The sequence below is a fragment of the Burkholderia latens genome, assembly GCF_902499045.1.
GTDB classification, from domain to species: domain Bacteria; phylum Pseudomonadota; class Gammaproteobacteria; order Burkholderiales; family Burkholderiaceae; genus Burkholderia; species Burkholderia latens.
The window spans coordinates 1-56,913 of record NZ_CABVPL010000044.1 but is presented as its reverse complement, the minus strand read 5'-3'; the positions used below and the strand labels follow the sequence as shown (position 1 = coordinate 56,913).

Sequence of the window (56,913 nt, the reverse complement as noted above, 5' to 3'; positions counted from 1 at the left end):
CAGCGCGTAATTCTGGAACAGCAGACCGAGATTGCGCTTGTGCGGCGGCGCATGGGTCAGGTCGCGTCCGGCCACGGTCAGCGTGCCGGTCAGGCCATCGGCCTTCACGAACCCGGCGATGAAGCGCAGCAGCGTGGTCTTGCCGCAGCCGCTCTTGCCGAGCACGGTCAGAAATTCGCCGGCGCCGATCGACAGCGACAGATCGTCCAGCACCGTGCGCGCGCCATAGCGCACGCTCAGGTGTTCGATCTGCACGCCGCCCGGCGCGCCGGACCGCAACGTCGCGCGCGGCTCGGCGGCGCCGAATGCGCCGGGATGGGTCAAGGTGGTGTCCACCGGGTTCATCCTCTTGCTCTTGAATTCGGGCGGCGTGCGCCGGTCACTTCGGCTTGACGACGTCGAGCTGCTTGCCCGAGCTGCCGATCACGTCCTTCTTCCAGCGCTCGATCCACTCCGGCTTCTTCGCCATCACCTGCGCCCAGTCGACCGGAATCAGCTTCACGCCCGCAATCGCCTTCTTCACCGCTTCGCCGTTCTTGCCGGCGAGCGGCACGTCGGTACGGCCCGGAATGCCGTACATGTCCGGCACCTTCGACTGCACTTCGGTCGACATCAGGTAGTCGATCAGTTTCTTGCCGGCGTCCTGGTTCGGGCCGCTCTTGATCAGGCCGATGCCGTACGGCAGCTGGAACGTGGTCGGCTGGTCGCCGGCCTTCGCGGCCAGGAAGATCGGTTTCACCGATAGCGCGCCGTGCTCGGCGTCGTCGAGGTCCATCTGCAGATCGCCGTTCGCGACGCTGATTTCATTGCGCGACAGCAGCACGTTCAGGTAGCCGGTGCCCTTCGTGTGGAACTTCACGCTCTGCGACAGCTTCGCGAGGTACTCGAACGCCTTGTCCTCGCCCATCAGCGTGGTCGTCAGGATCAGCACGGCCATCCCGTCGCCGGCGGTCGCCGGGTTCGAGTACGCGACCTTGCCGGCATAGCTCGGCGACAGCAGGTCGGCGAACGTCTTCGGCTGGTTCTTCACGGCGTCCGGGTTGATCGCGAACGAGAAGTAGTTGTTCACGAACGTGGCCCACGTGCCGTCTTCAGCCTTCGCGATCGCCGGCACGTTCTTGTAGTTGACGCTCTGGTAAGGCTGCAGCAGGCCCATCTGACCGGCTTGCTGGATGAACGGCGGCAGCGTGACGATCACGTCCGCCTTCGGCGAATTCTTCTCGATGTTCGCGCGGTTGACGACTTCGCCGCTGCCCGCCGTCACGATGTTGACCTTCACGCCTTCCTTCTTCTCGAACGCCGGCAGCACATCGCGGTAGAGGTTCTCGAGACCGTCCGCCGTGTACAGCACCACCGCGTTCGCCGCATGCGCGGGCAACGCCGCGCCTTGCAGCAGACCGGCGGCGCAGGCGGCCAGCGCGAGCTTGCGGAACGCGCCGGCAGCGGCGCGCGAGGAATTCTGCAGTGTCATCTCACTTCTCCGTAGGCGGAACACCAAGCGGCCGGGGCACGATCCGGCTCCTTCCCGTCGAGCAAACCGGCAACCGGCCTGCCTCGCGGCCGCGCTGCAGGTGGTTTCGCGCGGCAACCGAAGGATCACAGCGTTCGATGACAACCCCGTGACGACTGCCACAATTTCCAAAAAATGACACATTTTGCCAATATCATGCAAATCCATTCAGAAATGCCGCCCGGCATTCCGATTGCCCCTTGCTTGAGGAAAATCCATGTCCGACCCGATTCTACTGACGCCCGGCCCGCTCACCACGTCCGCCACAACACGCCACGCGATGCAACATGACTGGGGTTCGTGGGACGCCGCTTTCAATCAGTTGACGGCGAGCGTCTGCGCGGATCTGGTCGCGATCGCGCGGGGCGGCGACGCGTACGTGTGCGTGCCGATGCAGGGCAGCGGCACGTTTTCGGTCGAGGCCGCGCTCGGCACGCTGGTGCCGCGCGACGGCGTCGTGCTGGTGCCGGACAACGGCGCGTATTGCGCGCGCATCCTGACGATCCTCGCGCGGCTCGGCATCGACGCGATCGCGCTGCCGTTCGCCGAGGATGCGGCGGTGGACCCGGCTGCGGTCGAAGCCGCGTTCGCGCGCGAGCCGCGCATCACGCACGTCGCGCTAGTGCACCTGGAAACGAGCGCCGGCATCCTGAATCCGCTCGACGCGATCGCGGACGTGTGCCGGCGGCACGGCAAGCGGCTGATCGTCGATGCGATGAGTTCGTTCGGCGCGTTGCCGATCGCGCTGGCCGACAGCGGGATCGACGCGCTGATCTCGGCGAGCGGCAAATGCCTGGAAGGCGTGCCGGGAATGGGATTCGCGATCGTGCGGCGCGATGTGCTCGACGCGTGCGCGGGCAATGCGCCGTCGCTCGCGCTCGACCTGCACGATCAGTACGCATACCTGCGCAAGACCGGCCAGTGGCGCTTCACGCCGCCGACGCACGTGGTCGCCGCACTGCGGGCCGCGCTCGACCAGTACCTTGCCGAAGGCGGCCAGCCGGCGCGCGGCGCGCGTTATGCGGAGAACTGCCGCACGCTCGTCGAATCGATGCGCGCGCTCGGCTTCGTGCCGTTCCTGGACGCCGGCGTGCAGGCACCGGTGATCGTCACGTTCCACGCGCCGGATCATCCGGATTACGATTTCCGCCGCTTCTACGACGCGGTGCGCGACGCGGGCTTCATCCTGTATCCGGGCAAGCTGACGCAGCTGGAAACGTTTCGCGTCGGCTGTATCGGCGCGATCGATGCCGACGACATCCGGCGCGCGGTCGAGGCGATCGCGCAGGCGGTCGAATCGCTCGGGATTGCCGTGGAGCGCGCATGAGTGCACGCGCATGAACCGGCCCGCGACCGCGCGCGCCGGGTGCGCCGGGTGCGCAAACAAAAACGCCCGGAGGCCCACAGGCCGCCGGGCGAACGCACCGAGAGTGCGTGGAGCCGATGCTTACAGTTCGATCCGCTTGATGTCGCCGACGACGAAGATGTAAGACAGCGCGCCGATCAGCGCGATCACGCCGATGAACACGAGCGCGCCGACGAACGAGCCCGTCGATGCAACGATGAAGCCGACGACGAGCGGCGTGATGATCCCCGCAAGGTTCGCCGCGAAGTTGAAGATGCCGCCCGTCACGCCGAGCAGGCCGTCCGGCGCGATATCGGACACGAGCGTCCAGCCGAGCGCGGCCATCCCTTGCGCGAAGAACGCAACCGACATGATCGCGATCACCGCTTCGTTGCTCTGCACGTAGTTCGCGAGAATGATCGTCGACGCGAGCAGCAGGCCCGCGATGATCGGCAGCTTGCGCGCGAGGTTCGCCGACTTGCCGCGACGCAGCAGCCAGTCCGAGAAGATCCCGCCGAACATCACGCCGACCGACGCGGCAATGAACGGCATCACGGCGAAGAAGCCGATCTTCAGCCAGCCCATGTGACGCTCGGTCGCGAGATAGGTGGGGAACCAGGTCAGGAAGAACACGAGCGTCGAGTTGCCGGCGAACTGGCCGAGGCAGATGCCCGCGAGCTGACGCTTCTTCACCAGCCGGCCGACCATCGACCAGCTGAACTTGGCCTGCGCGGGCTTCGCGCCCGTGTCGCCGGTCTTGCGCGCACCATGCACGAGGCCGCCGCCCGCTTCGATGTACGCGAGTTCCTCCGAGTTCGCGGCCGGATGGTTGCGCGGCTCGTGATAGAGCTTCCACCACACGAGGCCGAACGCGATGCCGACCGCGCCGACCACCCAGAACAGCGAGCGCCAGCCGAACGCGCCCATCAGCGCGAACAGCACCGGGCTGAAGAATGCGAGGCCGATGTACTCGCCGACGGTATAGGTGCCGGTCGCCATCGCGCGTTCGTTCTGCGGGAACCACGTCGCGACGACACGGCTGTTCGTCGGAAAGCACGGCGCCTCCGTCACGCCGAGGCCGAGCCGGCACGCGAGCAGCGTCGCGACACCGGGCACGAAGCCTTGCAGGAACGTGCACAGCGACCACAGCGTCATCGACCAGTAATACGTGACCTTGCTGCCGAAGCGGTCGAGAAACAGGCCGCCCGGCACCTGCATCGCCACGTACGTCCACGAGAACGCGGAGAACATGATGCCCATCACCGCCGCGTTGATGCCGAGTTCCTTGGTGAGCTGCGGCGCAGCCACCCCCAGCACCGTACGGTCGAGATAGTTGATCATCGTGCCGATCGCGAGCAGCGCAAGGATCTTGTAGCGCGCCGATGTCCGCCGGACCGTGCCGGCCGCCTGCGCCGGCGCGGCGTTGGTGTGGGTGGTGTGCTGCATGGGTGTCTCCTGGTCTCTTTTTCCAGCTAGTAGGTAGAAAGGTCAGCGCGCGACGAGCGACTGAAAGTGCTCGAACATTCGCTCGTCGTCCGGCGTGCGGCCGGTGAAGATCTCGAACGCATCGACGGCCTGGTACACAGCCATCCCGCCGCCCGGCAGCGTCGCGCAGCCGGCCGCGCGCGCGGCGCGGAGCAGTTCGGTCTCGAGGGGGAAATACACGATGTCGGCGACCCACATGCCGGCATGGAGCAGCTCGGCCGGCAGCGGCAGGCCCGGATGCTTGACCATGCCGGTCGGCGTCGCATGGATCAGGCCGGTTGCGGCTTTCACCGCGACCGCGAGATCGTCGCCGGCCGTGACGCGCGCGGCCGGGAAGCGCTGCTGCAGTTCGCCCGCGAGCGTGACGGCACGCGTGCGGTCGACATCGAAAATCGTGAGTTCGGCCGCGCCCATCTGCAGCGCCGCATGCGCGACGGCCGCGCCCGCGCCGCCCGCGCCGAGCTGCACGACGCGCTCGAGCGATGCGCCGGGAAGCCCGCGGCGGAACGATTTCGCGAAACCGGACCAGTCGGTGTTGTGGCCGATCCGCTTGCCGTCCTTGAACAGCACGGTATTCACCGCGCCGAGTGCGCGCGCGTCGTCCGACAGTTCGTCCAGATGTTCGATCACGCGCTGCTTGCACGGATGCGTGATGTTCAGGCCGTTGTAGCCCATTCGCTGCGCGGCATCGAGTAGTTCGGGCAGCGCGTCGGCGGTCAGCCCCAGCACATCGAGATCGATGCGGCGATAGACGTAGCCGAAACCCTGACGGAATCCCTCTTCCTCATGCATCGCCGGCGACAACGAACCGCCGATGCCCTGGCCGATCAGAAAGGACGGCCGGCTCATTGTGCGGCTCGCTGTGCGAAAAGGGTCGACAGGCGCTGCAGCGCGAACACGTAGCCTTCGGTACCGCAGCCGCAGATCACCGCTTCGGCGATGGCCGCGATGTACGAGTGGTGACGGAATGCCTCGCGGCGGTGCACGTTGGAAATGTGCACCTCGATCACGGGTTTCGCGATCGCGGACAGCGCGTCGGCCAGCGCGACCGACGTGTGCGTATAGGCAGCCGGGTTGATCACGATGCCGTGCGTGTCGTGACGCGCGGCATGCAGCCAGTCGATCAGCTGGTGCTCGGCATTCGACTGGTGGAAGTCGATCTCCAGACCGAGGCCTTCGGCGGCCGTACGGCAACGCTGCTCGACGTCTGCAAGGGTTTCCGCGCCGTAGATGTGCGGTTCGCGGGTTCCCAGCAGATTCAGGTTCGGGCCGTTCAGCACCAGCACCTTGTGCTTGCTCATGACGATTTCTGCTCCAAAAACGGGGGCGGGACCTTGCCGGCGCCGCCCCGTGACAATCAGGATGTGGCGCTAGTGTGCGCCGGCAGACGCCCGCTGTCTTTTCGGGTTTTCGCCTATTTGTACCATCTAGTTAGTTTGTATAATTTGCATCACTTCCCTAGTAAATTCGGGATATGGCGTCCGCACGAAATTCAACGGCTGGTTCATCCCGGCCCGGTTCGGCCCACGCCCCGCCCCGTTCATCCGCAGGATTCGCCCATGCAGCGCTCGATCGCCACGGTGTCACTGTCCGGCACGCTCGCCGAGAAGCTCGCCGCCATCCAGGCCGCCGGTTTCGACGGTGTCGAAATCTTCGAGAACGACCTCGTGTACTTCGACGGATCGCCCGCCGACGTGCGGCGCATGGCCGCCGATCTCGGCCTCGACATCGTGCTGTTCCAGCCGTTTCGCGACTTCGAGGGCGTGAGCTCCGCCCAGCTCGCGCGCAATCTCGACCGCATTCGCCGCAAGTTCGACGTGATGCACGCGCTCGGCACCGATCGCATCCTGGTGTGCAGCAACGTGTCGCCCAACACGATCGCGGACGACGCGCTGCTGGTCGACCAGCTCGGCGCACTCGCCGAAGCCGCGCGGCAGGCCGGCGTGATCGCCGCGTACGAGGCGCTCGCGTGGGGCAGCGTCGTGAAGCGGTACGGGCACGCGTGGCAGCTCGTGAATGCGGTGAACAGCCCGCACCTCGGCCTCGCGCTCGACAGCTTCCATACACTGTCGCTCGACGACTCGCCGGACGGAATCGCCGACATTCCGGGCGACCGGATCGCGTTCGTGCAGATCGCCGATGCGCCGAAGCTCGTGATGGACGTGCTCGAATGGAGCCGCCACTACCGCTCGTTCCCCGGCCAGGGCGACTTCGACCTCGCGCGCTTCACCGCGCGCGTGATCGAGTCCGGTTATACGGGGCCGCTGTCGCTCGAGATCTTCAACGACGGCTTCCGCGCCGCGCCGACCGCGATCACGGCCGCCGACGGCCACCGCTCGCTGCTCTATCTGGAAGAACTGACGCGCGCGCGGCTCGCGCAGGACGGCCGCGTGCCGGCCGCCGCGCAGCCGCTGTTCGCGCCGCCGGCGCCGCCCGCGCACGTCGGGTTCCAGTTCATCGAATTCGCGGTCGACGCGCAGGCGGCGGCCACCGTCGGCGAATGGCTCGGCCGCATGCGGTTCCGGCTCGCAGGCCGCCACCGGTCGAAAGACGTGACGCTGTTCCAGCACGGCGCCGCGTCGATCGTGCTGAACGCCGAGCGCGATTCGTTCGCCGATGCGTTCTTCCAGCAGCACGGGTTGTCGCTGTGCGCGTCGGCGTTCCGCGTCGACGACGCGAAAGTGGCGTTCGAACGCGCGGCCGGCTATGGCTATGCGCCGTTCTCCGGCCGTGTCGGCCCGAACGAGCGCGTGCTGCCGAGCGTGAAGGCGCCGGACGGCAGCCTCGAATACTTCGTCGACGAAGCGCCGGATGCGCCGACGCTGTATGAATCGGATTTCGTGCTGACCGATATCGACGGCCCGACCGAAGTCGGCCCGCTCACGGGCATCGATCACGTGTGCCTTGCGCTGCCGGCCGACGCACTCGATACGTGGATCCTGTTCTTCAAGACCGCGTTCGGCTTCGAAGCCGAGCGCAGCTGGCTCGTGCCCGATCCGTACGGCCTGATGCGCAGCCGCGCGGTGCGCAGCGCCGACGGCTCGGTGCGGATCGCGCTGAATGCGTCGGTCGACCGCCATACGGCCGTTGCCGAATCGCTCGAGCGGTATCACGGCACCGGGCTGAATCACGTCGCGTTCCGGACCGACGACATCGTGAAGACGGTCGCCGCGTTCGCGGCCGACGGCGTGCCGTTCCTGCGGATTCCGCCGAACTACTACGACGATCTCGCCGCGCGCTACGCGCTGCCCGACGAGCTGATCGACACCCTGAGCGCCCATCATCTGCTGTACGACCGCGACGAAAACGGCGGCGAATTCCTGCATGCGTATACGGAACTGGTCGACAACCGCTTCTCGCTGGAAATCGTCGAGCGGCGCGGCGGTTACGACGGCTACGGCGCGACCAACGCGGCCGTGCGGCTGGCCGCGCAGGCACAGCGCAGGAAATGAGGAAGGAGATATTCGGTCCGGTTGCGGGGTTGCAGGGGCGGACCGAAGCAGACTGACGCGCCCCCGACCCTGAACCGCCCGGCGCGCGAACGCACCATCGACGGGAAGACCGCCGCAACGCGCCGCCAGCAAAGGCTGCACGCGTGCGGCGGGGAATGCGCGCCGGCGCACGTGTTACATCCGGTAACCCGCGCAGCGCCGCACCATCGATGCAGCCGACACGCTTTTAAGAATCGCTTAAGTCTTCGACGGCACCATCCGGAACCAGTAACCCGATGGATATCCCGAAAAGGAGGACAGCGATGAGCGCCGTAGATGCACCCGCGGGCCGCCCGGCCGCGCCCCCTGTAAAAAAGACGATGCTGCGCCGCTTGCTCAGCCATCACGAAATCGCGACGCTGCTCGTGCTGCTGCACGCACCGATCGGCGCGAATGCCAAACCCGAATTGCCCGCGCTGCAGGAAGCCGGCCTCGTCGAGATGATCAAGCTCGACGCCGACACCTCACCGAGCTTCCGCCTGACCGAAGACGGCACGGCCGTCCTGAAAGGCCTCGGCTACCGCTGAGCCGCCGCGTTCCCCTTCCCGCACCACCCCGATCATCCCGCCGCGCGGCCCCCGGCCGGCGCGGCGCGTCAACCTGCGCGGTCCTGCAGCATCAACCGGTATTCGGACGGCGTCACGCCGACCGTCGCCTTGAACTGGCGCGTGAACGCGCTGTGATCCGTATAGCCGCATAGCGCGGCGACGTCCGTCACCTTGTCGTGGGTGACGAGCAGCGCCGTGGCCGCGTCGAGCCGCGTCTTCAGCAGCACCTGGCGCGGCGTCAGGTGAAACACCTTGTGGAAGTAGCGCTCGAGCTGCGCGACCGACATCCCGGCCATCTGCGCGAGATGCTTCAGGTTCAGCGGCTGCACGTAGTGATCCTGGATGTGCTGCACCACGTCGGCCAGCTTGCTGTACGCCGGATGCGACCCCTCGTGCGCCTTCAGATCGCGCGAAATCCCCGCGAGGCCGACCACCTTGCCGGCTGCGTCGCGCAGCGGCTCCTTGCAGGTCAGGCACCAGCCCGGCTGGCGGCCCGGATACAGATGCAGCTCGAGCTGATCCATCAGCTGCTGGCCGGCGTTGATCGTCGCCATGTCCTGCTCGAAATAGGTCCGGCCGAAACGGCGCGGAAACACTTCGTCAGTCGTCTTGCCGAGCAGGTCGCGCTTGTCCTTGTAGCCGCAGCGCATCGCCAGCGTGCGATTGACGAGCGCGTAGCGGCCTTGCGCATCCTTCACGAAGAACGCGACGTCCGGCAGCGCGTCGAACACCGGCTCGAGCAGGCGGAAGTGCGCGAGCATCGCGCCGAGGTCTGTGTTGTCGGGCTGGTAGCGCAACGTTTCGGACAGGGTCATGGGCGGTGCGGCAAGGAAGGTCGTCATCCCGGCGGGTGCGAACGGAGTGGCTGATGGCGTCGATTATAGGAGCGACCTGCGAACGCGTCGCGGCGTTCATCGGGCGCGTGATCCCGCGGCGGATGATCCCGGGCGGGCGATCGGGCCGCGCGGCGAACGGGCGGATCGTGCACCGCGCGAGCCGATCGGGCGATCGCCGATCGGTCAGGCAGCCTAATGCCGCGGCGCGCGATGCGTTCGCCGTCCAGCGGCTGCGCGGCCGAAAGCGGCCCGGCGGTTGTGCGCGCAACCGGTACGCCATTCGCGTGTCCACCCGGAAACGATTTCGCTTCGGGCCGCCGCATGTCGCGAACGTCGCGCGGCAACGCCAGCAATGGCCGCAATGGCCGCACACCGGCCGCCCGAACTCGCTATCGTAAAAATGCCGCCGTGCCGCGTCTTGGCGCGTTTGCGCATCACGAATGACGATTTCAGCATATATCAGGGTTATCGACGATATGCCGAAATCGTCGCCGGCCGCGCACCGAACGCGCAAGACGCGGGGATTTTCGCTGCCTAGACTTCGCTCAACGGTCACGAGACGACATCCCGCCGCCCCCGCGCACGCCGATTCCGGCACAACCCGCGCAGCGGGCGGCATACGCGGCCCGGCTTCCGCACCTGCCTGCATACCGCTACGTCTCGCCCGGCTTACCGCACCGGCCCGCTGGCCGGCCGCGGCCCAACCACGCCATCAAGGGGAAGTGAAAGTGAAGCTGAAGGTATCGCACGTCGCGCTGGCAGCTGCCTGCGCACTGTCGGGCGCACACGCCATCGCCGCCGACGTCGTCAAGATCGGTTTCGCCGCACCGCTGACGGGGCCGCAGTCGAACTACGGCACCGACATGCAGAAGGGCGTGCAGCTCGCGATCGCCGATTTCAACGCGACGCATCCGACGATCGGCGGCAAGCCGGTCACGTTCCAGCTGGACTCGCAGGACGACCAGGCCGACCCGCGCACCGGCACGACGGTCGCGCAGCGGCTGATCGACGACAACGTCAGCGGGATCATCGGCCACTTCAACTCGGGCACGAGCATTCCGGCGTCCGACCTGTACGATCGCGCGGGGCTGCCGCAGATCTCGATGGCGACGTCGCCGCAGTACACGGCCCGCGGCTACAAGACGACCTACCGGCTGCTGACGAGCGACGCACAGGCCGGCCGCATCGTCGGCACGTACGCGGTGAAGACGCTGCACTTCAAGCGCATCGCGATCATCGACGATCGCACGGCCTATGGCCAGGGCATCGCCGACGAATTCGCGAAGGCCGTGCAGGCCGCCGGCGGCACGATCGTGAAGCGCGACTTCACGAACGACAAGGCGCTCGACTTCTCGGCGATCCTGACCAACCTGAAGGGCATCAATCCCGACGCGGTCTTTTACGGCGGCGGCGATGCGCAATCTTCGCCGATGATCCGCAAGATGCGCCAGCTCGGGATGAAGTCCGCGTTCGTGACCGGCGAGATGTCGCGTTCGCCGACGTTCCTGAAGGTCGGCGGCGAAGCGGCCGAAGGCGCGATCGTCTACATGGGCGGGCTGCCGAAGGAAAAGATGCCGGGCTTCGCCGGCTACGCATCGCGTTACAAGGCGCGCTTCAACGAAGACGTGATCACGTATTCGCCGTATTCGTACGACGGCACGATCGCGCTGCTCACCGCGATGAAGGAAGCGAACTCGACCGATCCGAAGGTCTATACGCCGTATCTCGGCAAGGTATCGGTCAAGGGCGTGTCGGCGCCGAGCATCGCGTACGACGCGAAGGGCGACCTGAAGGACGCGCCGGTGACGATCTACAAGGTCGAGCGCGGCACGTTCAAGCCGGTCGACACGATCGCCGGCAACTGATCACTTACCCCCTGTCACGCGCGGCGCCGCACGCGGTTCTTCCACGTGCGGCGCCGCGTGGCTTTTTGCGTCGAGCGACGCCTGAGGCCTCCGCCGGCAGCCCGCCGCGCGCATGCATTTCGCGCTCCTGTAGAATCCCCCCACCCGCCTTGACGCTTCGTCTCCGTCGCGCCCCATCCTGGTGCGACGGTGAATGTGCCGTGTTCCATCCGATACGCGACACACGCTCGACGACGCAAGCCGCGCCTTGCCAGTCCATGCCGATAGCGGGCCCTGGAGACGCAGCACCGACAACTACATTCGAAAACCGATCGTCCTGACCATGCAAGCTTCCGAATTGAGCGGCGTGCCTCGCGCCGCCGAACGCGCGCTCACGCGCAGCGACTACAAAACCCTTGGCCTTGCCGCACTCGGCGGCGCGCTCGAGTTCTACGACTTCATCATCTTCGTGTTCTTCGCGCCCGCGATCGGACAGCTGTTCTTCCCGCACGACATCCCCGACTGGCTGCGCCAGCTGCAGACGTTCGGCATCTTCGCGGCCGGCTATCTTGCACGCCCGCTCGGCGGCGTGATCATGGCGCACTTCGGCGACCTGTTCGGCCGCAAGCGGATGTTCACGCTCAGCGTGCTGATGATGTCGGTGCCGACACTGCTGATGGGGCTGTTGCCGACCTACGAATCGATCGGCATCCTCGCGCCGGTGTTGCTGCTGCTGTTCCGTGTGCTGCAGGGCGCAGCAGTCGGCGGCGAAGTGCCGGGCGCGTGGGTGTTCGTGTCCGAACACGTGCCGTCGCGCCACATCGGCTATGCGTGCGGCACGCTGACCGCGGGCCTCACCGCCGGCATCCTGCTCGGCTCGCTGGTCGCCGCCGGCATCAACAGCCGTTACTCGGGCGCCGAAGTCACCGCGTTCGCGTGGCGCATCCCGTTCCTGCTCGGCGGCGTGTTCGGGCTGTTCTCCGTGTACCTGCGCCGCTGGCTGCATGAAACGCCGGTGTTCGCCGAAATGAAGGCGAAGAAGGCGCTCGCAGCCGAGATTCCGCTGAAGGCCGTGCTGCGCGACCACGGGCGCGCGGTGATCGTGTCGATGCTGCTCACGTGGATGTTGTCGGCGGCGATCGTCGTCGTGATCCTGATGACGCCCGCGCTGCTGCAGAAGCAGTTCCACCTGACGCCCGCGACCACGCTGTTCGCGAACAGCATCGCGACGCTGTGCCTGACGGCCGGCTGCATCACCGCCGGCTCGCTCGCCGGCTGGATCGGCGCGAAACGCGTGCTCGGCATCGGCGGCCTCGTGCTGGCCGCGTGCTACTACCTGCTGTTCGCGCAGGTCGCGGCCGACGCGTCGACGCTGCCGCTGTACTACGGGATCGCCGGCTTCGCGGTCGGCACGATCGGCGCGGTGCCGTTCGTGATGGTCCGGAGCTTCCCGGCGGTCGTGCGCTTCTCTGGCATCTCGTTCTCGTACAACGTCGCGTACGCAATCTTCGGCGGCCTCACGCCGGTGATCGTGTCGCTGATGATGAAGTCGAATCCGCTCGCGCCGGTCCTCTACGTCGCCGCGATCTGCGTGCTCGGCGCGATCGCCGTGCAGTTCTCGAAGGATGCGAAGGATCTGAAGGACGCACGCTGAACGTCGGCGCGCACGCGCCGGCCGGATGAACGAAGGGCCGAACCCCGCTGCGTGCGGGATTCGGCCCTTTTGCGTTGCGTCGGCGGCGCGGCGCGTGTGCGGCGCAGCGTTCGCCTCAGTGCAGCGCCGTTCTCCGGCTCAGCGCAGCAGGCCGTACGACGAACTCGGCCGGCGCAGCGCGTCGATGCTTGCACCGCCCGCACCGGTCACGAACAGCAACAGGAAGCCGCCGGCGATCGCGATGTTCTTCCAGAAGTGGATCACCATGTCGTGCTGGACCGCCGCGTCCGTCGCGTCCCAGAAATTGTGTCCGACCATCGCGGTCGCGACCGTATAGACCGCCAGCAGCAACGCGAGCGGCTTCACCTTGTAGCCGACGATCAGCAGAAGCGCGCCGAGCGCTTCGATCGTCACGACGATCGGCCCCATCACCTGCGGATACGGGATGTTCATTCCGTGCAGATAGCCGATGAACTCGCTGTAGCCGAGCAGCTTCATCACGCCGCCCCACAGAAACAACGCCGCCAGCGCCAGGCGTGCGAAAAAAATGACGCCGGAATCGACGGAACGCGTCATGCCTCTCTCCTCGTGTGCAATTCGGCCGTCCGCGCGGGACATGCCCGTCCGGGACATGTCCGTCCGGGACGCGCCCGTCTGGGACACGTCCCGTGCGGTGCGGGCCGCGCGGCCCCGTGGGGCCGGCGGCAAATGGGCCAGCATAGAGGGTCTTTCCGCAGGGTCCAAGAAAAAGGTTGTAGCAAATCTTTACACTGCGGCGATGGCGCGGGTGCGGCGGCGCAGCGGAAATCGGCGCGCGCGCGTGCCCGAAAATAACGGGAACCGGCCCTAACCGGCGTCGCTCAACAGCACGCCCTTCTTGAAGATGAAGCACCCGTAGCCGCGCAGCTCGCCGGTGACGATCACCGCATACGCCTGCTGTGCGCGCTCGTAGAACGCGAAACGCTCGATGCCCGTGAGCGGCACCGCGCGCCCTTCCGCGCGATCGATCTCGGCCTGCACTTCGCGCTGCACGGGCGGCACCGCGGACGGATCGCCAACGACCTCCATCCGCCACGCGGGCGTATCGACGTAACTGTCGAGCGGCAGCACGGACAGCACCGCGCGGGCGACCCGCGCGGAGTCGGCGCCGTCGATGCGCAGCGGGCGACCGACGACCGTGTGCTCGGCGACGGATTCCGCCGGGAAATTCGCATCGCAGATCACCACTTCATCTCCGTGGCCCATCGCGCGCAGCGCGTGCAGGATGTCGGCGTGCAGCAGCGGATCGAGATTCTTCAGCATGTGAGCAAGTCTCCGGGATCAGGAACGAACCGCATAACGTTACCCGATCCCGGCGCGGCCGGGTACGCGCCGTTCGCGTCACGACACCGCGGCCGGCATTTCGTCGATGAAACCCGTAACGGACTTCAGGCGCCCCGACGCATCGACGGTGCCGAAATCCGAACCCTTGACGATCGCCGCGCCGTCGGGCGACACGAGCGCCCACGAGAAACGCAGGTGCTGGCCGAATCCGTCGACGTCGGTCGTACGGTGAAAGCGATACGCGGGAAGGCGTTCCTGCACGGCCGCGATCATCGCGTCGATGCCCGCGTGGCCATCGCCGGCCATCAGCGGATCGCGGTAGGCCGCGTCGCTCGCGTACGTCGCATCGACCAGCGCGCGCCGCGCTGCGGCGTCCGGTTCGTTCCACGCGTCGAAATAGCGGTCGATCAGTTCGGCGTGGGCGGACTGGGCGGTTTGAGCGGTATTCATGCGAGGCTCCTGATGTGATTGACGGAAGACGATGCCGCGAACGTTTCGGGTTCGCGTGGCGCTATCGTCGCCGGCCGCGCACCGCCGGTCGATTACGTTCGAGGTAAGCAAATCGCGCCGTCCCAACGAAAACGGGCGCCCGAAGGCGCCCGCATCGCGTGCCGTCGCGACCTGCGGCTCAGGTCACCGGCGCCGGGTTGAACAGCGTCAGCGCATTCGCGAGCTTCCATTGCTCGGCCCACGTGCGCCGTTTACCGCTCGCGACGTCGAGCATCAGACGGAACAGCTCCCAACCCACGTCCTCGATCGTCGCCGCGCCGGTCGCGATCTGCCCCGCGTCGAGATCCATCAGGTCGTGCCAGCGGCGCGCGAGATCGCTGCGCGTCGCGACCTTGATCACCGGCACCTGCGCGAGGCCGTACGGCGTGCCGCGGCCGGTCGTGAAGATGTGCAGGTTCATCCCGGCCGCGAGCTGCAGCGTGCCGCAGATGAAGTCGCTCGCGGGCGTCGCCGCGTACAGCAGCCCCTTCTGCCGCGCGCGATCGCCGGGGCGCACGACGCCGGCGATCGGCGCGCTGCCCGACTTCACGATCGAGCCCATCGCCTTCTCGACGATGTTCGACAGCCCGCCCTTCTTGTTGCCGGGCGTCGTGTTCGCGCTGCGGTCGACGCGACCGCGCTGCAGATAGCGGTCGTACCAGTCCATCTCGCGGATGATCTCGCGCGCGATTTCTTCGTTCGCCGCGCGCGACGTGAGCTGCGCGACGCCGTCGCGCACTTCGGTCACTTCCGAGAACATGATCGTCGCGCCCGCACGCACCAGCAGGTCGGCCGCGAAGCCGACCGCCGGGTTCGCGGTGAGCCCCGAAAACGCGTCGCTGCCGCCGCACTGCACGCCGACGACGAGATCCGATGCCGGGCAGGTTTCGCGCCGGCGGCGGTTCAGCCGCTCGAGATGCGATTCGGCCATCTTCATGATCGAGTCGATCATCGAGTTGAAGCCGACGTGCGCGGCATCCTGAAGGCACACGATGCCGCCGTTGTCCGTCGCGCCGTCGGCCGCGACCGGAATCGCGCCGGGCGGCAGCAGCCGCTCGGGCTGCAGCTTCTCGCAGCCGAGGCTCACCGTCATCACCTCGCCGCCGAAGTTCGGGTTCAGGCTGATGTTGCGCAGCGTGCGGATCGGGATGTCGGCATCGGGCGCATCGATCGCGACGCCGCAGCCGTACGTGTGCTCGAGCCCGACCACGTCGTCGACGTTCGGGTAGCGCGGCAGCAATTCTTCCTTGATCCGTTTCACCGCATGCTCGACGACGCCCGACACGCACTGCACGGTCGTCGTGATCGCGAGGATGTTGCGCGTGCCGACCGAACCGTCGGGATTGCGGAATCCTTCGAACGTATAGCCTTCGAGCGGCGGCAGCGGCGGCGCGGCACGCGTCGCGAGCGGCAGATCGTCGAGGCCGGGCGGCTCGGGCATGCGCATCGTGCGCTCGTTGACCCAGCTGCCGCGGCGCAGCTCGGTAAGCGCGTAGCCGATCACGACGTTGTAGCGGACGATCGGGTCGCCGGGCGCGAGGTCGACGAGCGCGACCTTGTGACCTTGCGGCACGCCTTCGCGCAACGTCAGGCCGTCGGCGAACGTCGCGCCTTCCGGCAGGCCGCCGTCGTTGACGACGATCGCGACGTTGTCGTCCGGGTGCACGCGAATGTAGAGAGGGGAAGCAGTCATCGGATATTCCTGGAGGCTAGGCTACCGTCTAATCGTTAGTCATCATACGACATTCAACACCATCCTGCGATGCTCAGTAAACCCTTATCCGGAAAGACCCTACTTTGCCCGGCCAGCAAACCGCTTGCGTCGCTCTTTCTTGCGTTGTACGATGACATACAACGACATCGCCAATATGGCCCGGATGCCGTGCCCGACGAACCCAGCACTCGCGCTAGACGGACGACCCAACCATGACCTCACCGCAAGAACTCAAACAGATCATCTCCCACGGCCTGCTGTCGTTTCCGCTGACGGATTTCGACGCGGACGGCAGCTTCCGTCCGACCACCTACGCCGAACGCCTCGAATGGCTCGCGCCGTACGGCGCGACCGCGCTGTTCGCGGCCGGCGGCACCGGGGAATTCTTCTCGCTCACGCAGCGCGAGTATTCGGACGTGATCCGCGTCGCGACGGAAACCTGCAAGGGCAAGGTGCCGATCCTGGCCGGCGCCGGCGGCGCGACCCGTGTCGCGATCGAATATGCGCAGGAAGCCGAGCGCCTCGGCGCGAGCGGCGTGCTGCTGATGCCGCACTATCTGACCGAAGCGAGCCAGGAAGGCATCGCCGAGCACGTCGAGCAGGTGTGCCGCTCGCTGAAAATCGGCGTCGTGGTGTACAACCGCGCGAATTCGAAGCTGAACGCCGACATGCTCGAGCGCCTCGCCGATCGTTGCCCGAACCTGATCGGCTTCAAGGACGGCGTCGGCGAAATCGAAAGCATGGTCACGATCCGCCGCCGCCTCGGCGACCGCTTCGCATACCTCGGCGGCCTGCCGACGGCCGAAGTATATGCAGCCGCGTACAAGGCGCTCGGCGTGCCGGTGTATTCGTCGGCCGTGTTCAACTTCATCCCGAAGACGGCGATGGCGTTCTACGAAGCGATCGCGAAAGACGACCACGCGACGGTCGGCCGCCTGATCGACGAGTTCTTCCTGCCGTACCTGAAGATCCGCAACCGCCGCGCCGGCTATGCGGTCAGCATCGTGAAGGCGGGTGCGAAGCTCGTCGGCCACGACGCGGGCCCGGTGCGCGCACCGCTCGTCGATTTGACCGATGCGGAGCTGGCCGAACTCGACGTGCTGATCAAGAAGATGGGTCCGCAGTAAACGAGCGCGGCCGGCAGCGGGGCGTTCGTCGGCGCCGCTGCCGGCCGGTTCGCCGTGCGACCGCTCGCGCATGGCGCGAGCGATCCGATTTGCCTGAAACGACGCGCGCGCAACCGCTGCGATGCGTGCGTCATCTGTCGGCGGCGCGGCTTCCTGCCACGCCGCGCTATGCCGCCGCCGTCACATCTGCGCGATGATCCCGACGAGCCGGTGACGCACGATACCCAGCCTGATCCGTGTCGACTCGACCTGCGCCTGTGTGCCTGTCCGTGCACGTGCGTTCGACGCGTTGTCGAGGATCTGCGCGAGCACGTCGCGGTCGACGACCGCATCGAAGAACCGGCCGACCGTGATCGTCGCGGACTGCTTCGCCGTCGTGAGCTGATTGTTGGCCTGCGTCAGGGCGTCGGTGCGCGCGCGCTGATCGCGTTCGTCGATATCGCGGCGATATTTCAGCGCGAACACGAGTGCTTCCATGTCCTGCCTGAAGCGGCGAACCGCGTGGCCGAATGCGAGCGAATGCGCATCGGAATCGGTGACGACGCGCCCCTGGTTGATCGTGATGTCGAATTCGCCGCCGCCCAGGTCGCGCCGCAATTCCAGCAGCGTGTTGGCGAGGACGCGGCCTTCGCTGTATTCGCCGATCTGGCTGCGAACCGATTGGGCGACGTCGCCGATCGCCTTCCATAATCCGGCGGCGAACAGGTGGTCGCCGCGCTTGCTGATGTTCATCGGAGGGTTCCTTGTTGGATTTTTGGTCTCTCAGGCTCGCCTGCGGACCGGGCGGTCCGAGGCCTCGCTACTGTAGGAGAAATTCGGGAGACAGGGAAGCCGACGCCCGCGTCGGTGGGGCAACACATCATCCATAGCATCATTTGATGCCTCAACCGATGCATCGGCCTTCCTCGGGAGCCGCTCATGCGCACCACTTATCGCTCGACGACGCACTGCTCGCCAAAGCGCAGCAATTGACCGGCGTCACCGAAAAATCGGCGCTGGTGAGAGAAGCGCTGCGTGCATTGATCGCGCGCGAAAGCGCACGCCGGCTTGCCCGCCTCGGCGGTACCGAGCCGGATCTCGAATCTGTTCCGCGGCGCCCATCGGAGCCTGCATGATTCTTGTCGACACTTAAGTGTGGATCGACCACGTTCGGGCCGGCGATGCGACGCTTACGACCTTGCTGGAAGCCGAACGCGTGTTGATTCATCCGTTCATCATCGGCGAGCTCGCGCTCGCCAGCATGCGCGATCGCCAGACCGTACTGGATGCGCTGCGCGACCTTCGCGCCGCCACCCCGGCAACCGACGACGAAGTCCAGCGCATGATCGATGTCGTACCGCTTCACGGGCTCGGCATCGGTTACGTCGACGCCCATCTCCTTGCGTCCGCCAGACTGACCACTGGCGGCAAGTTGTGGACACGCAATCGGCGCCTGCTGGCTGCAGCCGAGCGCCTGCAACTCGTCGCGCACCCCGCTCACCGACCGCGCCAAAGTGGCGGCTCGAAAGCTCGCCATCAATAAAAAACGGCGGACGCGCCCGTGGGCACCGTCCGCCGCCGCGTTTCAACAACGTGCGGCAACGCGCGCCTCGCGGCACGCGCCTCCAGCCGTTTCACACCGTCACTCCGCCTTCCCGTCCCGCAGCCGCGGAATCCCCAGCGGATTGCTTTCCTGCAACCCTTCCGGCAGCAGGTCGTCCGGGAAATCCTGATAGCACACCGGCCGCAGAAAGCGGTCGATCGCGGTCGCGCCGACCGACGTGACCGCCGGGTTCGACGTCGCCGGGAACGGCCCGCCGTGCACCATCGCATCGCACACCTCGACGCCGGTCGGGTAGCCGTTGACGAGCAGACGCCCGGCCTTGCGCTCGAGGATCGGCAGCAGGCGGCGCGCGAGCGGCTTGTCGCCGGCGTCCATCTGCAGCGTGGCCGTCAGCTGACCCTCGAGGGCATCGAGCACGCGCGCGACTTCGTCGAGATCGCGGCAGCGCACGATCAGCGAGGCCGGCCCGAACACTTCGTGACCGAACGCCGGCTCGGACAGGAACGCCTGCGCGGCGACTTCATACAGCGCGCCGCCTGCCTGGCATTCGGTCTGCGCCGCCTCGCCCGCGCCGATTTCTCGTACGCCCGGCAATTCGGCCAGCTTGCCGCGGCCGTTGCGATACGCGTCGGCGATGCCGCGCGTCAGCATCACGCCGGCCGGCTTCTTCGCGAGCGCCTGCGCGGCGGCGGCCTCGAAGCGGTCGAGATCGGGGCCGTCGACGGCCAGCACGAGGCCCGGGTTGGTACAGAACTGGCCGGTGCCGAGCGTCAGCGAATCGACGAAGCCGGCCGCGATCGCGTCGCCGCGCGCGGCCAGCGCGGCCGGGAACAGCACGACCGGGTTGATGCTGCTCATTTCCGCATAGACGGGAATCGGCTGCGGTCGCGCATTCGCGAGCTGCACGAGCGCCATCCCGCCCTGCCGCGATCCGGTGAAACCGACTGCCTGGATCGCCGGATGGCTGACGAGCGCCGCGCCGATCACGCGGCCGGGGCCGATCAGCAGCGAGAAAACGCCGGCCGGCATCCCGCATTTCGCGACCGCCGCGCGAATCGCGCGGCCGACCAGCTCGGACGTGCCGAGATGCGCCTCGTGGGCCTTCACGATCACCGGGCAGCCGGCCGCCAGCGCCGACGCGGTGTCGCCGCCGGCCACCGAGAACGCGAGCGGGAAGTTGCTCGCGCCGAACACGACGACGGGCCCGAGCCCGATCTTCTGCAGCCGCAGGTCCGAGCGCGGCAGCGGCGTGCGCGCGGGCTGCGCGGGATCGATCGACGCGGCGAGGAAGCGGCCGTCGCGCACGACGCGCGCGAACAGCCGGAGCTGGCCGACCGTGCGGCCGCGCTCGCCCTGCAGCCGCGCGACGGGCAGGCCGGTTTCGGCGTGCGCGCGCTCGATCAGCGTGTCGCCGAGCGCGACGATTTCGTCGGCGATCGCTTCGAGAAACGCCGCGCGAGCCGCGAGCGGCTGTGTGCGATACGCGTCGAAGGCGTCGCGCGCGAGCGCGCACGCGCGCTCGACGTCGGCCTGCGTCGCGACGCCGAATGCCGGTTCGTCGATCGGCGCGCCCTTCGTCGGATCGAACGCGCGCAAGGTTCCGGCCGAGCCGGCCACCGCGTCGGTGCCGATCAGCATCTCTCCAGTCAGTTGCATCGGGTGTGCTCCGTGGTTCGGGAATGATTCGATCATTGTAGCTCAACAGATACGATGTCTGCCGACAACGTTGCGTGCTTGCCGGGGTACCGCCGCTCTCCCGGCACCCGCGTCAAAGCGTTGTCTGGCCTTGCGAAGAGCGATAGTCGCGCGTGTCTTCCGGCCATTCAAAGGGAAAACCCGAGGTTCCAGCACCCCGCCGTTATCCATAAACTTCAGCCCATGTCATACGACGACGTACGTTAAAGTGCCTAATCAACCCCCCTCTCGCGATCTTCCGATCGAACTCGCCGGCAGCGCGCGCCGCACCGCCGTGCGCTACTGGATCCTGGCGATGCTGTTCGTCGTCACGACGCTCAACTATGCGGACCGCGCGACGCTGTCGATCACCGGCACGCCGATCCGCAAGGCCTTCGGCATCGACCCGGTCACGATGGGCTACATCTTCTCGGCGTTCAGCTGGGCGTACGTGCTGGCTCAGCTGCCGAGCGGCTGGCTGCTCGACCGCTTCGGCGCCCGCCGCGTGTATGCGGCCAGCATCTTCCTGTGGTCGGCGTTCACGCTGCTGCAGAGCACGATCGGCGTCGGCGGCAGCGCCGCGTTCGCCGTGGCCGCGCTGTTCGCGATGCGTTTCGCGGTCGGCATCGCCGAGGCGCCGGCGTTTCCCGCGAACGCGAAGGTCGTCGCGAGCTGGTTCCCGACCGCCGAGCGCGGCACGGCGTCGGCTATCTTCAACGCCGCGCAATACTTCGCGGCGGTCGTGTTCTCGCCGCTGATGGCGTGGCTCACGCATGCGTACGGCTGGCACCACGTGTATCTGTGGCTCGGCCTCGCCGGCATCGCGCTCGCGCTCCTGTGGCTGCGCGTGATGAAGGATCCGGCCGACCATCCGCGCGTGAACCGCGCGGAACTCGAGCATATCGGGCACGGCGGCGGCCTGGTCCGCACGACGGGCCGGCCGGGCGGCGCCCGCGGCAGCGGCGCCGCGTCCGAAGGCAGCCGCGTCGCGGGCTGGTACTACGTGCGCCAGCTGCTGTCGAACCGGATGCTGCTCGGCGTCTATCTCGGCCAGTACTGCGTGAACGTGCTCACGTACTTCTTTCTCACGTGGTTCCCGATCTACCTGGTGCAGGCGCGCGGGATGTCGCTGCTGAAGGCCGGCTTCATGACGTCGCTGCCGGCGATCTGCGGGTTCCTCGGCGGCGTGCTCGGCGGGATGCTGTCGGATACGCTGATCCGCCGCGGCGTGTCGCTGACGCTCGCGCGCAAGATCCCGATCGTCGGCGGAATGCTGCTGTCGATGGTCATCATCGGCTGCAATTACGTCGACAGCGAAGGGCTGGTGATCGTGCTGATGGCCGTGTCGTTCTTCGGCAAGGGGATCGGCTCGCTCGGCTGGGCCGTCGTCGCGGACACCGCCCCGAAGGAAGCGATCGGCCTGTCGGGCAGCCTGTTCAACATGTTCGGCAACACGGCGGGCATCGTCGCGCCGATCGCGATCGGCTACCTCGTCGGCGCGAGCGGCTCGTTCAACGGCGCGCTCGTGTTCGTCGGGCTGAACGCGCTCGTCACGGTGTTCAGCTATCTGGTGATCGTGAAGGACATCAAGCGCGTCGAGTTGCGTCATCGCGACGCTTGAGCGTCGGACGCGTGCGGCCGCAGGAACAGGACGGCGGCGGCCGCGTGTCAGCGGCCGCCGCTTTTCCGTCGGTCAGGCCGCGGAATGCGCGACGCGCAGCATGTCGTGCACGCCGGACGTCATCAGCGCGAGAAACGCGAGCAGGCCGACGTAGCAGAGCGCGTAGGTCGTTTTCGTTTCGACCGACGTCGCGTAGTACGCGCGGTTCTCCGGCGCGTCGGGATCGTAGCGCCACGCGCGCTTCAACTGCGGCAGCGCGAGGATCGCCATCACGATCAGCAGCGGACTCGGCCGGTACGCGAACAGCGCGATCAGCACCGGCACGCCCGCGAACCAGATCCGCGGCGACAGCACCGCGGTAATGCGCCCGCCGTCGAACGGCGACAGCGGAATCAGGTTGAAGAGATTCAGGAAGAAGCCTGTGTAGGCCAGCGCGAGCAGCAGGTTGCTGTCGTAGTGCCGCGCGAGCGCATAGCAGGCGAGCGCGCCGAGCGTGCCGACGAACGGCCCGGCCAGCCCGACGTACGCGTCGGTTTCCGCGTCGTGCGGCAGCTCGTTCAACTGGATCCACGCGCCGACGAACGGGATGAAGGCCGGCAGCCCGACGTCGAGCCCGCGCCGCTGCGCGGCCACATAGTGGCCGGCTTCGTGCACCAGCAGCAGCGCGACGAAGCCGGCCGCGAAGCGCCAGCCGTAGAACATCGCGTAGACCGCGATCGACGCGAGCATGCTGCCCACCGATACGAGCACCTTGCCGAGCTTCAGACCGCCGAAGACCAGCAGCAACAGTTTCGTCATTCGTTGCGCTCCGCGCGGGACACGGCGGTGGCATCGGTTGCATCGACGGCGACCGGCACGGCCGCCGGCTTCGGCTTGCGGCCGAAGAAGCGCTTCAGCGCCGCGCCGCCCGCGAGCAGCGCGACCGCGCCGATCTTGAAGAACTTCACCGCGAACGCGCCGATCAGCGCGACCAGCCCGAGCTTCTTCGCGCCGACGCCGACGATCAGCGCCGCGAGGCCGTACTCGGCGACGTGATCGGTCGACTGGTTGAAATCGGCGTAGCGCTTGCCGTCGTTGAAGCGGATGTTCGCGAGCAGGCCGTCCGCCGAACGCTTGTACTTCGGCAGATCGGCGAGCGTCGACGCCATCGTCAGCGACAGGTAGCCGTCGCGGCCGAGCACGAGCGTCCGGTAATTGACGCCGTCGCGCTCCGGGTTCGCGGCCGCGCCCTTGTGGCGGATGATCGCGGACCACACGAGCCGATGCGTGGCCGCGTCGTACACGGGCGCCTGCGCCCACCCGACCACCTCGTTTTCGGGCAGCCCGCGCTCCTTGCGCGCCGGGTTGTTTTGCTCGGTGCCGGCCTGCAGGCTTTTCAGCAGCTCGTCGGGTTTCCAGTCTTTCGCGTCGTCGTCGCGGATGTAGCCGCTCGGCTCGAACGACACGACCGAGATCCAGTCGGCGTCCGGGTCGTCAGGCAGCACGAGGCCGACCAGCGTCGATTCGTCGATCGAATTGCCCATCGAGCGCAGGTAGCGGCCGGCTTCGGCGGCCGGCACGAAAGACTCGCCCTGCTTCAGCTTCAGTACCGCTTCGTGCTTGACGTCGATATCGGCCGGCCCGTTCACGACGGCCTTGTTGGCGGCCGCGGCGGCGGCCCTCATCTCGACCTGCGCGGCTTCGGTTTGCGCGTGGCCGCGGGTTGCGGCGAGCGCGAGCATCGCCACGCAGGCGACGCGGACGGCGAATGTTTTCATTATTGGATTCCCCCGGGACTACCTTGTTGTCGATGTGCGCGGCGTCCGGCCGGGCCATCGTGGCCGCGGGCCGGCGCCGCCTCTCAGGTGGCACGGCGGCTATGGTAACGCAGCTTCCCGGGCCCTCCGGCGACGAAATGCGCGGTGAAACGGCGCCGCGCGTGCCGGCTTGCGGCGCCGGCGACGCACACCGATCCGGAATGCTTACCTCGCAGGTAATGCCCGGCGCGCGCGGGATTGCCTATCATCGTCACCATGAACTCGACCGCCGCCCTCCAATCGCCCCCTCCGTCCGCCGGCCGCGCATCCGGCATCGGCCCGCTGCTGCGCACGTGGCGCCAGCGCCGGCGCCTGAGCCAGATGGCGCTCGCGCTCGACGCGGACGTGTCCGCGCGGCACCTGAGCTTCGTCGAATCGGGCCGCGCGCAGCCGAGCCGCGACATGGTGCTGCATCTCGCCGAGCGCCTCGACGTGCCGCTGCGCGAACGCAATGCGCTGCTCGTCGCGGCAGGCTATGCGCCGCTCTTTCGCGAGCGGCCGTTTTCCGATCCGCAGCTCGACGCGGCGCGCCATGCGGTCGAAGCGGTGCTGCGCGGCCACGAGCCCTATCCGGCGCTCGCGGTGGATCGGCACTGGACGCTGCTCGCCGCGAACCGGATGCTCGGCGCGCTGGTCGCGCAGGCCGACTCCGCGCTGCTGCAGCCGCCCGTCAACGTGCTGCGCCTGAGCCTGCATCCGGACGGCCTCGCGTCGCAAATCGTCAACTGGCACGAGTGGCGCGCGCATATCCTGCACCGGCTGCAACGGCAGATCGATGCGAGCGGCGACCGCACGCTGCATACGCTGCGCGACGAACTCGCCGCGTATCCTGCGCCGGCCGGCCAGCCCGACGATGCGCCGGCGCGCACGGATTACGCGGATATCGCGGTGCCGTTGCGGCTGCGCGCCGCCAGCGGCGAGCTGACGTTCTTCAGTACGACGACGGTGTTCGGCACGCCGGTCGACGTCACGCTGTCGGAACTCGCGATCGAGGCGTTTTTCCCGGCGAATCAACAGACGGCGGACGCGATGCGGGCGTTGGCGGATCAGTTGCCGGTGTCGTGAGCAGCGTCAACGGCGCTCGAATGCGCCGCGCTTCACGCGACGCGCGAGCAGCCCGTGCCGTTCGTGCAGCGGCGCCGCACAAGGGCCGCCGATCGAAAGACGGGTTGACGACGGCCTGCCGGGCATGACTGCCGGTGAAGACGCACGCCCAATCACGTATAAAGCGACGCCTGCGGCCATTCCCCCGTCAGCGCGAACCGGCCGACATCGCGCAGCCGATAGTCGAGCGGATCGTGCAGCGTATGCGTGCGCGCGTTGCGCCAGAAGCGGTCGAGACCGAGCGATGCGGCCGTCGCGCGGGCGCCGCACGCATCGAACAGCGCTTCGCCGTTCTCGAGCGCTGCGCGCTGCGCGACGATCTTCGCGTCCGACACCGCGAGTGCGGCTTGCGCGCGTTCATCGGCCGTCAGCGCGTCGCGCCGCGACCACGCACGCTGCAACGCGGCGGCCGCACGATCGGCGAGCGAGGCCGCGGCCACCGCGTGCACGCGCATGTCGCCGAAGCGCTGCAGCGTATAAGGATCGTCGCTCGCCCGTGCCACGCCGGCGGCGATCCACGGCCGGCCGTGCTTCAGCACGTAGTCGCGCGCCTCGGCCAGCGCGCCTTCCGCGAGCCCGACGAACAGGTTGGTCAGCACGAGCTGCGACACCAGCGTGCGCAGCGTCGCGCGCGGCGTGGGCGGCGTCTCGGACCGGTGCAGCACCTCTTCGGGCGCAAGCACCACGCCGTCGAAACGCACGCTGCCGCTGTCGGTCTGGCGCTGGCCGATTGGATCCCAGTCGTCGTCGACCGTGATCCCGTCGCGATCGGTCGGCACCACGCCGAACACGGCGCGACCGGTGTCCGGATCATGCGCGGACACGGTCATCCGCTGCGACCCGCGCGTGCCCGAGCAGAAGCCCTTCACGCCGTCGAGCCGGTAGCCGCCGTCGGGCGTCGCGGTCGCCGCGAGCCGCGTGTCGAGCGGGTTGACGGCATTGCCCCACCACCAGCGATGCTCGACCGTGCCGCGCAAGTAACGCTCGCGCTGCGCCGCGTTGCCCCACACGTCGACGCTCACGACCTGCAGCGCCTGAAACCCGACCAGATGCGCGAGCGCGCTGTCGACGCGGGCGATGCGCCGGATCGCGTCGTAGATCGTCGGCCACGCCGCTTCCTGGCCGCCGAATTCGCGCGGCACCGCGAGCGTGAGCAGGCCCGCGTCGGCGAGCCGCTGCTTCTCGGCGGCTGCGTGACCGCCCGCGCGATCGCGTTCGACGGCCGTCGCGCGCAGCGCGTCGATCGCACGCGCGAGCACGTCGTCGGTTGTGGCCGGCGCATCGGTATCGGGCGCAACGGTTGCCGGCCCGCGTGGATCGTTCATGCGGCCGCTTCCTGTGCAGTCGTTTCGTGCGCGACGGCTTCACCCGACAGCGGCACCAACGCGCCGAGCGGGCGCCCGGTCAGCCGCGACAGGATCTCGCGCCGCCAGTCGTCGTAGATTGCGCGGTATTCGGCGATATCCGCGCCAAAAACGTGCGCGGTGTGCGCGTATTCGTCATGCAGATAACCGTCGAGCCGCGCCTGCGTTTCCTCGTCGGCCGCGAGCACGCGGTCGATCAGCGCATCGCGCTCGGCGGCCGGCAGCGCCTCCAGCGTGTCGAACCACCACTGCACGATCTGCACGCGATGCCATTCCTCGTCCGGGCGAATCCGGTTCTCGCCGTGCTCGCGCATCGCGCCGTCGGCGATGCGCGCGGTCTTGCGCTGGATCCACAGCTTCGCGAGGATGTGCAACTCGTAATGCCATTCGAATGCGAGGAAGCCGGCGACGTCGCGCACAGCGATGTCGCCGATGCGCGCCCAGTGCGCGGCGACGAGCCGTTCGACTTCCGGCAGCGGATCGCGGCCCGTCAGCTCGGTCACGCGGTCGCGGCCGATCACCGCGTGCGCGCCGTCGTCGCCGAGCTGGCGCGACAGGATCAGCTGGAAATGCGGGTCGTCGCGAAACAGCGTGTCGATCGCCTTCGCGACGACCTGCACGATGAACAGGTCGTGCGACGCCATCTTCGTGTAGTAGTCGGCGACGGCGGCCAGTTCGTGTTCGCCGCGCGGCTCGCGCGGCGGCGTCGCGAGTTTGTCGGGGAAGTCTGGACGATGGCGTCGCGCCACCTCCAGAAACAGCGCTTCCTCGAATTGTCCGTTCCACTCGCGCGGAGCACCGATGGGCAAGGTCATGGGTATCGTTCTCTCAGGTCTTCAATGAAAAAGAGCCGGCGCTCGTGGCGCCGCTCAGGTACGCCGGGTCACGCGTCGGACCAGGCGGTCGCCCGTGATTTGCACGGCCGAGACGAGCGCGATCAGGATCACGATCACGGTCGCCATGACGGTGGTGTCGAAACGTTGATAGCCGTAGCGGATCGCGAGATCGCCGAGCCCGCCCGCGCCGACGGCGCCGGCCATCGCGGTCGAGCCGATCAGCGCGACGACGGTGATCGTGAAGCCGCCGAGCATGCCGGGCAGCGCCTCGGGCAGCAGCACGTGCCACACGATATGGCGGCGCTTCGCGCCCATCGCGAGCGCGGCCTCGATCAGCCCGCGATCGACTTCGCGCAGGCTCACTTCGGCGATCCGCGCGAAGAATGGAATCGCGGCGATCGACAGCGGCACGACGGCCGCCCATACGCCGATCGTCGTGCCGATCAGGACGCGCGTGAACGGCAGCAGCGCGACGAGCAGGATGATGAACGGCGTCGAGCGGAACACGTTGACGAGCGCGCCGAGCACCGCGTTCACGCCGCGCCGCTCGTAGATGCCGCCGGGCGCGGTCGTCACGAGAATGACGGCCAGCGGGATGCCGAGCAGCGCGGCAATCGCGGCCGACGCGCCGACCATCGACAGCGTGTCGCGGATCGCGTCGAGCAGTTCGGGCCACCACAGCTCAAACATAGCCGAGCACCTCCGCGTGGTTCGCATGGCGGCGTGCGCGTTCGAGCAATGCTGCAACGACGCCGCGCGCAAGCTGCGCGCCGCCTTCGTTCGCACCGGACGCGGCCGCGATCACGAGCCGCCCCTGCGCATGCCCCTGGATCCGTTCGATCCCGCCGTGCAGGAACCGCACCGAGCCGCCGAGCGCCGCGGCCAGCGCGCCGACGTCCGGCTCGCCGCCGCTTTCGCCCGTATAGCGGAGGTCGAGCACGATCTGCGCGCCGTCGGGCAGCGCCGCGTGCTCCGGCAGCGGCTGCACGCGCGCGGCGAGCTCGGCCGGCAGGTCGTGCACGAGCGTGCTCAGCAGCGCGCGCGTCGCGCCATGACGCGGATCGCCGAACACGCGCCACACCGGGCCCGTTTCGACGACCTCGCCCTGTTCAATCACCGCGACCGTGTCGCACACCGCGCGGATCACTTCCATCTCGTGCGTGATCAGCACGATCGTCAGCCCGAGGCGGCGGTTGATGTCGGCGAGCAGCGCGAGGATCGACTGCGTCGTCTCGGGATCGAGCGCCGACGTCGCTTCATCGCAGAGCAGCACCTCGGGGTCGTGCACCAGCGCGCGCGCGATGCCGACGCGCTGCTTCTGGCCGCCGGAAAGGCTGGCCGGATACGCGTCGCGCTTCGCGGCGAGCCCGACGAGATCGAGCAGCGCATCGACCTTGCGCGTGCGCTCGGCCTTCGGCACGCCCGCGATCTTCAGCGGCAGCGCGACGTTCTCGAACACGGTTTTCGCGGACAGCAGGTTGAAATGCTGGAACACCATGCCGGTGCGGCGGCGCAGCGCGACGAGCCCGTCCTCGTCGAGCGTGCCGACGTCCACGCCCTGCACGCGCACGCTGCCGGAACTCGGCCGTTCGAGGCCGTTGACGAGCCGCAGCAGCGTCGACTTGCCGGCGCCGCTGCGCCCGATGATGCCGAACACCTCGCCGCGCCGCACGTCGAGCGTCACGTCGCGCAGCGCGGCGGCCTGCCCGCGCGGCGTCGCGAACACCTTGCCGACGTGCGCGAACGACACGGCGGCAGCGCCGCCGGTGCGGGCCGCCGCGTCGTCATGTTCGGCCGGCGCACCCGCGCCGGCACCGGCCCGCACGGCCGATGGCTCGATGAAACCCAGCGTATCGAACAATTGCGTCATCGCTTCGCTCCGTCACGTTCACGCATGCGCGGGATGCGCGGATTCCGTTGCCGGCACGGAAGCCGGCCGGTGCTGCGCGCCGGTGTGCCAGGCCGGCAGCCGCGCGCCGGCGCCGAACAGCTTCTCGCGCAGCGTCGGCGCGGGATCGTAGTCTTCCTTGTAGACCCCGCGGTTCTGCAGTTCGGGCACGACCCAGTCGACGAAATCCTCGAACGACTCGGGCATCACGGTGCGAGTCAGGTTGAAGCCGTCGATGCCGGTTTCGTCGATCCACGCCTGCAATTCGTCCGCGACCTGCGACGGCGAACCGACGATCGGCGCATAGCGGCCGCCGAGCGACATCTGCTCGAGCATCCGGCGCACCGTCCACGTGCCGGTCGTGCTCTTGCGCGAGATCGCGTCGACGGCCGACTGGATCGAATCGGTCTTCACGTACGAGATCGGCTCGTCGAGGCCGTACTTCGCGAAATCGATGCCGGTCGAGCTCGCGAAATGCGCGAGGCCCGCTTCCGGGCTCGCGTAACGCCGGTATTCGTCGAACTTCTCGCGGGCGAGCGATTCGGTCTCGGCGGTCACGACGCTCACGCCGGCAAAGATCTTGATCGACGCCGGGTCGCGGCCCTGCCGCGCGGCGGCGGCACGGATGTCGAGCGCGGCCGCGCGCGCGGCGGCCTTGCTCTGCCCGTTCACGAACACGCATTCCGCATGACGCGCCGCGAATTCGACGCCGCGCGCCGACGAACCGGCCTGGTACAGCACCGGCGTGCGCTGCAGCGACGGCTCGCTCAGGTGGATTGCATCGACCGAATAGAACGGCCCGTCGTGCTTCACGCGCCGCACCTTGCCCGGCTGCGCGAACACGCGCGCGTGCGCGTCGCGGATCACCGCGTCGTCGTCCCAGCTCTGTTCCCACAGCTTGTAGACGACGTCCATGTAGTCGTCCGCGCGTTCGTAGCGGTCGTCGTGGCCGATCTGCTGCGCGAGGCCCATTCCGCGCGCGGCGCTGTCGAGATAGCCGGTCACGATGTTCCAGCCGACGCGCCCCTTCGTCAGGTGGTCGAGCGTCGACATGCGGCGCGCGAACAGGTAAGGCGGCTCGTACGTCAGGTTCGCGGTCACGCCGAAGCCGAGATGCCGCGTGACCTGCGCCATCGCGGGCACGAGCAGCAGCGGATCGTTGACCGGCACCTGCACCGATTCGCGCAGCGCGACGTCCGGGCCGCCGCCGAACACGTCGTACACGCCGACGATGTCCGCCAGAAAGATCCCGTCGAACTTGCCGCGCTCGAGCGTCTTCGCGAGATCGGCCCAGTAGTCGAGATCGGTGTAATGCGCGGAGCGGTCGCGCGGATGCGTCCACAGCCCGTGGTTGATGTGCCCGACGCAGTTCATGTTGAACGCGTTGAGCAGGATCTTCTTGCGGTTCGCGGTCGTCATGTCGCCTCCGTCACCACGCGATCGCGTACAGCGAGCCGAACGCGTTGTCGAGCGCTTTACGCACGGCCGGAGAATGCTGGTAGATCGAGATGAACTTGCGGATGCGCGGATCGTTCGCGCTTTCCGGCCGCACGACCCACTGGATCGCGAAGTTCTTGTTCTCGGTGCCGTCGAACAGCAGCGCGCTGTTCGGGTCGGCCGTGCCGGCGAGCTTGATGAAGCTCGGGTAGCCCTGCGCGAGATCGACGTCGTCGAGCGAGCGCGCAAGCTGCGACGCCTCGAGCGGAATGATCTTCAGGTGCTTCGGATTGGCCACGATGTCGTGCGTCGTCGCACGGTAGTCGGCGCCCGGCTTCAGCGTGATGAGCCCCGCGCGCTGCAGCAGCAACAGCCCGCGCCCGCCGTTCACCGGGTCGTTCGCGATCGCGACGCGCGCGCCGTCCTTCAGCTCGGCAAAGCTTTTCACCTTCTTCGAATAGAGGCCGATCTTCATGATCGTGCCCGGCGCGATCGCCACGAAGTTGTAGCCGCCCTGTTTCTTCGCGTTCTCGAGAAACGGGATGTGCTGGAAGTAGTTGACGTCGATGTCCTTGTTCGCGAGCGCCGCGTTCGGCGTATTCCAGTCGGTGAATTCGACGATCTTCACGTCGAGCCCCTGGTCCTTCGCCTCCTTCGCGGCGATCTTCAGCGCTTCGATCTGCGGGCTCGTCGAGATGCCGACCTTCAGCGGCGCGGTGTCGGCGCGCGCGCCGTTCAGCAGCGCGACGCCGAGCAGCGTGGCCGCCGCCACGCGAGCGAGCATCGCGAAGCGGCGGGGCGTAAAGCGGGCGGAAAACACGGAATGCAGCATGGAAACCACTCTCCTGTCCAAAGACGGTATCGACGGATGAGCGGCGCCGCGGCGAACGCGCGGGCGTTCTCCGGACGGTCGTCATCGCATCGGAAAAGGATCAGCCGATGATAGAGAGCGGCGTCAGGGCGGTCTACGAAGCGATTGTGCGAAGAAAATCGCGCGCGGCGATATGGCGTGCGATCAGCGGGCGAAGCGGGCCGGGCCGGCCATCTGGCCGAAATCTCGGCCTCGCCGCCGCGCGAATTCCGAAATCTCGGCCTGCGGGCCGCCGCAACTCTTTCCGCAGACGAAACAAATCCCTTATGAATCAACGCATTAGAAATATTCGGGCAGGCCGGAATTCTGGCATGGGGGTTGCGTAATAGACGGCACACGATGCCGCGAAGCGATGCAGGCATTCCAACATCAGGAGACACGTCTTGCAGACCTCTATCCATACCCCGTCCCGTCCCGAGGCCATCGCCGAAGCCGGTCCAGTCACGCGCGAACGCTTCTGGCCGCACGGCTGGTGGAAGCTGATGGAAATCCGCATCGGCATCATCCCGCTGCCGGTCTACCTGATCCTGTTCGGGCTGATCGTCGGCTTTGCCGTGACGGGCAAGGTGCCCGGCGAGATCTCGATGGCGATCGCCGTGCTCGCGTTCTTCGGCTTCACGTGCGCGGAACTCGGCAAGCGCCTGCCGCTGTTGCGCAACATCGGCGCGGCCGCGATCTTCGCGACCTTCGTGCCGTCGGCGCTCACCTACTATCACGTGCTGCCGAAACCGGTGCTGAACCTGACGGTCGAGTTCACGAAGTCGACGAACTTCCTGTACCTGTTCATCGCGTCGATCATCGTCGGCAGCATCCTGAGCATGGACCGCCGCGTGCTGATCCAGGGCTTCGTGAAGATCTTCATCCCGCTCGCCGTCGGTTCGGTCGCGGCCGCGATCGTCGGCACGGCAGTCGGCACCGCGCTCGGCCTGGGCGCGCGCCACACGCTGCTGTACATCGTCGTGCCGATCATGGCAGGCGGCGTCGGCGAAGGCGCGATTCCGCTGTCGATCGGCTATTCGGAACTGATGCACCTGCCGCAGGGCGAGATGTTCGCGATGGTGCTGCCGTCGGTGATGCTCGGCAGCCTGACGGCGATCATCCTGTCGGGCGCGCTCGACATGATCGGCAAGCGCCTGCCGCACCTGACCGGCAACGGCCGCCTGCAGGTCGGCGAAAGCGGCGACATGACGCCCGAGAACGAGGAGATCCGCGGGCACGTCGACGTCACGCACATCGCGGGCGCCGGCATCACGGCGATCACGCTGTACCTGGTCGGCCTGATGGCGCACAAGCTGTTCGGGCTGCCCGCGCCGGTCGCGATGCTGTTCCTCGCGGTGCTCGTGAAGCTCGCGCGTGCCGTGTCGCCGCCGCTGCAGGAAGGCGCGTTCGTCGTCTACAAGTTCTTCTCGACGGCCGTCACTTATCCGCTGCTGTTCGCGATCGGCGTCGCGATGACGCCGTGGGACAAGCTGACCGCCGCGTTCACGATCGTCAACGTGATCACGATCGTGTCGACCGTCGCGACGCTGATGGGCACCGGTTTCGTGGTCGGCCGCCTGCTGAAGATGTACCCTATCGACACCGCAATCGTGAACGCCTGCCACAGCGGGCAAGGCGGCACCGGCGACGTTGCGATCCTGACCGCCGCGAACCGGATGCAGCTGATGCCGTTCGCGCAGATCGCCACCCGCATCGGCGGCGCGATCGTCGTCACGGTGACGCTGATCCTGGTCGCGCACTTCGGATAACGCGCGGCCGCGCGCACCGTCGCGCACGCCGCTTCGCACGCGCCGCCGCCGGCTCTGCCGGTGCGCGGCGCGTGTCGTTGCGGGCGACCGGCTGCGGGCGACCGGCGGCGGGCGACCGGCTGCGGGCGACCGGCTGCGGGCTTCGATGAGGGCGAACGTGCAGAAGAGCTTCAAGGGAATCCCGTGGTGGGGTTGGGCGTCGGCCGCCGTGCTGTATGTCGGCGTGGCGGGCGCGGCCGTCGATTTCGCATGGGAACGCGCGATCGACGCGCTCGAGGAAACCGGCGCACACCGGCTCGACCTGTATGCGTCGAGCCTGAAAAGCGAGCTCGGCCGCTTCGAGATCCTGCCCGGCCTGGTCGCGCGGCAGGACGGCGTGCGCGCGCTGCTGAAGGCTGCGCCGCACGACGCGTCCGATCTCGTGCATTCGGTCAATACCTATCTGGAAGCCGTAAACCGCGACGCCGGCAGCGGCGCCGTCGACGTGATCGACCTGCGCGGCGAAGTGATCGCCGCAAGCAACTGGAACGAGACGATCAGTTTCGTCGGCACCAACGTGTCGTACCGGCCGTACTTCAAGGACGCGCTGGCGCGCGGCAGCGGCCGCTTCTTCGGGATCGGCACCAACACCGGCGTGCCGGGCGTCTACTTCGCGAGCGCGGTGCGCGACGGCGGCGTGCCGATCGGCGCGGCCGCCGTGAAGATCAGCGTCGACCCGCTCGAGTCCGCGTGGCGCGCGCCGGGGGTCGCCGCGATGGTGGTCGACAGCAATGGCGTGATCGTGATCTCGACCGAGCCGGCGTGGAAGTTCACTGCGCTGCGTCCGATCACCGCACAGCAGCAGCGCGACATCCAGGCATCGCGCCAATACGCGGGCCGCACGGTCGACGTGCTGCCGTACCGCCGCATCGGCGATCGCGGCGCCGCCGCATGGTTCGGCACGTTCCCCGATACGCGGCACGCGGGCCGCAGCACGCGCTATCTGGTGATGTCGCGCCCCGCGCCGCAGGCGGGCGATTCGCTGATGGTGCTGCTCGACATCGCCGGTGCGCGGCGCCAGCAGCAGACCGCGTTCGTGTTCGTCACCGGCGCGTTCCTGATCGCCGCGCTGCTGGTCGGCTACGCGGTCCAGCGCCGGCGGGCGATCGCCGCGCGGCTCAACGCGCAGGACGCGCTGCGCCGCGCGAACGATCAACTCGAGCTGACCGTCGCGCAGCGCACGGCCGCGCTGACCGCCGCGAACGAACGCATGCAGCGCGAGATCGTCGAGCGCGAACGCACCGAGCAGCGGCTGCGCGATTCGCAGCAGGAAGTGGTGCACGCGGGCAAGCTCGCGGTGCTCGGACAGATGGCGGCCGGCCTCACGCACGAGCTGAACCAGCCGCTCGTCGCGATCCGCACGCTGTGCGACAACGCGCGCACGTTCTTCGAGCGCGGCCAGCCGGCGCCGGCGTACGCGAATCTCGAACGGATCGGCAAGCTCGTCGACAGCATGGCCGTGCTCACCGGCGAGCTGAAGACCTTCGCGCGCAAGCCCGACGTGGAGCGCGTCGCGGTGTCGCTGAACGAGGCCGTCGCACATGCGCGGCTGATCTACGATGCGCGGATCCGCGACGAAGGCGTGCAGCTCGACGTGCACATCGCGCCCGGCACGACGGTGTCCGCGGAATCGAGCCAGCTGCAGCAGGTGATCGTGAACCTGCTCGGCAACGCGCTCGACGCGGTGCACGACGCGCCGGTGCGGCGCATCGTCATCGAGGCCGCGCCAATCGGCGACGCGGACGAAGCCGGCCGCGTGCGCTTGACCGTCGCCGACAGCGGCGCCGGCATCGCACCGGACGTGCTGCCGCACCTGTTCGAGCCGTTCGTGACCACCAAGCCGCGCGGCCAGGGCCTCGGGCTCGGCCTCGCGATCACGTCGCGCATCGTGGAGGCGTTCGGCGCGAAGATCGCCGCGACGAACCGCGACGAAGGCGGCGCGCGGTTCACCATCGAATTCGCGGCGGCGACGCCGCAACAAAGGACAGAGCATGGAAGATGAAATTCGCGTGCTGGTCGTCGAGGACGATGAAAACGTCCGGATCGGCGTCGAGCAGGCCGTCGCGCTCGCCGGGTTCCCGGTCGACGCATTCGCGTCCGCCGCCGACGCGCTCGCGCACGTCGCGCCCGGCGCGCCGGTCGTGATCGTGTCGGACGTCCGGATGCCGGGCATCGACGGGCTGCAGCTGCTCGAACGCGTGATGGCCGTCGATCCGCAGATCCCGGTCGTGCTGATCAGCGGCCACGCGGACATTTCGACGGCGGTCGGCGCAATGCAGGACGGCGCATACGACTTCATCGAGAAGCCGTTTTCGTCGGACGTGATCGCCGGGCGCGTCGCGCGCGCGGTCGAGAAACGTCGGCTCACGCTCGAGGTGCAGGGGCTGCGCGCGGCGCTGAACAACTGGCAGGGCATCGACGCGTACGTGCTCGGCAAGTCGCCCGCGATGGCCGACGTGCGCAAGAAGATCCTGCGCCTCGCCGACACGTCGGTGTCGGTACTGATCACCGGCGAGACAGGGACCGGCAAGGAGCTGATCGCGCGCAGCCTGCACGACTTCGGCGGCCGGCGCGACGCGCATTTCGTCGCGCTGAACTGCGGCGGCCTGCCGGAACAGGTGTTCGAGAGCGAACTGTTCGGCCACGAGGCCGGCGCGTTCACCGGCGCGATCAAGAAACGCATCGGCAAGATCGAATGGGCGCACGGCGGCACGCTGTTCCTCGACGAGATCGAGACGATGCCGATTCCGCTGCAGATCAAGATGCTGCGCGTGCTGCAGGAGCGCGTGGTCGAACGGCTCGGCGCGAACGAGCTGATTCCGGTCGACTGCCGTGTGATCGCCGCATCGAAGGCCGATCTCGCGGAACTCGCGGCCGACGGGCGTTTTCGCGCGGATTTGCTGTATCGGCTCAACGTCGCGCAGATCGAGTTGCCGCCGCTGCGCGAGCGGCGCGAGGACGTGCCGCTGCTGTTCGAGCATTTCGTGCTCGCGGCCGCACGGCGCTTCGGGCAGCCGGCGCCGGTCGTCACCGCCGCGCAGGTGTCCGAACTGATGACGCACGCGTGGCCCGGCAACGTGCGCGAACTGCAGAACGTGGCCGACCGCTTCGTGCTCGGGCTGACCGGCGACAGCCTGCTGTCGTCCGGCGGCACGGCGACGGCCGGCGGCACGCTCGCGGAGCAGCTCGCGTATTTCGAGCGAATGCTGATCGAGGACATGCTGCGGCGTCACCACGGCAACGTCGCGGACGCGAGCGAGGCGCTCGGCATGCCGAAGAAGACGCTTTATCACAAGCTGCGCCACCTGCGGATTCCCGCGCGCGGCGACGCGGCCGCCGACGGCGGCGAATGACGCGCACGAGGATACGCAACACCGGCATGGATCGCATCGACATCACCGAACACGGCCGCCTCGACGGCCACCTGATCCGCGGCGTCACGCGCGCGCACAAGACCTTCCGCCCGAGCGACTGGCCCGAACGGCTCGCGGGCGTGATCACGCTGTTCGTCGGCGAGCGGCGGCCCGGCTATCCGTGCGCGCTGTCGCGGCTGGCGATGCCGGTCGTCGACGGCGGCGTCAAATGCCTGTTCGTGTCGGACGAATTGCGCGAAGCCTGTGCCGATGCGTTCGACTTCGCGATGCAGTTCGCGGCGGACAACGATCTGCCCGTCAAGCTTCAGGCCGCGCCCGCGCTCGCGGTGCAGTGACGCGCAGGCCGCGTTCGGCGGCCTTTCCGCTTCCTTCCCCGTGCTTCCGCACTGCTCAGACGCGCGCTTGCGCGGGCGTCCGCACGTGCCTTCGGTCGCACGATCGATCGTCAGATGATTGAAAGGCTCGCCCGACCCCCACGCTGCGCCAGGGGTTTCCCGCCGAGCCATCAATAAAATTGATCGTCGCGATGAAAATTATGCGTTTTCCTTGCAGGTCGGCGTCAGGCATAGTTGCGACGTGATGACGCACCCAATGAGTTTTCAGTCATGAACATGCGAATCGAGCCTTCGGTGCTCGCGAACCCCGACCTGCAATTTGCGACGCTGTCGTCAGGCATCAGCCTGCCGTATGTCGAGCGGGGCAGCGGCGCGCCGATGGTGTTCGTGCACGGATCGCTGTGCGATTACCGCTACTGGGATCCGCAACTCGCGTCGCTGTCGGATCACTACCGCTGCATCGCGCCGAGCCTGAGCCACTACTGGCCGGCCGTCGAAGCGGGCATCCAGGGCGAATTCAGCTGGCAGAACCACGTCGACGAACTCGCCGAATTCATCGATGCGCTCGATCTCGGCCCCGTGCATCTCGTCGGCCATTCGCGCGGCGGCAGCGTCGCGTTCAACGTCGCGCGCCAGCATCCGCATCTCGTCGAAACGTTGACGCTCGCCGACCCGGGCGGCCCGCTGCAACAGCCGGGCGTGCGCGAAGCCGCGCTGCCGGCCGCCGCGATCGCGCTGCGCACGAAGGCCGTGAATCTGATCGAGCAGGGCGAAGTCGAAGCGGGCCTCGAAATGTTCGTGGATTCGGTGAGCGTGCCGGGCGCATGGAAGAAGAGCACGTCGCGCTTTCGCACGATGGCGATCGACAACGCAAGCACGCTGCCGAAGCAGCTGCGCGATCCGCTGCCCGCGTATTCGCAGCAGGCCGCAGCGGATATCGCGTGCCGCACGCTGCTGATCGACGGCCAGCGCAGCCCGAAGATGTTCCGCCACAACGTCGACATGCTGTCGCAGTGGATCGGCGATGCGCAACGGCAGACCGTCGCCGGCGCGTCGCACGGGATGAACGCGGCGAGCCCCGCGGTGTTCAACCGTTACGTGCACGACTTCGTCGCCGCATAACCCCGCGTCACGCTCGCGGGCGGCATGCACGCCGCCCGTTGCTCCCCTCTCCTTCGTGAACGAAACGGTGCGGCCCGCCTGCGACGCTTCGCCTTCAGGTCGCCGCCGCGTGGCATGACCGGTTCGGCCTCGCGCGTGACCGCATCCGGCAACCCGAACACGCTGTCGAACGCCCGCCTGTACGTGAACACAAAGATCGGAAGAACACGATCAGCACCGCGTCGTACAGCATCGCCCGCAACAGCGCACGTCCCGCCACCACGCGATCAGCGGAATCACGAAGGTCACGAGCGCAGCGTGCTGAAGACCATGTGGCTTGATCGAGACACGCGCGGCATTGCCGCGCCTGCCGCGCTTGCAGGTGCAGAACGAGCTAGACCGTTAGTTGCAACCTCGCCGCGAATCGCAATGAAAAACCCCCGTTCACGCAGGTGCGAGCCTGCGTGAACGGGGGTCGTCATTTCGGAGGCGTCGATCGATCGATGATGGATCTTCCGCGGTTCACGCCGGGCGCTCAGCGCGCCGCCACCTCCGCGTTGCCGGTCGCCGCCTTGCCGACCGCAGTCGACGCCGGCGCCTCCCCCCAGCCGCCACCGAGCGCACGAATCAGGTTCACGGTCGACACTGCCTGCGCACCGGTCAGCTGGTTCGCCTGCAACTGCGACTGCAGCACCGACCGCTCGGCGTCGATCACGTCGAGATACGCGACCTCGCCTTCCTGATACTGCGTGCGCGACAGCGTCGCCGAGCGGCGCGATGCGTTGACGGCCGCATTCTGCGCGCGGATCTGATCGTCCAGCAGCCGCAGATCGGCGAGATTGTCCTCGACTTCGCGGAACGCGACGAGCACCTGCTGCCGGTAATTCGCGACCTGCTCGTCGTACTGCGCGCGCGCCTGCTGCACGCCGGCCGCACGCCGCCCGCCGTCGAACAGCGGCAGCGTCAGCGCGGTGCCGGCGAACGGCCCGAGCAGGAACGTGCGGCTCGACCACAGGAACAGGTTGCCGAGCGTCGACGCCTCATATCCGAACGCACCCGTGATATCGAGCTTCGGGAAATACGCCGACTTCGCGAGACCGATCCGCGCGTTCGCGGCCGCCATCGCACGCTCGGCCGCCGATACGTCCGGACGGCGCTCGAGCAGCGCGGACGGCAGGCCCGGCGGAATCTTCACCGCGACCGGCACGATCGGCGTTTCCTTGAACGCGAAGTCCGCCGGCGCCTTGCCGAGCAGGATCGCGAGCGCATGCTCGGACGCCGCGCGCCGGCGCGCGACGCCGACCGCATCGGCCTGCGCGCTCGCCAGTTCGTTCTTCGCGCGCGACACGTCGAGCTCGCTGATGTCGCCTTCGTTGAAGCGGCGCTGCACGAGCTTGAGCGCTTCTTCACGCAGTTCGACCGTACGGCGGTACAGATCCTGGTCCGAATCGAGCTGACGCAGCTCGAAGTAGTTCTGCGCGACGTCGGCCTGCAGCGCGAGCTGCACCGAACGGAACAGTGCTTCGCTCTGCGCCTGGTCGGCGCGCGACGCCTCGACGTTGCGGCTCACGCGGCCGAACAGGTCGGCCTCGTACGACACCGTGCCCTGCGCGCGCCACAGCGTCGCGGTGGTCGGCCCCGTGCCCTGCGGCTGGAACTGCGACGCCGACGACACGCCTTCGCGCGTCGGCCCGAAGCCGACGCCGACCTGCGGGAACCACTGCGAACGCGCGGTGCGGGTCGCCGCACGGGCTTCCTCGACACGCGCGGCCGCGGCCTTCAGGTTCTGGTTCGCCGCAAGCGCCTGCTCTTCGAGCGCGTCGAGCACCGGATCGCCGAACACCTTCCACCATTCGCCGCGATGCGCGCCGTCCGCCGGCTCGGCGGTCTTCCACGTGCCGGCCTGTTCGCCGGGCGCGAGCGTCGGCGCTTCCTTGAACGCTGCGGGCGTCGACACGTCCGGGCGCTTGTAGTCGGGCCCCACCGCACACGCGGCGAGCAGCGTCGCGAGCAGCGTGCTCGCGGCCGCCGCCTTCGCGACACGCATCAGCCCATTCGAGTTGTACATGTTGTCCATCTTTCTATCCTCAAGCATCGGATGCCGAAGCATTCGACGGCGACACGCCATAACCGGCCGAGTCCTTGCCGGCGACGTGGATCTTGCCGCCCGCGAGCGTGCGCAGCACGACGTAGAACACCGGCGTGAGCATCAGCCCGAACAGCGTCACGCCCAGCATCCCGAAGAACACCGCGACGCCCATCGCATGGCGCATTTCCGAACCGGCGCCCGTCGACGTGACGAGCGGCACGACGCCCATGATGAACGCGATCGACGTCATCAGGATCGGGCGCAGCCGCAGCCGGCTCGCCTCGATCGCGGCCTCGAGCGGCGTCCTGCCGTCATGCTCGAGTTCGCGCGCGAATTCGACGATCAGGATCGCGTTCTTCGCGGACAGCCCCACCAGCACCATCAGCCCGATCTGCGTGAAGATGTTGTTGTCGCCCTGCGTGAGCCACACGCCCGTCAGCGCCGACAGAATGCTCATCGGCACGATCAGGATCACCGCGAGCGGCAGCGTCAGGCTTTCATACAGCGCGGCGAGCACGAGGAACACGAGCAGCACGCTGATCGGGAACACCCACATCGCCGAATCGCCCGCGAGGATCTGCTGGTACGTGAGGTCGGTCCATTCGAACCGCACGCCGCGCGGCAGCGTTTCATGCGCGATGCGTTCGATCGCGGCCTGCGCCTGACCCGACGAGAAGCCGGGCGCCGGGCCGCCGTTGATGTCGGCCGCCGTGTAGCCGTTGTAGCGCACGACCATTTCCGGACCGAACGTCGGCGTCACCGTCACCAGCGACGACAGCGGCACCATTTCGCCCTTGTCGTTGCGCGTCTTCAACTGCAGGATGTCGTCCGCGCGCTGACGGAACGGCGCATCGGCCTGCACGCGCACCTGGTACACGCGCCCGAAGCGGTTGAAGTCGTTCACGTACAGCGAGCCGAGATACACCTGCATCGTGTTGAACACGTCGGTGACGGGCACGCCCAGCTGCTTCGCCTTCACACGGTCGAGATCGACGTTCAGCTGCGGCACGTTGATCTGGTAGCTCGTGAACAGCGGGCCGAGCTCCGGCGCCTGCTGCGCGCGCTTGATGAAGTCGTTGGTCGCGTCCGACAGCTTCGCATAGCCCACCGCGCCGCGATCCTCGATCTGCATCTTGAACCCGCCGAGCGTGCCGAGGCCGAGCACCGGCGGCGGCGGGAACACCGCGACGAACGAATCCTTGATCGCACCGTACTTCTGGTTCAGCGCACCGGCGATCGCACCGGCCGACAGCGCCTTGCCGTGCCGCTCCGCGAACGGCTTCAGCGTGACGAACACGATGCCCGCGCTCGAGCTGTTCGTGAAGCCGTTCACCGACAGCCCCGGGAACGCGACCGCGCTCTCCACGCCCGGCTGCTTCAGCGCGATCGAGCCCATGTCGCGGATCACCTTCTCGGTGCGGTCGAGCGACGCGCCGTTCGGCAGCTGCGCGAACGCGATCAGGTATTCCTTGTCCTGCGCGGGCACGAAGCCGCCCGGCACGATCTTCGACACGAGCACGGTCGCACCGACGAGCACGAGGTACACGCCGAGCATCAGCGTCTTGCGCGACAGCACGCCGCGCACGCCGCGGCCGTAGTTCTCCGCGCCGCGATGGAACACCTTGTTGAAGCGCTTGAAGAAACCGCCGAGCACGCGGTTCATCACGCGCGTGAGCCAGTCTTCCTTGTCGCCGTGGCCCTTCAGCAGGATCGCGGACAGCGCCGGCGACAGCGTCAGCGAGTTGAATGCCGAGATCACCGTCGAGATCGCGATCGTCATCGCGAACTGCTTGTAGAACTGGCCGGTCAGGCCCGACATGAACGCGAGCGGCACGAACACGGCGACGAGCGTCAGCGCGATCGCGATGATCGGCCCGCTCACTTCCTGCATCGCCTTGTAGGTCGCCTGCCGCGCGTTCATCCCGCTTTCGATGTTGCGCTCGACGTTCTCGACGACCACGATCGCATCGTCGACCACGATACCGATCGCGAGCACCATCCCGAACAGCGACAGCGCGTTGATCGAATACCCGAACGCGAGCAGCAGCGAGAACGTGCCGACGATCGACACCGGCACCGCGATCAGCGGAATGATCGATGCGCGCCACGTCTGCAGGAACACGATCACGACGATCACGACCAGCGCGATCGCCTCGAGCAGCGTGTGCACGACGGCCTTGATCGACGAACGCACGAACTGCGTCGGGTCATAGACGATCTTGTAGTCGACGCCCGCCGGCATGTCCTGCTTGAGCTCGGCCATCGTCTTGCGCACCTCGTCGGAGATCTGCAGCGAGTTCGCGCCCGGCGACTGGTTGATCGCCATCGCGACGGCCGGCTTGTTGTCGAGCAGCGAGCGCAGCCCGTATTCGGACGCGTCGAGCTCGATCCGCGCGATGTCGCGCAAGTGCGTGACGCCGCCGTCCGGCGTCGTCTTCACGACGATGTCGCCGAACTCGTCTTCCGTCTGCAGACGGCCGCGCGCGTTCACCGACAGTTGCAGCGGCGTGCCGGGCAGCGACGGCGACGCGCCGATCACGCCGGCCGCGACCTGCACGTTCTGCTCGCGGATCGCCTGCACGACGTCCTCCGCCGCGAGGCCGCGCTGCGCGACCTTCTGCGGATCGAGCCACACGCGCATCGCGTAGTCGCCCGAACCCCACAGCTGCACCTGACCGACGCCCTGGATCCGCGACAGGCGATCCTTCACGTTGATCAGCGCGTAGTTGCGCAGGTACGTCATGTCGTAGCGGTTGTCCGGCGAGATCAGGTGGACCACCATCGTCAGCGTCGGCGAGCTCTTCACCGTCGTGATGCCGAGCCGCTGCACGTCCTCCGGCAGGCGCGGCAACGCCTGGTTCACGCGGTTCTGCACGAGCTGCGTGGCCTTGTCCGGATCGGTGCCGAGCTTGAACGTGACGGTGATCGTCATGTTGCCGTCGCTGTTCGCCTGCGACTGCATGTAGAGCATGTCCTCGACGCCGTTGATCTGCTCTTCGAGCGGCGACGCGACCGTCTCGGCGATCACCTTCGGGTTCGCGCCCGGATACTGCGCCTTCACGATCACCGAAGGCGGCACGACTTCCGGATACTCCGAAATCGGCAGCAGGAACATCGCGATCACCCCGCCGAGCAGGATGATCACCGATAGGACTCCCGCAAAAATCGGCCGGTCGATAAAGAATTTGGAAATGTTCATCTGTAGCTCTGTCTGGTTGAACGCGGAAATCGAAGCGGCGTGCCGCTTACGATTCCGCCTTCGCCGGTGCGGCCGGCTTCGCGCTGTTCGCGAGCGGCGCGGACGGCTCGTCGCCGCCCGTCATCGGGACCATGTGCGGTTTCACCTGCTCGCCCGGCCGCACGCGCTGCGTGCCGTTCACGATCACGCGGTCGCCGGCGGCGAGGCCGCTCACGATCACACGCCGGTTGCCGTGCTGCATGCCCTGCTGCACTTCGCGGTACGACACGCGGCCCTGCTGGTCGACCACGAACACGAACTTTTTGTCCTGATCGGTGTTGATCGCCGCGTCGTCGACGAGCAGCGCCTGGTGCGGCGCGCTGCCGCCCACCTTCACGCGGGCATAGAGGCCGGGAACGAGCGTGCCGTCCGCATTGTCGAAGCGCGCGCGCACGCGGATCGTGCCCGACGACGTGTCGAGCCGGTTGTCGACCGAATCGATCTCGCCGCTGCGCGAGTAGCCGGATTCGTTCGCGAGGCCGAGCTCGACCGGCACCTTGCGGCCGTTGCGCGCGCCGTTGATGTATTGCAGGTAGGTCTGCTCGTCCGCGTCGAACGATGCGTAGATCGGCGACACCGACACCAGCGTCGTCAGCGGCGCGGCCGACGCGCCGGCCGACACCACGTTGCCGAGCGTGATTTCCGCACGCGACACGCGGCCCGACACCGGCGCCGTGATCCGCGTGTAGCCCAGATTGATGCGCGCCGTCTCCAGCGCGGCTTCGGCCGCCTTCAGGTTCGCGCTCGCCTCGCGCGCCGCGTTCTGCTTCTCGTCGTAGTCGCGCTTCGCGATCGCGTTGTCGCCGATCAGCCGCTGCGCGCGCTGCCAGTCGCTCTGCGCGTAGCCGTTGCGCGCCTGCGCGGCCGCCAGTTGCGCGGCCGCGCGATCGACTTCCGCCTGGTACGGGCGCGGATCGATCACGAACAGCACGTCGCCCTTCTTCACGAGCGCGCCGTCCTTGAAGTTCACCGCGACGATCGTGCCCGACACCTGCGGGCGCACGTCGACTTTCTCGACCGCCTCGAGGCGGCCGGAATAGGTCTGCCAGTCGGTGACGGTCTGCGGCACGACGGTCGCGACGTCGACTTCGGGCAGCGGAGCCGCCGCTTTCTCGGGTGCGTTCGCGTTCACGCGCATCGCGCCAAACGTGCCGAGGCCGACGACGGCGATCGTCGCGATCGCCGCGGTTGCAATTCGTGAACGGGTGGTGCGTAGGATGGCCATGTGGATCTCCGGTAAGCGTGGATTGGTCTGGTTATTCGGAACGGTTCGGCTGGCGCGCCTGGAAACGGCACTGGAAGAAGCGCACGGCCTCCTCGAGCGCGGCCTCGTGCGTCGCGAGCGCCGCGTGCGTGACGTCCGGGTAGCGGATCACCTGCGTGAGCACACCTGACGAAATCAGGCAGCCTGCATATTTCTCCGCCTCGACGTGCAACACGTCGTTCTGCGCGGTGACGACGAGCGTCGGCGGCAGCCCGGCGAGGCGCACCGATTCGAGCGGCGCCGCATACGGGTGCATACGCTGCGCCGCCTGCGGCAGATACGCGCGATAGCAGGCCGCGCATTCGCGCGCGGTGATGTCCGACGAAAGGCGCTCGGCGTCGCCGATGCGCGTCATGCTCGGGTCGAGCATCGGCCCGAACAGCGCCTGCGCGACGATCGGCACTTCGCCGCGATCGCGCGCGATGAACGCGAGACAGTTCGCGAGCTGGCCGCCCGCGTCGTGCCCCGCGACGCCGATCTTCTTCGGATTGCCGCCGAACGAACGGGCGCGCGTCGCGGCCCAGACGGCGGCGCGATACGCGTCCTCCGGTGCGGCCGGAAACGGAAAGGCCGGTGCGAGCGAATAATCGACCGACACTACGAGAGCTGGTAAGCGTTCTGCTAAAAAGCGCGCGGCGAAGTCGGCGTCGTCGAGCGTGCCGCGCACGAAACCGCCGCCGTGGAAGTAAAGCACTACCGGCAGTCCGGTCTTGTCCGCGCGCCGATAGAGACGCAGCGCAATGTCCTGCGCGTAGCCGGGGATTTCCACGTCCGCGACCGTCAGTGCCGCGCCGGTTCTGGCTCCGGCGGGCAAAGCGGCTTTCAGGAATTTGCTGAATTCAGAAGCGTCCATGACGATGCAGCATCCATTTCGAGATGGAACGAATTCTGGGTCCGGCAGACATCCGGATAAATGCCTATAATCCGGCAACACAATTCAACACCCCCGAACAATCCCAGGCTGCGTTTACCCATCCGGTAGCGCAGCCTCTTTGTTCGCGGGCTCATTAGATTGCGGAGGTTGTGATGGACCGGCTTCAGGCCATGCAGGTGTTTACTCGCGTCGTCGATACAAGCAGCTTCACCAAGGCAGCAGAAACGCTCGGCCTGCCGCGGGCATCCGTCACGACGATCATCCAGAATCTCGAAGCGTTCCTCGGCGTGCGGCTGATGCACCGGACGACGCGCCGGCTGTCGCTGACGCCCGACGGCGCCGCGTATTACGAACGATGCGTGCGGATCCTCGCCGACGTCGAGGAGACCGAAGCGAGCTTCCAGGCCAACAACCGGAAGCCGCACGGAAAGTTGCGTATCGACATGCCGGGTTCGATCGGGCGGCTGCTCGTGATCCCGTCGCTGTGCGAATTCCATACGCGCTACCCGGACATCGACCTGCAACTCGGCCTGTCGGACCGGCCTGTCGACCTGTTGCAGGAAGGCGTCGACTGCGTGATCCGCGTCGGCGCGCTGCAGGATTCGTCGCTCGTCGCGCGCCGCGTCGGCCTGTTCGAGTGCGTGTCGGTCGCCTCGCCCGCGTATCTCGAGAAGCACGGCGAACCGCAGACGATCGAGGACCTGAGCGACCACAAGGCCGTGAACTACTTCTCGAGCCGGACGGGCCGCACGATCGACTGGACGTTCCTGACCGACGGCAAGGAAGTCGAGGTCAAGATGAACGCGATCGTGTCGGTCAACGACGCCGATGCGTACGTGACGTGCGGGCTCGAAGGCTTCGGGCTGATCCAGCCGCCGCTGTTCATGGTGCTGCCGCACCTGCGCGACGGCCGGCTCAAGGAAGTGTTGCCCGGCCTGAAGCCACTGCCGATGCCGATCTCGGTCGTGTATCCGCACAGCCGGCATCTGTCGCCGAAGGTGCGCGTGTTCGTCGACTGGATCGCCGAAGTGTTCGACCGCTGCCCGCTGCTGAGCGGCAAGGGCAGCCTCGACGCGACGTGCAGCAAGCGCACGTTCGAGGAAGCCGAGCGCGCGCCGGCGCTCGACACGCCGGTCATCAACGAGTGGGTCGCATAATCTTCTGATTCGCGGCGCGCGGGCTATCGGGTCCGCGCGCCGTCCTGCCTTCGCGCCGCTTCGGCGCACTTCGCGTTGCGCTTCGGGCCGCACGCGTGGTCTTTCCCGAATCTGCATCACACCTTTGCGCGCTGCGCGGCAATCGCCCGACCGCATCGCGCCACATCGCCGCGAGCCCCGCCGCAGGCGGCTGTGCACGATCGTCGAATAACCCTGCCGAAGGTACGTATCGCGATTGTTCCTCCCTCGCGACAATTCAATTCGCGTCAGCCGCATTTATCGCGCCGGAACGGACTCCTAGAGTAAACCCCGTCGCGCACCTCGTTGCGCATCGAACAGATCCCGCCTGGCGGGACCGGAGTCAGCGCTCAGGCGCCCGCTCCGACATCTCTAGGAGTTACGCCATGAACCACCGCCATCTTCTCTCGGCCCTTGCTCTTACGCTTGCCGTGTCCGCACCCGCGTTCGCCGATTCGAGCGCCCCGCATGCCGGCGACTACGGCAACGCGTCGTGGTACTCGCAACACAACGGCCCGCGTACGCGCGCCGAAGTGAGCGCGGAAGTCGAGCAGGCCCGCAAGGACGGCACGCTCGCGTACCTGCGTAAGGCGACGTCGTATCCGCAAGGGCTCGAGCTTGCACAAGGCCCATATCGCCCGACACCGGAAGGCAACCAGCTCGCCGGCGCGGGCCGGTAAACGCGTGACGCCGCGCAGCGGGTTGTCCGGTGCGCGGCGTCTCGAACGACGTTGTCGACGACTCGCTGATTCAGTTAGTTAGTTGCAGGAGCACATGATGAACGACCAACTTCCTTCGCCGCTCGATCACTGGGACGATACGACTCCGGTGTGGACGCCGTTCCGTTCCCCGTCGCAATCACATTGACGCTCGCGTCGGCGTGTCGCTGATACCGTACCGCGGTCATCAACGGCGCGGCACGCCGTCGCGCCATTCGCCCCAGTGCGTGACGATGTCCTGCACGAGCGGATTGCCCGCGCGGTACAGGTTTTCGGTAGCCGGCGCGAAGCCGCCCTGGTCCGCGTAGTTCAGCAGGTTGTCGGCGCTCGTCTGCCCCGCGTACGGCCGATCGAAATCGGAACCCGTGCGCAGCACCGCGACGCGCGACAGATCGACCCGCTTCACGCTCGCCGCGCGCTTGAGCGCTTCATACGTCGCGTTGTCTTCCTGCGCGGTCATGCAGTACGTGCCCTTCCCGTCGGTCAGGATCTTCGTCCACTGACGCGCGCGCTCGCCGATCAGCGTGCCCGAGAACCACGTGTTCCCCGATGACGTGTCGCACTGAATCACCGTCGGCGGCCGGTTCGCGGGCGCGTACGTGAATTTCGCGCGTGCGGCCTGGGCCTGCGCGCTGTCCGCGAGCACGACGTTGCGCGACAGCGCATACGCGGCGTCGGTCAGCTGCGGGTTCAGCTGGAACACTTCGGTGCGATAGTCGAGCGGCGGCTTGTCGTTCGGGCTCTTCGTGTTGATGCCGAGATAACCGGTGTTCCAGCCGGCCGGAATCTCGCGTGCATCGAGTTCCCATTGCAGACTGAAGTCGACCAGATATTTCGACCACGCGGCCGAGCCGACGGTGCCTTGCGCGGGGTCGACGCCTGCAATGCCGGAGACCAGGAAATACGCGCGACGCAGGTCGAAGCGCGGCGAGAACGTAAGCGCCATGATCGTCGCCGACGCGTTCGCGTAGCCCATCCCGGTCGTCACGACGCACACGTCCTGCTTGTTGCAGTGAACGGCCGGATAGTCGGGCGACAGGCCGGGCACGGCGATGTCGCGCCACGGGCCGAGCCGGTCGAGCCACGCCTGGCCTTCCGGGCCGAACATCGTGATGATCATGACCTTGACCGGACGGCCATGTGAACCGGTCTCGGCGAATGCGGCATTGCCTGCGTCGTTGCCCTGGTTGTCCTGCGCGATGGACGGCGCGGTCGCACAGGCGGCGAGCGAGAATGCAGCGGCGGAAAGGATGGAGCGAGTCAGCATCGGCGTTCCTTGTTTCGGTGATTGGGTGAGAACGGCTGTCGGAGACTGCGCGACGGAGTATAGAACGGGCGGGCGCGGTGCGGAACCGGACTACGAAACGGCCGGCGGGGTCCACTGCGAACGAGTGCGTGTCGCGTGACGCAATCGGGTGCGTTCGTCGCCGCGTCGCGAACATCAGGAATGCTATCGGGTCGCTGCCACGTGCGATCGGGGCCGCGCCTCGCCGCGCTACACGCGCATCAGCCCCGCGACGCCGTAACCGAGCACGACGATTGCGGCGGCGACATGGCTCACGGCCAGCAACCGCGGCGATTTCACGAGACGCCCGATCGCGCTACCGCCGAACGCGAACACGAGCTGCCCCGCGAGGCTGCCCGCAAACACGCACGCGGCGCCCTGACGTCGAAACGATCTGGTGGGTGAACCCGGCGTCACGCAACGTCGACGCGCGACGGCCCGTCCACCATCTCGCCGATCACGGCCGCGCGGTCGAAACCGTCGGCGCGGAAGCACGCGAGCACGTCGTCGACCGCTTCCGGCGCGCACGCGACCAGCAATCCGCCCGACGTCTGCGGATCGGTCAGCAACGCCTGCGCAACCGGCGGCAGCCCGTCGGCGAGCCTCACGTCTGCGCCGTACGCGGCCCAGTTGCGGCCCGACGCACCGGTGAAGACGCCGTCGGCGACGAACGCCTCGACGCCTGCGAGCCACGGCAGCGACGCGTAGTGCACGCGCGCGGTGAGGCCCGCGCCGCGGGCGAGTTCGAGCGTATGGCCGAGCAGTCCGAAGCCGGTGACGTCGGTCAACGCATGCACGCCCGGCAGCGCGGCGAGTTCGGCGCCCGGCCGGTTCAGCTTGGTGGTCGTCGCGACCATCTGCGCGTAGCCCGCGTCGTCGAGCTGGTTCTTCTTGAGCGCCGCAGACAGCACGCCGACACCCAGCGGCTTGCCGAGCACGAGCACGTCGCCCGCGCGCGCGGCCGCGTTGCGCTTCACGCGCGACGGATGCACGACGCCGATCGCCGCGAGTCCGTAAATCGGCTCGACGGAATCGATCGAATGGCCGCCCGCAACCGGAATGCCGGCGTCCGCGCACACCGACTCGCCGCCGCGCAGCACGGCGGCGATCGTCTCGTGCGGCAGCACGTTGATCGGCATGCCGACCAGCGCGAGCGCGAGGATCGGCTTGCCGCCCATCGCGTAGACATCCGACAGCGCGTTGGTGGCCGCGATGCGGCCGAAGTCGAACGGATCGTCGACGATCGGCATGAAGAAGTCGGTGGTCGCGACGATCGCCTGCTCGTCGTTGAGCCGATAGACGGCCGCGTCGTCGGCGGTCTCGGTGCCGACCAGCAGATCGGGAAACAGCGCCGGCGGCGTCGCGCGCTTCAGCAGTTCGGACAGCACGCCCGGCGCGATCTTGCAGCCGCAGCCGCCGCCGTGCGACAGGCTCGTGAGGCGCGGAACGGCGGGCGGGGTGAGGGTGGCTTCGGTCATCGTCGGCATCCGGTGAATAACAACGTTCCATTATCGACAATTCCGTGCGAGCGCGCCCGATACCCACATAATTGACGGCGCCGCCCTCCGCCGCTGCCGTCGGCTCCTTCGTTCATGGATCACGTCTTCATCGGCCTCGTGCTGTGCTCCGCGTTGCTGCACGCGATCTGGAATGCGTGCCTCCACGTTAGCGAAGACCGCCTTGTCCAGCTCGGCGCGATGTCGCTGCCGTATCTCGCGTTCGGCATGGCCGGCGCCGTGCTGCTGCCCGCGCCGGCGCCCGCCGCGTGGCCGTACGTCGCCGCGTCCGCCGCGCTCGAGGTCGCGTACTGCTTCACGCTGGCGCGTGCGTACCGCAACGGCGAGTTCGGACAGATTTATCCGATCGCACGCGGGATCTCGCCGTTGCTCGTATCGGTACTGGCGCTCGCGGCGCTGCGCGAGCGGCCGACGCCGTTCGGCTTCGCCGGTATCGCGCTCGTGTCGTTCGGGATCATGTCGCTCGCGCTGCGGCGCGGCTTCCGGTTCTCCGGCGAAGGCGTGCCGTATGCGCTGCTCACCGGCGTGTTCATCGCCGCGTATTCGACCTGCGACGGAATCGGCTCGCGCGTGTCGGGCAGCGCGCTCGGCTACATCGCATGGGTGTACCTGTTGTGGAGCGTGCCGCAGCTCGCGCTCGTCTGCGCGTGGCGCGGCGGCCCGCGCGCGGTGCTCGGCTCGCGCACCGCGCTCGCGCAGGGCGCGATCGCCGGCACGATCTCGCTCGCCGCGTACGGGATCGTGATTCTCGCGTACCGGCACCTGCCGGTGGCGACCGTATCGGCACTGCGCGAAACGAGCTCGGTCTTCGCGGTCGCGATCGGCTGGTTCGTGATGCGCGAGCGGCCCGGCAAGCGGCGGCTCGCCGCGTGTGCGCTGGTGGTGGCGGGCGCCGCGTTGATCCGGCTCTGAACGGCCGGCCAGCGGACCCGCATGGGCCGCCGGGCACATTGAACCCGCTCAGCACGCATCCGCGATCGACGGACGCCTGACGCGCCGCGGCACGCGCATATTCATCGCACTGCAGTGGGAACGAGTCGCCCCGGCGGCGGCGCGGCTGCCCGCCGCGTCACACCATCGCGATCACCTTGTCGAACGCCTGCTCGTCGATCGCCTCGGCGAGCGTCGCGAACGCGGTCGCGATTTCATCCTCCGGCACGCACGCATAACCGAGCAGCAACCCCGACGCGGCACGCTCACGATCCGCGTAATACCCGGACAGCGGCCGCACGACGATGTTGCGTTCCAGCGCAGCCTGCGCGACCGCGCGATCGTCGACACCATCCGGCAGCCGCGTGACGAGATGCAGCCCCGCGTCGCTGCCGAGCGCGTGCAGCGTGTCGCCGTAGCGCCGCGCGACCGCATCGAGCAGCACCTCGCGGCGCTGCCCGTACAGCGTGCGCATCTTGCGGATATGCGACACGAAGTGCCCTTCCGCGATGAATTCGGCGAGCACGGCCTGCTGCAGCAGCTGACCTTCACGATACAGCTCGGCGCTCGCGGTCGCGAAGCTCTCCGCGAGCGGCTCCGGCGCGACGAGATAGCCGACCCGCAGCCCCGGGAACAACGTCTTGCCGAAGCTGCCGACATAGATCACCTGCCCGGCCGTATCGAGCCCCTGCAACGACGCGAGCGGCCGGCTGCCGTAGCGAAACTCGCTGTCGTAGTCGTCCTCGATGATCCAGCAGCCATGCTGGCGCGCATATTCGAGCAGCATCCGCCGCCGCGCGAGGCTCATCACCATCCCGAGCGGATACTGGTGCGACGGCGTGACGAGCATCAGCTTCGGCGGCTCGGCGAGATCGGCGGCCGACGGCGCAATCCCTTCGTCGTCGACCGGAATCGGCCGCGTGGTCAGCCCCGACACGTTCAGCACGCTGCGCACGCCCCAGTAGCACGGATCCTCGGTCCAGATCGCGTCGCCCGGATCGGTCAGCAAGCGCACCGCGAGGTCGATCGACTGGTGGATGCCGGTCGTGATCACGATCTGCTCGGGCGTGCAGCGCACCGAGCGCGACGTGCGCAGGTAGTCGGCCAGCGCCTCGCGCAACAGCGCGAGTCCGCCGCCCGGCGCGTAGGTCAACAGATCCGGGCGCAGGCGCCGCCAGTACTTGTTGTGCAACCGCGTCCAGACGCGCGCCGGAAAGCGCGACACATCGGGCACGCCGGGCATGAACGCGCCACCCTGGCGCTTCGACACGCCGGCGCCTTCGACGAGCCGCGTGCCGCGCGCGGACAGCCGCCGCGCGGACGGCATCACGACGGCCGGGCCGGCCCCCGCGTCGGCCGGCGCGCCGACGATCTCGTCCGGCGCGCTGTCGGCGACGAACGTGCCGCGGCCCGTCGCCGAGTTCACATAGCCTTCGAGCGCAAGCTGTTCGTAAACCTGCGTGACCGTGTTGCGGGCGATCCCGAGCTCGGCCGCGAGCAGCCGCGACGACGGCACGCGCGTGCCGGCCGGCAGTTCGCGCGACAGGATCGCCTGCTGCAGCAGCCGGTGCAGCTGCCGGTAGATCGGCTGCTCGCCGCCGCGCACGAGGCGCTGCGCGAGCCAGTCCGACAACACGCTTGCGCGCATGATTGGCTCCTGAATATTTATTGAAATGGCTCTGATTGCCGGAGCCAAATGTGATTATAGTCGCCTCCATGGGCTGCCAACGCGGCCGTTTTTTACCTACCGGACAGAACATCAAGGAGATGACCGTGAAGAATGCCGACCTGCAGGCCCGCAAGAACGCCGCCACCCCGCGCGGCGTCGGCGTGATGTGCGATTTCTACGCAGCCCGCGCCGAGAACGCGGAGCTGTGGGACGTCGAAGGCCGCCGCTTCATCGATTTCGCCGCCGGCATCGCGGTGCTGAACACGGGCCACCGCCACCCGAAGATCGTCAAGGCGATCGCCGACCAGCTGAACAACTTCACGCACACCGCTTACCAGATCGTCCCGTACGCGTCGTACGTCGAACTGGCAGAGAAGATCAACGCACGCGCGCCGGGCGACTACCCGAAGAAGACGGCGTTCTTCACGACCGGCGCCGAAGCCGTCGAGAACGCGATCAAGATCGCGCGGGCGGCGACCGGCCGTCCGGGCGTGATCGCGTTCTCGGGCGGCTTCCACGGCCGCACGATGATGGGCATGGCGCTGACCGGCAAGGTCGCCCCGTACAAGCTGAACTTCGGCCCGTTCCCGGGCGACGTGTTCCATGCGCCGTACCCGAATGCGGTGCACGGCGTGACGACGGCCGACTCGATCAAGGCGATCGAGATGCTGTTCAAGGCCGACATCGATCCGAAGCGCGTCGCCGCGATCATCTTCGAACCGGTCCAGGGCGAAGGCGGCTTCAACCCGGCGCCGGCCGAATTCGTGCGCGCGCTGCGCAAGATCTGTAACGAACACGGCATCCTGCTGATCGCCGACGAAGTGCAGACGGGTTTCGCGCGCACCGGCAAGCTGTTCGCGATGCAGCACTACGACGTGCTGGCCGACCTGATCACGATGGCGAAGAGCCTCGCGGGCGGCATGCCGCTGTCGGGCGTCGTCGGCCGTGCGGACGTGATGGACGCGGCCGCGCCCGGCGGCCTCGGCGGCACCTACGCGGGCAACCCGCTGGCCGTCGCGTCGGCGCACGCGGTGCTCGAGATCATCGACGAAGAGAAGCTGTGCGAACGCGCGACGCAACTCGGCGACGTGCTGAAGGCGAAGCTGAACGCGCTGCAGGCCGACGTGCCGCAGATCGCCGACGTGCGCGGTCCGGGCGCGATGATCGCAGTCGAATTCCTGAAGCCGGGTTCGGGCGAGCCCGATGCCGAATTCACGAAGCGCGTGCAGACGCGTGCGCTCGAGCGCGGCCTGTTGCTGCTCGTATGCGGCGTGTACTCGAACGTCGTGCGCTTCCTGTTCCCGCTGACGATCCCGCAAGCCGTGTTCGATGAAGCGCTCGCGATCCTCGAGGAAGTGCTGAAGGAAACGGTCGGCGTGCCGGCCTGAATGGCCGCCCGCTTCAATTGAATGCGCCGCCGCCGTCGTGAAGACGGCGGCGGCCGTTCTCATCCGTCCTTTTCAAAGCAGGTGATTCATATGAGCACTGTTCAGGAAACCCTGGCACTGAACGATCCGTCGCTGTTCCGCCAGCACGCGTACGTCAACGGCGAATGGCAAGGCGCGACGAACGGCGAGACGTTCGAAGTCCGCAACCCGGCAACCGGCGGCCTGCTCGGCACCGTGCCGGCGATGGGCGCGGCGGAAACGCGTCACGCGATCGAAGCCGCGAACGCGGCATGGCCGGCGTGGCGCAAGAAGACCGCGAAGGAACGCGCGGCGATCCTGCGCAAGTGGCACGACCTGATGATGGAGAACGCCGACGACCTCGCGCTGATCCTGACCACCGAGCAAGGCAAGTCGCTGGCCGAAGCGAAGGGCGAGATCGGCTATGCGGCGTCGTTCCTCGAATGGTTCGCGGAAGAAGGCAAGCGCGTGTACGGCGACACGATCCCGACGCCGGCGAGCGACAAGCGCATCGTCGTGACGAAGGAAGCGATCGGCGTGTGCGCGGCGATCACGCCGTGGAACTTCCCGGCGGCGATGATCACGCGCAAGGTCGGCCCGGCGCTCGCGGCAGGCTGCCCGATCGTCGTGAAGCCGGCCGAGGCGACGCCGTTCTCGGCGCTCGCGATGGCCGTGCTGGCCGAGCGCGCGGGCGTGCCGGCCGGTGTATTCAGCGTCGTCACGGGCGACCCGAAGGCGATCGGCGGCGAACTGACGTCGAACCCGATCGTGCGCAAGCTGTCGTTCACCGGCTCGACGCCGGTCGGCCGCCTGCTGATGTCGCAATGCGCGGCGACGGTCAAGAAGGTGTCGCTGGAACTCGGCGGCAACGCGCCGTTCATCGTGTTCGACGACGCCGATCTCGATGCGGCCGTGCAGGGCGCAATCGCGTCGAAGTACCGCAACAGCGGGCAGACGTGCGTGTGCACGAACCGCTTCTACGTGCACGAAGCCGTGTACGACCAGTTCGCGCAGAAGCTCGCGGCGGCCGTCGGCCAGCTGAAGGTCGGCCGCGGCACGGAGCCGGGCGTCACGCAGGGTCCGCTGATCAACGAAGCAGCGGTGCTGAAGGTCGAGGCGCACATCGAGGACGCGCTCGCGAAGGGCGCGACCGTCGTGACGGGCGGCAAGCGTCATGCGCTCGGCCACGGCTTCTTCGAGCCGACCGTGCTGACGGGCGTCACGCCGGCGATGAAGGTCGCGAAGGAAGAGACGTTCGGGCCGCTCGCGCCGCTGTTCAAGTTCAGCAGCGACGACGAGGTGATCCGCCTCGCGAACGACACCGAGTTCGGTCTCGCCGCGTACTTCTACAGCCGCGACATCGGCCGCGTGTGGAAAGTCGCCGAAGCGCTCGAATACGGGATGGTCGGCATCAACACGGGCCTGATCTCGAACGAAGTCGCGCCGTTCGGCGGCGTCAAGCAGTCGGGCCTCGGCCGCGAAGGCTCGCACTACGGCATCGACGACTACGTCGTGATCAAGTACCTCTGTCTTGCCGTGTGACGGTTCGGGGCCGGCCGCGCGAGCGGCAGGCCCTGACCGCCCGGCCGGAACCGGGCGGTCCCGACGCGGGCCGGTGCCTCTCTCCACCGTGCCCGCGTCACCTCCCGCGTCAGCCTTCAACGAAACACGTTCACCGCATCCACGAGCCGCGTCGCCTGCTGTTTCAGGCTTTCCGACGCCGCCGTGCTCTGCTCGACCAGCGCCGCGTTCTGCTGCGTGATGTTGTCGAGATGCACGACCGCCTGGTCGACCTGCGCGACACCCGTACTCTGCTCGGCCGTCGACGAGCTGATCTCCGCGATCAGGTCCGACACGCGCTTCACCTGCGTGACGATTTCCTCCATCGTCTTGCCCGCGCCGTCGACGATTCGGGCACCCGACTCCACCCGCTCGACGCTCGCGCCGATCAGCGTCTTGATTTCCTTCGCCGCGTTCGCGCTGCGCTGCGCGAGCGCGCGCACCTCGCCCGCGACCACCGCGAAACCGCGCCCCTGTTCGCCCGCGCGTGCCGCTTCGACCGCCGCGTTCAGCGCGAGGATGTTGGTCTGGAACGCGATCCCGTCGATCACGCCGATGATGTCGGCGATCCTGCGCGAACTGTCGGTGATGTCGCGCATCGTCGTGACGACTTCGTGTGCGGCCTGTCCGCCGCGCTCGGCCGCTTCGCTCGCGGACGTCGCAAGCCGGTTCGCTTGGCGCGCCGTCTCCGCATTGCTGTCGACGGTTGCCGTCATCTCGGCCATCGACGCGGCCGTCTGCTGCACGCTCGACGCAGCCTGTTCGGTGCGCGCGCTCAGGTCGTTGTTGCCCTGCGCGATCTCGTTGCTCGCACGCTGCACGTTGTGCACCTGCTCGCTGACGTCGTCGACGAGCCAGCGGAACATCAGCCCGAGCTGGTTGATCGTGCGCAGCGTCATGCCGATCTCGTCGACGCGGTTCATCCGCACACCGCGGCGGCTTTCGCCGGTCGCGACGTTCAGCGCCTGGTCGCGCAGCCGCTTAAGCGGACGCACGATCTGCGCATCGAGCCACCAGCCGGCCGCCGCCGACACGCCGGCCGTCGCGGCCGCGAACGCGGCGAGCGCGCCGCCGCTCAGCCCGCACGCCC

At 67.8% G+C, this 56,913-nt stretch carries 48 protein-coding genes and 2 pseudogenes (1 of these 50 only partly in view); 20 read left to right on the top strand and 30 right to left on the bottom strand.

Translation table 11 applies throughout. The annotated features are described in order from the left end of the window. Both phnT and phnS read right to left on the bottom strand, forming a co-directional pair. On the bottom strand, window positions 1-345 hold the 5' portion of the coding sequence (gene phnT / locus BSE24067_RS24505) for a 2-aminoethylphosphonate ABC transport system ATP-binding subunit PhnT (protein ID WP_151066054.1). Its footprint begins 759 nt before the window's first position; the window shows 345 of its 1,104 coding nt (coding positions 1-345); it begins with the start codon at window positions 343-345; the stop codon falls past the left edge of the window. A 34-nt stretch (window positions 346-379) separates the two neighbouring features. Beyond that, the gene (gene phnS, locus BSE24067_RS24500) at window positions 380-1,471 is read right to left on the bottom strand and encodes a 2-aminoethylphosphonate ABC transporter substrate-binding protein (protein WP_151066055.1); all 1,092 of its coding nucleotides are present in this window, start codon (window positions 1,469-1,471) and stop codon (window positions 380-382) included. Between the two features lie 256 nt (window positions 1,472-1,727). Between phnS and BSE24067_RS24495 the strand changes: the two genes are divergently transcribed. Continuing rightward, window positions 1,728-2,837 (top strand): 2-aminoethylphosphonate--pyruvate transaminase, encoded by a 1,110-nt coding sequence (locus tag BSE24067_RS24495; RefSeq protein WP_151066057.1) that lies wholly within the window; start codon window positions 1,728-1,730, stop codon window positions 2,835-2,837. 120 nt (window positions 2,838-2,957) lie between these two features. On the opposite strand, the gene BSE24067_RS24490 is transcribed toward BSE24067_RS24495, so the two are convergent. Genes BSE24067_RS24490 through aroQ form a run of 3 tightly spaced genes read right to left on the bottom strand, consistent with a single transcriptional unit; the run spans window position 2,958 to window position 5,641 of the window. Beyond that, the gene (locus BSE24067_RS24490) at window positions 2,958-4,301 is read right to left on the bottom strand and encodes an MFS transporter (protein ID WP_151066058.1); all 1,344 of its coding nucleotides are present in this window, start codon (window positions 4,299-4,301) and stop codon (window positions 2,958-2,960) included. 42 nt (window positions 4,302-4,343) lie between these two features. Further along, complete coding sequence (locus tag BSE24067_RS24485; RefSeq protein ID WP_151066059.1) at window positions 4,344-5,189, bottom strand: shikimate dehydrogenase; 846 nt, start codon at window positions 5,187-5,189, stop codon at window positions 4,344-4,346. Then, on the bottom strand, window positions 5,186-5,641 hold the full coding sequence (aroQ, locus tag BSE24067_RS24480) for a type II 3-dehydroquinate dehydratase (protein WP_151066060.1): 456 nt from the start codon (window positions 5,639-5,641) through the stop codon (window positions 5,186-5,188). Before aroQ ends, BSE24067_RS24485 begins: the two co-directional genes overlap by 4 nt. A gap of 258 nt (window positions 5,642-5,899) precedes the next feature. Here aroQ and BSE24067_RS24475 point away from each other — a divergent pair, with 258 nt between their 5' ends. Then, on the top strand, window positions 5,900-7,792 hold the full coding sequence (locus BSE24067_RS24475; protein ID WP_151066061.1) for a bifunctional sugar phosphate isomerase/epimerase/4-hydroxyphenylpyruvate dioxygenase family protein: 1,893 nt from the start codon (window positions 5,900-5,902) through the stop codon (window positions 7,790-7,792). Between the two features lie 302 nt (window positions 7,793-8,094). After that, the gene (locus tag BSE24067_RS24470) at window positions 8,095-8,358 is read left to right on the top strand and encodes a hypothetical protein (RefSeq protein WP_151066062.1); all 264 of its coding nucleotides are present in this window, start codon (window positions 8,095-8,097) and stop codon (window positions 8,356-8,358) included. A 68-nt stretch (window positions 8,359-8,426) separates the two neighbouring features. Here the strand turns inward: BSE24067_RS24470 and BSE24067_RS24465 are convergent, their stop codons facing one another. Next, on the bottom strand, window positions 8,427-9,221 hold the full coding sequence (locus BSE24067_RS24465; RefSeq protein ID WP_151066063.1) for an AraC family transcriptional regulator: 795 nt from the start codon (window positions 9,219-9,221) through the stop codon (window positions 8,427-8,429). A 722-nt stretch (window positions 9,222-9,943) separates the two neighbouring features. Here BSE24067_RS24465 and BSE24067_RS24460 point away from each other — a divergent pair. Beyond that, entirely contained in the window at window positions 9,944-11,080 is a 1,137-nt protein-coding gene (locus BSE24067_RS24460; protein WP_151066065.1) for a branched-chain amino acid ABC transporter substrate-binding protein, read from the top strand. Window positions 11,081-11,402: 322 nt separating this feature from the next. Next, a complete protein-coding gene (locus BSE24067_RS24455) occupies window positions 11,403-12,713 on the top strand; it encodes an MFS transporter (RefSeq protein WP_151066066.1) in 1,311 nt (436 codons plus the stop codon). 138 nt (window positions 12,714-12,851) lie between these two features. Here the strand turns inward: BSE24067_RS24455 and BSE24067_RS24450 are convergent, their stop codons facing one another. The 4 genes from BSE24067_RS24450 to garD form a co-directional block, all read right to left on the bottom strand. Continuing rightward, window positions 12,852-13,289: a DoxX family protein gene (locus BSE24067_RS24450; protein ID WP_151066067.1), complete on the bottom strand. Its 438-nt coding sequence runs from the start codon at window positions 13,287-13,289 to the stop codon at window positions 12,852-12,854. Window positions 13,290-13,559: 270 nt separating this feature from the next. Next, a complete protein-coding gene (locus BSE24067_RS24445; protein WP_151066068.1) occupies window positions 13,560-14,015 on the bottom strand; it encodes an RbsD/FucU family protein in 456 nt (151 codons plus the stop codon). Window positions 14,016-14,093: 78 nt separating this feature from the next. Then, window positions 14,094-14,486, bottom strand: a complete 393-nt coding sequence (locus BSE24067_RS24440; protein ID WP_151066069.1) for a nuclear transport factor 2 family protein — start codon at window positions 14,484-14,486, stop codon at window positions 14,094-14,096. Between the two features lie 178 nt (window positions 14,487-14,664). Next, window positions 14,665-16,218 carry a galactarate dehydratase gene (gene garD / locus BSE24067_RS24435; RefSeq protein ID WP_151066070.1) on the bottom strand — a complete coding sequence of 518 codons (1,554 nt, stop codon included), beginning with the start codon at window positions 16,216-16,218 and terminating at the stop codon, window positions 14,665-14,667. Between the two features lie 233 nt (window positions 16,219-16,451). Here garD and kdgD point away from each other — a divergent pair, with 233 nt between their 5' ends. Next, window positions 16,452-17,366: a 5-dehydro-4-deoxyglucarate dehydratase gene (kdgD, locus tag BSE24067_RS24430; RefSeq protein ID WP_151066071.1), complete on the top strand. Its 915-nt coding sequence runs from the start codon at window positions 16,452-16,454 to the stop codon at window positions 17,364-17,366. A 180-nt stretch (window positions 17,367-17,546) separates the two neighbouring features. Here the strand turns inward: kdgD and BSE24067_RS24425 are convergent, their stop codons facing one another. After that, window positions 17,547-18,098, bottom strand: a complete 552-nt coding sequence (locus BSE24067_RS24425; protein WP_151066072.1) for a hypothetical protein — start codon at window positions 18,096-18,098, stop codon at window positions 17,547-17,549. Between the two features lie 146 nt (window positions 18,099-18,244). On the opposite strand from BSE24067_RS24425, the gene BSE24067_RS24420 reads away from it, so the two are divergent. Together BSE24067_RS24420 and BSE24067_RS24415 are read left to right on the top strand one after the other, a co-directional pair. After that, window positions 18,245-18,481 (top strand): type II toxin-antitoxin system VapB family antitoxin, encoded by a 237-nt coding sequence (locus BSE24067_RS24420; protein ID WP_244130493.1) that lies wholly within the window; start codon window positions 18,245-18,247, stop codon window positions 18,479-18,481. Between the two features lie 17 nt (window positions 18,482-18,498). Next, window positions 18,499-18,888, top strand: a complete 390-nt coding sequence (locus tag BSE24067_RS24415; RefSeq protein ID WP_244130494.1) for a type II toxin-antitoxin system VapC family toxin — start codon at window positions 18,499-18,501, stop codon at window positions 18,886-18,888. 99 nt (window positions 18,889-18,987) lie between these two features. Here the strand turns inward: BSE24067_RS24415 and BSE24067_RS24410 are convergent, their stop codons facing one another. Next, a complete protein-coding gene (locus BSE24067_RS24410) occupies window positions 18,988-20,565 on the bottom strand; it encodes an aldehyde dehydrogenase (NADP(+)) (RefSeq protein WP_151066073.1) in 1,578 nt (525 codons plus the stop codon). A 247-nt stretch (window positions 20,566-20,812) separates the two neighbouring features. Between BSE24067_RS24410 and BSE24067_RS24405 the strand changes: the two genes are divergently transcribed. Next, window positions 20,813-22,204, top strand: a complete 1,392-nt coding sequence (locus BSE24067_RS24405; RefSeq protein ID WP_151066074.1) for an MFS transporter — start codon at window positions 20,813-20,815, stop codon at window positions 22,202-22,204. A gap of 72 nt (window positions 22,205-22,276) precedes the next feature. Here the strand turns inward: BSE24067_RS24405 and BSE24067_RS24400 are convergent, their stop codons facing one another. Together BSE24067_RS24400 and BSE24067_RS24395 are read right to left on the bottom strand one after the other, a co-directional pair. Further along, window positions 22,277-23,002, bottom strand: coding sequence for a site-2 protease family protein (locus BSE24067_RS24400; protein WP_151066075.1), 726 nt, complete (start codon window positions 23,000-23,002; stop codon window positions 22,277-22,279). Beyond that, on the bottom strand, window positions 22,999-23,961 hold the full coding sequence (locus BSE24067_RS24395) for a DUF2167 domain-containing protein (RefSeq protein ID WP_151066076.1): 963 nt from the start codon (window positions 23,959-23,961) through the stop codon (window positions 22,999-23,001). Before BSE24067_RS24395 ends, BSE24067_RS24400 begins: the two co-directional genes overlap by 4 nt. 255 nt (window positions 23,962-24,216) lie before the next feature. Here BSE24067_RS24395 and BSE24067_RS24390 point away from each other — a divergent pair, with 255 nt between their 5' ends. Then, complete coding sequence (locus tag BSE24067_RS24390) at window positions 24,217-25,065, top strand: helix-turn-helix domain-containing protein (protein WP_151066077.1); 849 nt, start codon at window positions 24,217-24,219, stop codon at window positions 25,063-25,065. Between the two features lie 152 nt (window positions 25,066-25,217). Here the strand turns inward: BSE24067_RS24390 and BSE24067_RS24385 are convergent, their stop codons facing one another. From BSE24067_RS24385 to BSE24067_RS24360, 6 genes are read right to left on the bottom strand one after another with little or no spacing between them, the layout of a single operon-like run. Then, a complete protein-coding gene (locus tag BSE24067_RS24385) occupies window positions 25,218-26,429 on the bottom strand; it encodes an acyl-CoA dehydrogenase family protein (RefSeq protein WP_151066078.1) in 1,212 nt (403 codons plus the stop codon). Continuing rightward, window positions 26,426-27,283: a hypothetical protein gene (locus tag BSE24067_RS24380; protein WP_151066079.1), complete on the bottom strand. Its 858-nt coding sequence runs from the start codon at window positions 27,281-27,283 to the stop codon at window positions 26,426-26,428. Before BSE24067_RS24380 ends, BSE24067_RS24385 begins: the two co-directional genes overlap by 4 nt. A gap of 54 nt (window positions 27,284-27,337) precedes the next feature. After that, entirely contained in the window at window positions 27,338-27,994 is a 657-nt protein-coding gene (locus BSE24067_RS24375) for a methionine ABC transporter permease (protein ID WP_151066080.1), read from the bottom strand. Then, the gene (locus tag BSE24067_RS24370) at window positions 27,987-29,174 is read right to left on the bottom strand and encodes a methionine ABC transporter ATP-binding protein (RefSeq protein WP_151066081.1); all 1,188 of its coding nucleotides are present in this window, start codon (window positions 29,172-29,174) and stop codon (window positions 27,987-27,989) included. The genes BSE24067_RS24375 and BSE24067_RS24370 overlap by 8 nt, the downstream gene beginning before the upstream one ends. A gap of 18 nt (window positions 29,175-29,192) precedes the next feature. Further along, the gene (locus BSE24067_RS24365) at window positions 29,193-30,611 is read right to left on the bottom strand and encodes an LLM class flavin-dependent oxidoreductase (RefSeq protein ID WP_151066082.1); all 1,419 of its coding nucleotides are present in this window, start codon (window positions 30,609-30,611) and stop codon (window positions 29,193-29,195) included. Window positions 30,612-30,621: 10 nt separating this feature from the next. Continuing rightward, window positions 30,622-31,461: a MetQ/NlpA family ABC transporter substrate-binding protein gene (locus tag BSE24067_RS24360; protein WP_151066083.1), complete on the bottom strand. Its 840-nt coding sequence runs from the start codon at window positions 31,459-31,461 to the stop codon at window positions 30,622-30,624. 422 nt (window positions 31,462-31,883) lie between these two features. Between BSE24067_RS24360 and BSE24067_RS24355 the strand changes: the two genes are divergently transcribed. The 5 genes from BSE24067_RS24355 to BSE24067_RS24335 all read left to right on the top strand — a co-directional run bounded on the left by BSE24067_RS24355 (window position 31,884) and on the right by BSE24067_RS24335 (window position 38,118). After that, complete coding sequence (locus BSE24067_RS24355; protein WP_151066084.1) at window positions 31,884-33,248, top strand: 2-hydroxycarboxylate transporter family protein; 1,365 nt, start codon at window positions 31,884-31,886, stop codon at window positions 33,246-33,248. 145 nt (window positions 33,249-33,393) lie between these two features. Then, window positions 33,394-35,289: a sensor histidine kinase gene (locus BSE24067_RS24350; protein ID WP_151067232.1), complete on the top strand. Its 1,896-nt coding sequence runs from the start codon at window positions 33,394-33,396 to the stop codon at window positions 35,287-35,289. Continuing rightward, window positions 35,279-36,640, top strand: coding sequence for a sigma-54-dependent transcriptional regulator (locus BSE24067_RS24345; protein ID WP_151067231.1), 1,362 nt, complete (start codon window positions 35,279-35,281; stop codon window positions 36,638-36,640). Before BSE24067_RS24350 ends, BSE24067_RS24345 begins: the two co-directional genes overlap by 11 nt. A gap of 26 nt (window positions 36,641-36,666) precedes the next feature. Then, a complete protein-coding gene (locus BSE24067_RS24340; RefSeq protein WP_151067230.1) occupies window positions 36,667-36,996 on the top strand; it encodes a DUF3579 domain-containing protein in 330 nt (109 codons plus the stop codon). 270 nt (window positions 36,997-37,266) lie between these two features. Further along, entirely contained in the window at window positions 37,267-38,118 is an 852-nt protein-coding gene (locus BSE24067_RS24335) for an alpha/beta fold hydrolase (RefSeq protein ID WP_151067229.1), read from the top strand. A 116-nt stretch (window positions 38,119-38,234) separates the two neighbouring features. Here the strand turns inward: BSE24067_RS24335 and BSE24067_RS32845 are convergent. The 5 genes and pseudogenes from BSE24067_RS32845 to BSE24067_RS24315 form a co-directional block, all read right to left on the bottom strand. Then, window positions 38,235-38,409 (bottom strand): annotated as a pseudogene (locus BSE24067_RS32845) (chlorhexidine efflux transporter); the annotation flags it as partial. A gap of 223 nt (window positions 38,410-38,632) precedes the next feature. Then, entirely contained in the window at window positions 38,633-40,174 is a 1,542-nt protein-coding gene (gene opcM, locus BSE24067_RS24330) for a multidrug efflux transporter outer membrane subunit OpcM (RefSeq protein ID WP_151067228.1), read from the bottom strand. Window positions 40,175-40,184: 10 nt separating this feature from the next. Next, window positions 40,185-43,385, bottom strand: coding sequence for a multidrug efflux RND transporter permease subunit CeoB (ceoB, locus tag BSE24067_RS24325; protein ID WP_151067227.1), 3,201 nt, complete (start codon window positions 43,383-43,385; stop codon window positions 40,185-40,187). Window positions 43,386-43,431: 46 nt separating this feature from the next. After that, window positions 43,432-44,649, bottom strand: a complete 1,218-nt coding sequence (ceoA, locus tag BSE24067_RS24320; RefSeq protein ID WP_151067226.1) for a multidrug efflux RND transporter periplasmic adaptor subunit CeoA — start codon at window positions 44,647-44,649, stop codon at window positions 43,432-43,434. Window positions 44,650-44,680: 31 nt separating this feature from the next. After that, the gene (locus BSE24067_RS24315; protein WP_151067225.1) at window positions 44,681-45,541 is read right to left on the bottom strand and encodes an alpha/beta hydrolase; all 861 of its coding nucleotides are present in this window, start codon (window positions 45,539-45,541) and stop codon (window positions 44,681-44,683) included. A 173-nt stretch (window positions 45,542-45,714) separates the two neighbouring features. Here BSE24067_RS24315 and ceoR point away from each other — a divergent pair, with 173 nt between their 5' ends. Then, window positions 45,715-46,719 (top strand): putative multidrug efflux transcriptional regulator CeoR, encoded by a 1,005-nt coding sequence (gene ceoR, locus BSE24067_RS24310; protein WP_151067224.1) that lies wholly within the window; start codon window positions 45,715-45,717, stop codon window positions 46,717-46,719. A gap of 404 nt (window positions 46,720-47,123) precedes the next feature. Next, on the top strand, window positions 47,124-47,417 hold the full coding sequence (locus tag BSE24067_RS24305) for a DUF4148 domain-containing protein (protein ID WP_151067223.1): 294 nt from the start codon (window positions 47,124-47,126) through the stop codon (window positions 47,415-47,417). Between the two features lie 226 nt (window positions 47,418-47,643). Here BSE24067_RS24305 and BSE24067_RS24300 read toward each other — a convergent pair whose 3' ends face one another. The 3 genes and pseudogenes from BSE24067_RS24300 to selD all read right to left on the bottom strand — a co-directional run bounded on the left by BSE24067_RS24300 (window position 47,644) and on the right by selD (window position 50,219). After that, window positions 47,644-48,723 (bottom strand): purine-nucleoside phosphorylase, encoded by a 1,080-nt coding sequence (locus tag BSE24067_RS24300; protein ID WP_151067222.1) that lies wholly within the window; start codon window positions 48,721-48,723, stop codon window positions 47,644-47,646. Window positions 48,724-48,951: 228 nt separating this feature from the next. Next, a pseudogene (locus BSE24067_RS24295) lies at window positions 48,952-49,119 on the bottom strand (LysE family translocator); the annotation flags it as partial. A gap of 35 nt (window positions 49,120-49,154) precedes the next feature. After that, on the bottom strand, window positions 49,155-50,219 hold the full coding sequence (selD, locus tag BSE24067_RS24290) for a selenide, water dikinase SelD (RefSeq protein ID WP_151067221.1): 1,065 nt from the start codon (window positions 50,217-50,219) through the stop codon (window positions 49,155-49,157). A 114-nt stretch (window positions 50,220-50,333) separates the two neighbouring features. Here selD and BSE24067_RS24285 point away from each other — a divergent pair, with 114 nt between their 5' ends. Continuing rightward, the gene (locus tag BSE24067_RS24285) at window positions 50,334-51,170 is read left to right on the top strand and encodes a DMT family transporter (protein WP_151067220.1); all 837 of its coding nucleotides are present in this window, start codon (window positions 50,334-50,336) and stop codon (window positions 51,168-51,170) included. A gap of 157 nt (window positions 51,171-51,327) precedes the next feature. Here BSE24067_RS24285 and pdxR read toward each other — a convergent pair whose 3' ends face one another. Further along, window positions 51,328-52,836, bottom strand: a complete 1,509-nt coding sequence (gene pdxR / locus BSE24067_RS24280) for a MocR-like pyridoxine biosynthesis transcription factor PdxR (RefSeq protein WP_151067219.1) — start codon at window positions 52,834-52,836, stop codon at window positions 51,328-51,330. 125 nt (window positions 52,837-52,961) lie between these two features. Here pdxR and BSE24067_RS24275 point away from each other — a divergent pair, with 125 nt between their 5' ends. Next, entirely contained in the window at window positions 52,962-54,245 is a 1,284-nt protein-coding gene (locus tag BSE24067_RS24275) for a 4-aminobutyrate--2-oxoglutarate transaminase (RefSeq protein ID WP_151067218.1), read from the top strand. 90 nt (window positions 54,246-54,335) lie between these two features. After that, window positions 54,336-55,805 (top strand): NADP-dependent succinate-semialdehyde dehydrogenase, encoded by a 1,470-nt coding sequence (gabD, locus tag BSE24067_RS24270; protein ID WP_151067217.1) that lies wholly within the window; start codon window positions 54,336-54,338, stop codon window positions 55,803-55,805. A gap of 116 nt (window positions 55,806-55,921) precedes the next feature. On the opposite strand, the gene BSE24067_RS24265 is transcribed toward gabD, so the two are convergent. Then, window positions 55,922-56,913 (bottom strand): methyl-accepting chemotaxis protein (locus tag BSE24067_RS24265; protein WP_174904888.1); only part of this gene is annotated, 992 nt, incomplete at its 5' end.

Excerpts from the sequence above, each read along its gene's own strand:
- phnS (WP_151066055.1), bottom strand. The coding sequence starts at position 1,471 with ATGACACTGCAGAATTCCTCGCGCGCCGCTGCCGGCGCGTTCCGCAAG.
- BSE24067_RS24495 (WP_151066057.1), top strand. The coding sequence starts at position 1,728 with ATGTCCGACCCGATTCTACTGACGCCCGGCCCGCTCACCACGTCCGCC.
- BSE24067_RS24490 (WP_151066058.1), bottom strand. The coding sequence starts at position 4,301 with ATGCAGCACACCACCCACACCAACGCCGCGCCGGCGCAGGCGGCCGGC.
- BSE24067_RS24485 (WP_151066059.1), bottom strand. The coding sequence starts at position 5,189 with ATGAGCCGGCCGTCCTTTCTGATCGGCCAGGGCATCGGCGGTTCGTTG.
- aroQ (WP_151066060.1), bottom strand. The coding sequence starts at position 5,641 with ATGAGCAAGCACAAGGTGCTGGTGCTGAACGGCCCGAACCTGAATCTG.
- BSE24067_RS24475 (WP_151066061.1), top strand. The coding sequence starts at position 5,900 with ATGCAGCGCTCGATCGCCACGGTGTCACTGTCCGGCACGCTCGCCGAG.
- BSE24067_RS24470 (WP_151066062.1), top strand. The coding sequence starts at position 8,095 with ATGAGCGCCGTAGATGCACCCGCGGGCCGCCCGGCCGCGCCCCCTGTA.
- BSE24067_RS24465 (WP_151066063.1), bottom strand. The coding sequence starts at position 9,221 with ATGACGACCTTCCTTGCCGCACCGCCCATGACCCTGTCCGAAACGTTG.
- BSE24067_RS24455 (WP_151066066.1), top strand. The coding sequence starts at position 11,403 with ATGCAAGCTTCCGAATTGAGCGGCGTGCCTCGCGCCGCCGAACGCGCG.
- BSE24067_RS24450 (WP_151066067.1), bottom strand. The coding sequence starts at position 13,289 with ATGACGCGTTCCGTCGATTCCGGCGTCATTTTTTTCGCACGCCTGGCG.
- BSE24067_RS24445 (WP_151066068.1), bottom strand. The coding sequence starts at position 14,015 with ATGCTGAAGAATCTCGATCCGCTGCTGCACGCCGACATCCTGCACGCG.
- BSE24067_RS24440 (WP_151066069.1), bottom strand. The coding sequence starts at position 14,486 with ATGAATACCGCTCAAACCGCCCAGTCCGCCCACGCCGAACTGATCGAC.
- garD (WP_151066070.1), bottom strand. The coding sequence starts at position 16,218 with ATGACTGCTTCCCCTCTCTACATTCGCGTGCACCCGGACGACAACGTC.
- kdgD (WP_151066071.1), top strand. The coding sequence starts at position 16,452 with ATGACCTCACCGCAAGAACTCAAACAGATCATCTCCCACGGCCTGCTG.
- BSE24067_RS24425 (WP_151066072.1), bottom strand. The coding sequence starts at position 18,098 with ATGAACATCAGCAAGCGCGGCGACCACCTGTTCGCCGCCGGATTATGG.
- BSE24067_RS24420 (WP_244130493.1), top strand. The coding sequence starts at position 18,245 with ATGCCTCAACCGATGCATCGGCCTTCCTCGGGAGCCGCTCATGCGCAC.
- BSE24067_RS24410 (WP_151066073.1), bottom strand. The coding sequence starts at position 20,565 with ATGCAACTGACTGGAGAGATGCTGATCGGCACCGACGCGGTGGCCGGC.
- BSE24067_RS24400 (WP_151066075.1), bottom strand. The coding sequence starts at position 23,002 with ATGACGAAACTGTTGCTGCTGGTCTTCGGCGGTCTGAAGCTCGGCAAG.
- BSE24067_RS24395 (WP_151066076.1), bottom strand. The coding sequence starts at position 23,961 with ATGAAAACATTCGCCGTCCGCGTCGCCTGCGTGGCGATGCTCGCGCTC.
- BSE24067_RS24390 (WP_151066077.1), top strand. The coding sequence starts at position 24,217 with ATGAACTCGACCGCCGCCCTCCAATCGCCCCCTCCGTCCGCCGGCCGC.
- BSE24067_RS24385 (WP_151066078.1), bottom strand. The coding sequence starts at position 26,429 with ATGAACGATCCACGCGGGCCGGCAACCGTTGCGCCCGATACCGATGCG.
- BSE24067_RS24380 (WP_151066079.1), bottom strand. The coding sequence starts at position 27,283 with ATGACCTTGCCCATCGGTGCTCCGCGCGAGTGGAACGGACAATTCGAG.
- BSE24067_RS24375 (WP_151066080.1), bottom strand. The coding sequence starts at position 27,994 with ATGTTTGAGCTGTGGTGGCCCGAACTGCTCGACGCGATCCGCGACACG.
- BSE24067_RS24370 (WP_151066081.1), bottom strand. The coding sequence starts at position 29,174 with ATGACGCAATTGTTCGATACGCTGGGTTTCATCGAGCCATCGGCCGTG.
- BSE24067_RS24365 (WP_151066082.1), bottom strand. The coding sequence starts at position 30,611 with ATGACGACCGCGAACCGCAAGAAGATCCTGCTCAACGCGTTCAACATG.
- BSE24067_RS24360 (WP_151066083.1), bottom strand. The coding sequence starts at position 31,461 with ATGCTGCATTCCGTGTTTTCCGCCCGCTTTACGCCCCGCCGCTTCGCG.
- BSE24067_RS24350 (WP_151067232.1), top strand. The coding sequence starts at position 33,394 with ATGAGGGCGAACGTGCAGAAGAGCTTCAAGGGAATCCCGTGGTGGGGT.
- BSE24067_RS24345 (WP_151067231.1), top strand. The coding sequence starts at position 35,279 with ATGGAAGATGAAATTCGCGTGCTGGTCGTCGAGGACGATGAAAACGTC.
- BSE24067_RS24340 (WP_151067230.1), top strand. The coding sequence starts at position 36,667 with ATGGATCGCATCGACATCACCGAACACGGCCGCCTCGACGGCCACCTG.
- BSE24067_RS24335 (WP_151067229.1), top strand. The coding sequence starts at position 37,267 with ATGAACATGCGAATCGAGCCTTCGGTGCTCGCGAACCCCGACCTGCAA.
- opcM (WP_151067228.1), bottom strand. The coding sequence starts at position 40,174 with ATGGACAACATGTACAACTCGAATGGGCTGATGCGTGTCGCGAAGGCG.
- ceoB (WP_151067227.1), bottom strand. The coding sequence starts at position 43,385 with ATGAACATTTCCAAATTCTTTATCGACCGGCCGATTTTTGCGGGAGTC.
- ceoA (WP_151067226.1), bottom strand. The coding sequence starts at position 44,649 with ATGGCCATCCTACGCACCACCCGTTCACGAATTGCAACCGCGGCGATC.
- BSE24067_RS24315 (WP_151067225.1), bottom strand. The coding sequence starts at position 45,541 with ATGGACGCTTCTGAATTCAGCAAATTCCTGAAAGCCGCTTTGCCCGCC.
- ceoR (WP_151067224.1), top strand. The coding sequence starts at position 45,715 with ATGGACCGGCTTCAGGCCATGCAGGTGTTTACTCGCGTCGTCGATACA.
- BSE24067_RS24305 (WP_151067223.1), top strand. The coding sequence starts at position 47,124 with ATGAACCACCGCCATCTTCTCTCGGCCCTTGCTCTTACGCTTGCCGTG.
- BSE24067_RS24300 (WP_151067222.1), bottom strand. The coding sequence starts at position 48,723 with ATGCTGACTCGCTCCATCCTTTCCGCCGCTGCATTCTCGCTCGCCGCC.
- selD (WP_151067221.1), bottom strand. The coding sequence starts at position 50,219 with ATGACCGAAGCCACCCTCACCCCGCCCGCCGTTCCGCGCCTCACGAGC.
- BSE24067_RS24285 (WP_151067220.1), top strand. The coding sequence starts at position 50,334 with ATGGATCACGTCTTCATCGGCCTCGTGCTGTGCTCCGCGTTGCTGCAC.
- pdxR (WP_151067219.1), bottom strand. The coding sequence starts at position 52,836 with ATGCGCGCAAGCGTGTTGTCGGACTGGCTCGCGCAGCGCCTCGTGCGC.
- gabD (WP_151067217.1), top strand. The coding sequence starts at position 54,336 with ATGAGCACTGTTCAGGAAACCCTGGCACTGAACGATCCGTCGCTGTTC.